42 protein-coding genes, 1 tRNA gene and 1 pseudogene (1 of these 44 cut by a window edge) are annotated in these 44,760 nt (G+C 72.9%); 21 read left to right on the forward strand and 23 right to left on the reverse strand.

From position 1 onward, the window contains the following. A protein-coding gene (locus ACFWUZ_RS24830; protein WP_384376847.1) for a TetR/AcrR family transcriptional regulator crosses the window boundary here: on the forward strand, positions 1-140 show its 3' portion. Its footprint begins 502 nt before the window's first position; 140 of the gene's 642 nt are visible here — the last part of the coding sequence; its start codon lies beyond the left edge, outside the window; its stop codon occupies positions 138-140. A 46-nt stretch (positions 141-186) separates the two neighbouring features. Here ACFWUZ_RS24830 and ACFWUZ_RS24835 read toward each other — a convergent pair whose 3' ends face one another. Beyond that, positions 187-648 (reverse strand): MaoC family dehydratase, encoded by a 462-nt coding sequence (locus ACFWUZ_RS24835; protein WP_384376850.1) that lies wholly within the window; start codon positions 646-648, stop codon positions 187-189. A gap of 160 nt (positions 649-808) precedes the next feature. On the opposite strand from ACFWUZ_RS24835, the gene soxR reads away from it, so the two are divergent. Further along, a complete protein-coding gene (gene soxR / locus ACFWUZ_RS24840; protein ID WP_384376853.1) occupies positions 809-1,252 on the forward strand; it encodes a redox-sensitive transcriptional activator SoxR in 444 nt (147 codons plus the stop codon). On the opposite strand, the gene ACFWUZ_RS24845 is transcribed toward soxR, so the two are convergent. The 4 genes and pseudogenes from ACFWUZ_RS24845 to ACFWUZ_RS24860 all read right to left on the reverse strand — a co-directional run bounded on the left by ACFWUZ_RS24845 (position 1,233) and on the right by ACFWUZ_RS24860 (position 5,609). Then, positions 1,233-2,006, reverse strand: coding sequence for a 3-keto-5-aminohexanoate cleavage protein (locus ACFWUZ_RS24845; protein WP_384376856.1), 774 nt, complete (start codon positions 2,004-2,006; stop codon positions 1,233-1,235). The genes soxR and ACFWUZ_RS24845 overlap by 20 nt on opposite strands. Positions 2,007-2,302: 296 nt before the next feature. Beyond that, positions 2,303-2,758: pseudogene (locus ACFWUZ_RS24850) on the reverse strand (hypothetical protein); the annotation flags it as partial. 94 nt (positions 2,759-2,852) lie between these two features. Further along, entirely contained in the window at positions 2,853-4,223 is a 1,371-nt protein-coding gene (locus tag ACFWUZ_RS24855; protein ID WP_384376859.1) for a serine-threonine protein kinase, read from the reverse strand. 102 nt (positions 4,224-4,325) lie between these two features. After that, entirely contained in the window at positions 4,326-5,609 is a 1,284-nt protein-coding gene (locus tag ACFWUZ_RS24860; protein WP_384376862.1) for an exo-beta-N-acetylmuramidase NamZ domain-containing protein, read from the reverse strand. Between the two features lie 99 nt (positions 5,610-5,708). On the opposite strand from ACFWUZ_RS24860, the gene ACFWUZ_RS24865 reads away from it, so the two are divergent. Genes ACFWUZ_RS24865 through ACFWUZ_RS24875 form a run of 3 tightly spaced genes read left to right on the forward strand, consistent with a single transcriptional unit; the run spans position 5,709 to position 8,911 of the window. After that, complete coding sequence (locus tag ACFWUZ_RS24865; protein ID WP_384376865.1) at positions 5,709-6,482, forward strand: SDR family oxidoreductase; 774 nt, start codon at positions 5,709-5,711, stop codon at positions 6,480-6,482. Further along, positions 6,479-8,254 carry a class I adenylate-forming enzyme family protein gene (locus ACFWUZ_RS24870; RefSeq protein ID WP_384376868.1) on the forward strand — a complete coding sequence of 592 codons (1,776 nt, stop codon included), beginning with the start codon at positions 6,479-6,481 and terminating at the stop codon, positions 8,252-8,254. The genes ACFWUZ_RS24865 and ACFWUZ_RS24870 overlap by 4 nt, the downstream gene beginning before the upstream one ends. Positions 8,255-8,305: 51 nt before the next feature. Then, positions 8,306-8,911, forward strand: a complete 606-nt coding sequence (locus ACFWUZ_RS24875; protein ID WP_384376871.1) for a TetR/AcrR family transcriptional regulator — start codon at positions 8,306-8,308, stop codon at positions 8,909-8,911. Between the two features lie 338 nt (positions 8,912-9,249). Here the strand turns inward: ACFWUZ_RS24875 and ACFWUZ_RS24880 are convergent, their stop codons facing one another. The 7 genes from ACFWUZ_RS24880 to ACFWUZ_RS24910 form a co-directional block, all read right to left on the reverse strand. Beyond that, on the reverse strand, positions 9,250-10,470 hold the full coding sequence (locus ACFWUZ_RS24880; protein ID WP_384376874.1) for an acyl-CoA dehydrogenase family protein: 1,221 nt from the start codon (positions 10,468-10,470) through the stop codon (positions 9,250-9,252). Between the two features lie 12 nt (positions 10,471-10,482). Further along, positions 10,483-11,517 (reverse strand): phosphotransferase family protein, encoded by a 1,035-nt coding sequence (locus tag ACFWUZ_RS24885; protein WP_384376877.1) that lies wholly within the window; start codon positions 11,515-11,517, stop codon positions 10,483-10,485. A 119-nt stretch (positions 11,518-11,636) separates the two neighbouring features. After that, positions 11,637-12,548, reverse strand: coding sequence for an MBL fold metallo-hydrolase (locus ACFWUZ_RS24890; RefSeq protein WP_384376880.1), 912 nt, complete (start codon positions 12,546-12,548; stop codon positions 11,637-11,639). Between the two features lie 95 nt (positions 12,549-12,643). Further along, positions 12,644-12,940: a hypothetical protein gene (locus ACFWUZ_RS24895; protein WP_384376883.1), complete on the reverse strand. Its 297-nt coding sequence runs from the start codon at positions 12,938-12,940 to the stop codon at positions 12,644-12,646. 120 nt (positions 12,941-13,060) lie between these two features. After that, a complete protein-coding gene (locus tag ACFWUZ_RS24900) occupies positions 13,061-13,387 on the reverse strand; it encodes a DUF202 domain-containing protein (protein ID WP_384376886.1) in 327 nt (108 codons plus the stop codon). Continuing rightward, a complete protein-coding gene (locus tag ACFWUZ_RS24905) occupies positions 13,384-13,782 on the reverse strand; it encodes a YidH family protein (protein ID WP_384376889.1) in 399 nt (132 codons plus the stop codon). The genes ACFWUZ_RS24900 and ACFWUZ_RS24905 overlap by 4 nt, the downstream gene beginning before the upstream one ends. Before the next feature lie 9 nt (positions 13,783-13,791). Continuing rightward, a complete protein-coding gene (locus tag ACFWUZ_RS24910) occupies positions 13,792-14,313 on the reverse strand; it encodes an NUDIX hydrolase (protein WP_384376892.1) in 522 nt (173 codons plus the stop codon). Between the two features lie 83 nt (positions 14,314-14,396). Between ACFWUZ_RS24910 and ACFWUZ_RS24915 the strand changes: the two genes are divergently transcribed. Then, positions 14,397-16,052, forward strand: coding sequence for an FAD-binding dehydrogenase (locus ACFWUZ_RS24915; RefSeq protein ID WP_384376895.1), 1,656 nt, complete (start codon positions 14,397-14,399; stop codon positions 16,050-16,052). Between the two features lie 120 nt (positions 16,053-16,172). On the opposite strand, the gene ACFWUZ_RS24920 is transcribed toward ACFWUZ_RS24915, so the two are convergent. Then, positions 16,173-16,598: an ASCH domain-containing protein gene (locus ACFWUZ_RS24920; RefSeq protein ID WP_384376898.1), complete on the reverse strand. Its 426-nt coding sequence runs from the start codon at positions 16,596-16,598 to the stop codon at positions 16,173-16,175. A gap of 268 nt (positions 16,599-16,866) precedes the next feature. Here ACFWUZ_RS24920 and ACFWUZ_RS24925 point away from each other — a divergent pair, with 268 nt between their 5' ends. The 5 genes from ACFWUZ_RS24925 to ACFWUZ_RS24945 all read left to right on the forward strand — a co-directional run bounded on the left by ACFWUZ_RS24925 (position 16,867) and on the right by ACFWUZ_RS24945 (position 23,645). Next, complete coding sequence (locus ACFWUZ_RS24925) at positions 16,867-17,814, forward strand: hypothetical protein (protein ID WP_384376901.1); 948 nt, start codon at positions 16,867-16,869, stop codon at positions 17,812-17,814. A gap of 56 nt (positions 17,815-17,870) precedes the next feature. Then, positions 17,871-19,415, forward strand: a complete 1,545-nt coding sequence (locus tag ACFWUZ_RS24930) for an APC family permease (RefSeq protein WP_384376904.1) — start codon at positions 17,871-17,873, stop codon at positions 19,413-19,415. Between the two features lie 214 nt (positions 19,416-19,629). Beyond that, positions 19,630-21,069 (forward strand): amino acid permease, encoded by a 1,440-nt coding sequence (locus ACFWUZ_RS24935; protein WP_384376907.1) that lies wholly within the window; start codon positions 19,630-19,632, stop codon positions 21,067-21,069. A 253-nt stretch (positions 21,070-21,322) separates the two neighbouring features. After that, a complete protein-coding gene (locus ACFWUZ_RS24940) occupies positions 21,323-22,153 on the forward strand; it encodes an aminoglycoside phosphotransferase family protein (protein WP_384376910.1) in 831 nt (276 codons plus the stop codon). Next, complete coding sequence (locus ACFWUZ_RS24945) at positions 22,128-23,645, forward strand: hypothetical protein (RefSeq protein ID WP_384376913.1); 1,518 nt, start codon at positions 22,128-22,130, stop codon at positions 23,643-23,645. Before ACFWUZ_RS24940 ends, ACFWUZ_RS24945 begins: the two co-directional genes overlap by 26 nt. Positions 23,646-23,727: 82 nt before the next feature. Here ACFWUZ_RS24945 and ACFWUZ_RS24950 read toward each other — a convergent pair. Further along, positions 23,728-23,812: transfer RNA gene (locus tag ACFWUZ_RS24950), tRNA-Leu, on the reverse strand. Between the two features lie 167 nt (positions 23,813-23,979). Here ACFWUZ_RS24950 and ACFWUZ_RS24955 point away from each other — a divergent pair. From ACFWUZ_RS24955 to ACFWUZ_RS24965, 3 genes are all read left to right on the forward strand, one after another. After that, complete coding sequence (locus tag ACFWUZ_RS24955; RefSeq protein WP_384376916.1) at positions 23,980-25,305, forward strand: M20/M25/M40 family metallo-hydrolase; 1,326 nt, start codon at positions 23,980-23,982, stop codon at positions 25,303-25,305. A 129-nt stretch (positions 25,306-25,434) separates the two neighbouring features. Beyond that, positions 25,435-25,668 carry a chaplin ChpH gene (gene chpH / locus ACFWUZ_RS24960; RefSeq protein ID WP_384376919.1) on the forward strand — a complete coding sequence of 78 codons (234 nt, stop codon included), beginning with the start codon at positions 25,435-25,437 and terminating at the stop codon, positions 25,666-25,668. Between the two features lie 162 nt (positions 25,669-25,830). Beyond that, positions 25,831-26,607, forward strand: coding sequence for a chaplin (locus ACFWUZ_RS24965; protein WP_384376922.1), 777 nt, complete (start codon positions 25,831-25,833; stop codon positions 26,605-26,607). Between the two features lie 42 nt (positions 26,608-26,649). Here the strand turns inward: ACFWUZ_RS24965 and ACFWUZ_RS24970 are convergent, their stop codons facing one another. Further along, positions 26,650-26,838: a DUF5703 family protein gene (locus ACFWUZ_RS24970; protein WP_031146791.1), complete on the reverse strand. Its 189-nt coding sequence runs from the start codon at positions 26,836-26,838 to the stop codon at positions 26,650-26,652. Positions 26,839-26,885: 47 nt separating this feature from the next. Between ACFWUZ_RS24970 and ACFWUZ_RS24975 the strand changes: the two genes are divergently transcribed. Continuing rightward, positions 26,886-27,569 (forward strand): hypothetical protein, encoded by a 684-nt coding sequence (locus ACFWUZ_RS24975; RefSeq protein ID WP_384376925.1) that lies wholly within the window; start codon positions 26,886-26,888, stop codon positions 27,567-27,569. 55 nt (positions 27,570-27,624) lie between these two features. Here the strand turns inward: ACFWUZ_RS24975 and ACFWUZ_RS24980 are convergent, their stop codons facing one another. Together ACFWUZ_RS24980 and ACFWUZ_RS24985 are read right to left on the reverse strand one after the other, a co-directional pair. Beyond that, positions 27,625-30,201, reverse strand: a complete 2,577-nt coding sequence (locus ACFWUZ_RS24980) for an ATP-binding domain-containing protein (protein WP_384376928.1) — start codon at positions 30,199-30,201, stop codon at positions 27,625-27,627. Continuing rightward, the gene (locus tag ACFWUZ_RS24985) at positions 30,198-31,181 is read right to left on the reverse strand and encodes an aldo/keto reductase (protein WP_384376931.1); all 984 of its coding nucleotides are present in this window, start codon (positions 31,179-31,181) and stop codon (positions 30,198-30,200) included. Before ACFWUZ_RS24985 ends, ACFWUZ_RS24980 begins: the two co-directional genes overlap by 4 nt. 101 nt (positions 31,182-31,282) lie before the next feature. Here ACFWUZ_RS24985 and ACFWUZ_RS24990 point away from each other — a divergent pair, with 101 nt between their 5' ends. Further along, positions 31,283-32,332, forward strand: a complete 1,050-nt coding sequence (locus ACFWUZ_RS24990) for an LLM class F420-dependent oxidoreductase (RefSeq protein ID WP_384376934.1) — start codon at positions 31,283-31,285, stop codon at positions 32,330-32,332. A gap of 214 nt (positions 32,333-32,546) precedes the next feature. Next, complete coding sequence (locus ACFWUZ_RS24995) at positions 32,547-33,335, forward strand: ferritin-like domain-containing protein (RefSeq protein WP_384376937.1); 789 nt, start codon at positions 32,547-32,549, stop codon at positions 33,333-33,335. 56 nt (positions 33,336-33,391) lie between these two features. On the opposite strand, the gene ACFWUZ_RS25000 is transcribed toward ACFWUZ_RS24995, so the two are convergent. Continuing rightward, positions 33,392-34,384: a magnesium and cobalt transport protein CorA gene (locus ACFWUZ_RS25000; protein ID WP_384376940.1), complete on the reverse strand. Its 993-nt coding sequence runs from the start codon at positions 34,382-34,384 to the stop codon at positions 33,392-33,394. A gap of 54 nt (positions 34,385-34,438) precedes the next feature. Here ACFWUZ_RS25000 and ACFWUZ_RS25005 point away from each other — a divergent pair, with 54 nt between their 5' ends. From ACFWUZ_RS25005 to mshC, 4 genes are all read left to right on the forward strand, one after another. Continuing rightward, positions 34,439-35,140, forward strand: a complete 702-nt coding sequence (locus ACFWUZ_RS25005; RefSeq protein WP_384376943.1) for a histidine phosphatase family protein — start codon at positions 34,439-34,441, stop codon at positions 35,138-35,140. 92 nt (positions 35,141-35,232) lie between these two features. Then, on the forward strand, positions 35,233-35,823 hold the full coding sequence (locus ACFWUZ_RS25010; protein WP_031146776.1) for a DUF3090 domain-containing protein: 591 nt from the start codon (positions 35,233-35,235) through the stop codon (positions 35,821-35,823). After that, positions 35,787-36,629 (forward strand): SCO1664 family protein, encoded by an 843-nt coding sequence (locus ACFWUZ_RS25015; RefSeq protein WP_384377001.1) that lies wholly within the window; start codon positions 35,787-35,789, stop codon positions 36,627-36,629. Before ACFWUZ_RS25010 ends, ACFWUZ_RS25015 begins: the two co-directional genes overlap by 37 nt. Before the next feature lie 110 nt (positions 36,630-36,739). Continuing rightward, entirely contained in the window at positions 36,740-37,969 is a 1,230-nt protein-coding gene (mshC, locus tag ACFWUZ_RS25020) for a cysteine--1-D-myo-inosityl 2-amino-2-deoxy-alpha-D-glucopyranoside ligase (protein WP_384376947.1), read from the forward strand. 152 nt (positions 37,970-38,121) lie between these two features. Here the strand turns inward: mshC and ACFWUZ_RS25025 are convergent, their stop codons facing one another. The 5 genes from ACFWUZ_RS25025 to ACFWUZ_RS25045 form a co-directional block, all read right to left on the reverse strand. After that, positions 38,122-39,123 (reverse strand): PAC2 family protein, encoded by a 1,002-nt coding sequence (locus ACFWUZ_RS25025; protein ID WP_384376950.1) that lies wholly within the window; start codon positions 39,121-39,123, stop codon positions 38,122-38,124. 127 nt (positions 39,124-39,250) lie between these two features. After that, the gene (locus ACFWUZ_RS25030; RefSeq protein ID WP_384376953.1) at positions 39,251-40,858 is read right to left on the reverse strand and encodes an FAD-dependent oxidoreductase; all 1,608 of its coding nucleotides are present in this window, start codon (positions 40,856-40,858) and stop codon (positions 39,251-39,253) included. A gap of 41 nt (positions 40,859-40,899) precedes the next feature. Continuing rightward, positions 40,900-42,426, reverse strand: coding sequence for a glycerol kinase GlpK (gene glpK, locus ACFWUZ_RS25035; protein WP_384376956.1), 1,527 nt, complete (start codon positions 42,424-42,426; stop codon positions 40,900-40,902). 78 nt (positions 42,427-42,504) lie between these two features. After that, complete coding sequence (locus ACFWUZ_RS25040; RefSeq protein WP_384376959.1) at positions 42,505-43,287, reverse strand: MIP/aquaporin family protein; 783 nt, start codon at positions 43,285-43,287, stop codon at positions 42,505-42,507. 324 nt (positions 43,288-43,611) lie between these two features. Further along, positions 43,612-44,379: an IclR family transcriptional regulator gene (locus ACFWUZ_RS25045; RefSeq protein ID WP_384376962.1), complete on the reverse strand. Its 768-nt coding sequence runs from the start codon at positions 44,377-44,379 to the stop codon at positions 43,612-43,614. Positions 44,380-44,760: the final 381 nt, after the last annotated feature.

A 44,760-nucleotide genomic window follows, 5' to 3' on the forward strand; every position in this document is an offset into this window, starting at 1 on the left:
CCGTCCTGTCCCTGTGCATCGACGTGGCCCGCTGGTTCAACGTGGCCGGGCAGCGCACGCCCGACGAGGTCGGCGCGCTCTACGCCGACCTCGTGCTCCGCATGGTGGGCGCGACGGGTGCCACGGGCGCGGCCCGGTAGCGATAGGGCTCCCTCCCGCCCCGACCCGCCCTGTCCCGGTCGCGGGTCAGAAGTAGTAGCGGGAGACCGACTCCGCCACACACACCGGCTTGTCGCCGCCCTCGCGCTCGACTGTGACGGTCGCCGTGACCTGTACGCCGCCGCCCGCCTCGGTCACCTCGGTGATCACGGCGGTGGCTCGCAGCCGCGACCCGACCGGCACCGGAGCCGGGAACCGGACCTTGTTCGCCCCGTAGTTGATGCCCATCTTCATGCCTTCGACCCGCATGACCTGCGGTACCAGACTGGGCAGCAACGACAGGGTCAGATAGCCGTGGGCGATCGTGGAACCGAAGGGTCCGTCAGCGGCCCTTTCCGGGTCGACGTGGATCCACTGGTGGTCACCGGTGGCGTCCGCGAAGAGGTCGATCCGCTTCTGGTCCACCTCCAGCCAGCCGCTGGGCCCGAGCGGCTCGCCGATCCCGGCGTGCAGTTCCCCTGCGGACGTGAACACCCTCGGCTCGGCCATGCCCTGCTCCTGCTTCTCGCGGATGACTGACGGATGACTGACGGACCGCTGACGAACGACTGACGGAGCGCTGACGAACGACCGCGGAACGAATAAGCGCTTGCTCAGCATGCTGGGACCGCATGTGTATGTCAACGGACCTCCGACTACCCTCGGCCTGGTGCCGCAGATTCCCGAGAACGTCAACGAACTCACCGTCGGCCAGCTGTCCGCCCGAAGCGGCGCCGCCGTCTCCGCCCTCCACTTCTACGAGGCCAAGGGCCTGATCAGCAGCCGCCGAACCTCCGGCAACCAGCGCCGCTTCAGCCGGGACGCGCTGCGCCGGGTGGCCTTCGTGCGCGCCGCGCAGCGGGTGGGCATCCCGCTGGCCAGCATCCGCGAAGCGCTCGCCCAGCTCCCCGAGGAACGCACCCCCACCCGCGAGGACTGGGCCCGGCTCTCCGAGACCTGGCGCACCGAACTCGACCAGCGGATCCGCCAACTCGGGCGCCTGCGCGATCATCTGACGGACTGCATCGGCTGCGGCTGCCTCTCGCTGGAGAACTGCGCGCTGTCCAATCCGGACGACGTCTTCGGCGAGAAGCTCACCGGCTCGCGGCTGTAGCGGAGCTGGAAGGCGCCGCCGGCGCCCCCACCGTCCGCGCCGCCAGCACCAGTTCGGCGTTCGAGGCCGCCGGACGCCCGTCCGGCAGGTGCAGCACGTCCCCTACGCCGATCCGCGTGCCCGTGCCGCACCGCGCGGCCAGCCGCAGCACCGGCCAGGCGGCGCTCCCGCGCCCGTACAGCAGCACCGCCACCGGCGGCAGCCCGCGCAGCCCGGCCACCAGCGCCGGATCCGCCGAGGCGAGCTCGGCCACGAGCCGGACACGCCCGGGGGTGCGGAGGGGCCAGGCCAGGAACCGGGCCATGGGCTCCGCCCCGGCCCGCCCGCCCACCGGAACCACGGCGTCCACGGCGATGCCGCGCTCCAGCAGGGCCTGCGCCAGGTCCTCGGCGCCCGCTTCGGCGAAGTGCACCGCGGCCCGGTCCGGCAGCGCCGTCCAGGACCGCACCCGCTCCAGCCGCTCCGCCGGCCCGGGTTCGGCGCCGGGGCTCGCACACACGGCCAGGGGTACGCCGACTCCCGCGCCCCGCACCGCCTCCAGCAGCGGGCCCACCACCCGGGGGGAGAGGCTCTCGCGTCCGCACGGGGTCCGCGGGTGGACCAGCACCTCCTGCGCCCCGGCGTCCACCGCGGCGAGCGCCGCGTCCGCCAGGGCGCCGGGGGACAGGGGCACGGCCGTGCCGTCGGCGGCGGTCCGCGAGCCGTTCAGCGACACCTGCGAGACCTGTGGCACCAGCGACACCTGTGGGTTCATGCCGCCCCCGCCGCGGGCGTGTCCACCAGCGCCGGTCTGGGCACCACGATCCCGCAGCCCGCGCAGAGCGGCCCGTCCCAGGCCCACGCCCCCTCCCAGGGGCCCGGCACCCGCGGGCCCGACCCCGCCCGCCGCCCCGGAAGCCGCCCCGCCCCGGGCCCGCCGGACCCGGGCCCGCCGGACCCGGCCACCCGGTGAACGGGTCCGGCCCCGGGCGCGTCGGGGCCCGTCCCCTGCACGGGCCCCGCCCCGGCCCGCGGCACGGGGACGGGCCGCGGGCCGGCCGGCGGGGCCGGCCAGTGCAGTTCCCGGTCCCCGCAGACCGGGCACGCCGTCCCCGGTTCCGATTCCAGCGCCTTCACGAGCCGTCGCAGCACTTCGTCGAGCGCGCCCTCGGGCCGGACCCCGGGATCCGCACATCGCACCACCGCGTCCCCGCTCCCGCCCCACGCCCACTCCGGCCGCCGCAGCCCGTGGTGCTTCTCGCGCCGCCGCCGCTCCGCGAACTGGCGCTCGTACTCCAGCCAGACCGCCCGCGCCTCCTCCAGCTCCTCCAGCGCGGCGACCAGCCGCAGCGGGTCCGCCCCCCGGTCCTCGGGCGCGATCCCGTGCCGGTCGCACAGATGCCACCACGTGGCCCGGTGCCCGTAGGGGGCGAACCGCTCCAGGCAGCGGCGCAGCGAGTGGCGCCGCAGGGCCCGGTCGTTGCGCGCATCGCGCACCTGGTAGGCCAGACTCCGGAATCCCGCCATGACATGTCACCTCCGCCGATGTGCCCAACATGCCCGGCCCGGCCCGGGCGCATGCGGGGGCGGTCGAGGCGTACGGGTGGCACGTGGCCGGAAGTCAGCGCCCCAGGCGTCCCGCGGAAACCACCACCCGGGCCAGCTCCTCGTGGCAGATGTCGCTGTGCGCCCCCGAGGGCGCGCCGCCGCGCCGCACCACGGATCCCGCGTCCACGCTGACGCATCCCGCCGGAGGGAGCCCCCCGCGCAGGGCCGCGTCCAGGGTCAGCCGCGGCGCGCCCGGGACGGCCCGCACCCCGCCGTGCCCGATCGCGCCCCACCGCTCGTCGAAGCCCATCAGTCCGGCCGAATCCCCCGCCATCCGGGAGGCCAGCGGATAGAAGACCTTCAGGGCCGAGTCGTGCGGCGAGTGGCAGGCCACCACCGGCCCGTCGACCCGGCGCTGGAGACCGCGCAGGGCTCCGCCCCGGCTCTTGTCGTGGGGCAGGCGGTCGGCGAACGCGTAGTGGGAGAAGGCGCCCTGGAGCAACGTCAGCGACTTCACGTACCGGGCCCGGTCCGGTACCGCGCGCAGCGAGAAGGACACCACCCGGGCCCCGAAGCTGTGCCCGATCAGATGGACGCGCAGCGCCGGGCGGACGCGCGCCAGCTCCGCCAGCGCCGGACCGAGGCCGCGCTCACCGACCACCCCCGCCCGCTTCTTCATCCGGTAGTACGTCGCCTGCCGGAGCAGCTCCTTGGCGCCGCCCCACAAGTCGCCCGGCCCGCCCGCCAGCCCGGCCGCCGGCGGCGGCGCAGGACTCCGCACGCCGTCGCCTCGGGGGCCGGCGCCCGCTGCACCGGTGCTCGGCACACCGGCGCTTGCGGGCAGTGGGGCACCCGTCCCGGCGAGCCGGAGGGTGAAGGCGCGGCACACCTCCAGCACGTCCTCCGTGAAGATCAGCGGCACCGCCGGGGGCGCCACTGCGGTGACCGAGTTCACCCCGGCCAACTCCCGTACCAGTGCCCCGAACTCGATGAAGGCGGCCGTCGAATCCGGCCGGTCCTCGAGCAGTTCGGCCACCCGGTCCAGCTCCGCCTCACGCCCCGGCCAGAACTCACCGAGCGCCCGCCGGGTGGCGGGGTCCAGCGCCACCCCGGAACCGGGCCCGGCGAGGACCCCCGGCCCGAAGTCCGGGATCGGCTCGTCCGCGAACCGTATCGAGGGCCACACCACGCCCACGTAACCCAGCCGTATCCCCGGCCCCACCAGCCCGGGGAACGGGGCGAAGAACCGGTCGTACAGCCGCAGGGACGTGCCGCGGTCGCTGTTCCACCCGTGGGCGAAGACCAGCAGGTCGGTGGCCTCCATCCGGGCCACCGCGCCCTGTCCGGCCGGGTCCGCGTCCCCCTGCGCGTCGAAGACCAGTTCCGCGTAGGGACCGACCCCGATCCCGCGTCCCGTTCCGTTCCCGGCACCCCTGTCCGTCATGACGTACCCCTCCACGCCCCGCCTCCGGTGCGGTCCAGCATCCTGCTGCCGCGTCCTTCCGGCTAGTGCCCCGGGGGTGCCGCCCTCTACCGTCCCGTGGTGTCACCGGTACAGCAGGTACTGCTCCCGTACCGCTGCGAAACGGGCCAGTCCGGCCGTCCAGTCGCCCACGACCTCCTCCACCCCCGCCCCCGCGTCGACCATCCGCCGCACCCGGTCCGAGCCGGTCAGCCGGTCGATCCAGTGGTCCGTGCGCCAGCCGAAGCCGCTCCAGGTCCGCCGCGCCGTCACCAGCAGCCCGATTCCGGCCCGCACCGGATCGAAGGCCTCGCGGTCGTGCACGATCAGCCGGACCCCGCCGCAGACCTTTCCCGCGTGCTTGGAGAAGGTCGGCGTGAAGTACGCCTCCCGGAACCACACCCCGGGCAGCTCCAGCGCGTTCGCGGCCTCCGCCCACTTCCGGTCGATCCCCTCCGCGCCGACCACCTCGAAGGGCGTGGTCGTACCGCGTCCCTCCGACAGGTTCGTCCCCTCGAAGAGGCAGGTGCCCGCGTACGCGAGGGCCGTGTCCGGGGTCGGCATGTTCGGGCTCGGCGGCACCCAGGGCAGCCCGGTCTCCCCGAAGAACGACTCCCGCCGCCACCCGCTCATCGCCACGGTCCGCAGCCTGACCGGCCCCCCGGGCAGCGACCCGTCGGTCAGGAACTCGCCGTTGAAGAGCCGGGCCAGCTCGGCGGCCGTCATCCCGTGCGCGAGGGCGATCGGCTCCCGGCCCACGAAGCTCGCGTACGCCCGCTCCAGGACCGGCCCGGCCGCCCGGCGGCCACCGACCGGGTTCGGCCGGTCCAGCACCACCACCGCCTTGCCGGCGAGGGAGGCCGCGCGCATGCAGTCGTAGAGGGTCCAGATGTATGTGTAGAAACGCGCCCCGACGTCCTGGATGTCGAAGACGACGGTGTCGATCCCGGCCGCCGTGAACACGTCCGCGAGGCGCTGACCGCTCTTGTCGTACGTGTCGTACACGGGCAGGCCGGTGGCCGGATCCCGGGAGGCGCCCTCGGAGTCCCCCGCCTGGGCCGTCCCGCGGAACCCGTGCTCGGGCCCGAACACCGCGACCAGGTCGACCCGTTCGTCCGCGTGCAGGACGTCGACCAGGTGCCGGGCCTCGGCGGTGATGCCGGTGGGGTTGGTGACCACCCCGACCTTCTGCCCGGCCAGCACCCCGTACCCGTCCGCGGCGAGCTGCTCGAAGCCCGTACGCACCTGCGCCGCGCGCGGCGCCGCCCCGGCGGCCGCCGCCGTCCCGGGCGCCCCCACCGCTCCCACGGCACCCGCAATCCCCGTGGCCCCCGCCAGTCCCAGCAGCCCGCGTCGCGACAGAGTCATCCGGCCACGCTAGGGGGCAGCCCCCTTCCGTCCGGACATACCGACTGGTTAGTCTGCCCGGCACCGGCAGGGATCCCAGCCGGAGTCCGGCCACGAAAGGTGATCCCCGTGAGCGCGTACCAGGACCAGCGAGTCGTCGTCACCGGCGCGGGCGGTGGCATCGGCGCCGCCCTCGCGCAGCGGTTCGCCGCCGAGGGGGCCACGGTGGTGGTCAACGACCGCGACGCCGCCAAGGCCGCCGCGGTGGCGGGCGCCATCGGCGCCCGGGCGATCCCGCTGCCGGGCGACGCCTCCGAGATCGCCCCGGAGGCGCTGGAAGCGCTGGGCGGCAGGATCGACGTCTACTGCGCCAACGCCGGACTCGCCTCCGGCGGCGACGCGTTCGCCGACGAGGCCGTCTGGGAGGCGGCCTGGGACACCAACGTGATGGCCCACGTACGGGCGGCCCGGCTGCTGCTCCCCGACTGGCTGGAGCGGGGGAGCGGCCGCTTCGTGTCCACCGTCTCCGCCGCCGGGCTGCTGACGATGATCGGAGCAGCCCCGTACAGTGTCACCAAGCACGGTGCGCTCGCCTTCGCGGAGTGGCTCTCGCTGACCTACCGCCACCGCGGGGTCCAGGTGCACGCCATCTGTCCGCAGGGGGTGCGCACCGACATGCTGACCGCCGCGGGCTCGGCGGGCGAACTCGTCCTGGCGCCGACCGCGATCGAGCCGGACGCGGTCGCGGACGCCCTGTTCGACGGCATGGAGAAGGGCCGCTTCTTGATCCTCCCGCACCCCGAGGTCGCGGACTTCTACGCCGCCCGTGCCACCGCGCCGGACCGCTGGCTGAGCGGTATGAACCACCTCCAGCAGAAGTGGGAGACCAGGTGACCTCCGCCGAGGCCGCTCCCGCGGGTTCCCGGTACGCCGCCCGGCCCTGGCTCGGGCGGCTCAGCCCGGCCCAGCGGGCGCCCGTCGCGCCGCCGCCCTCGGTGCTGCACGCCTTCCGTGCGGCCGTGGCCCGGGCACCCGGCCGCACGGCCCTGGCCTACTTCGACGGCCGGCTCTCCTACGCCGAGGCCGACGCCCTCTCCGACTCGGTCGCCGGGCACCTGGCCGCGCACGGGATCCGCCGCGGGGACCGGGTCGCCGTCATGCTGCAGAACACCCCGCAGTTCGTGCTCGCCGTGCTGGGTGCCTGGAAGGCGGGGGCGGTGGTCGTCCCGCTCAACCCGATGTACAAGGCGGCCGAGGCCCGGCACGTCCTGCGCGACTCCGGCGCCGCCGCGCTGGTCTGCGAGGGCCGCGCCTGGACGGCGTACCTGCGCGGGGCCGCGCACGACAGCGCCGTACGGACCGTGCTGACGGCCTCCGCCCTGGACTTCCAGAGCCGCAACGACCCCCGCCTCCTCGCCACCGCCCCGGCACCCGCAGCCGAGCCCGTGCCCGAGCCCGTGCCTGGGGCCGCGCCGACAGCCGAGGTCGCCCCCGTGCCCGCAGCCGCAGCCGGGCCCGTGCCCGGGTCCGTGCCGCGGCCCGTCGTTGCCGCGCTCACCGCCGTGGCCCGCCGCGGCGACCCGGCCCCCGCGGATCCCCGTCTCACCGCCGCCGACACCGCACTCATCAGCTACACCTCCGGCACCAGCGGCACCCCCAAGGGCGCGATGAACCCGCACGGCGCGCTCACCTACAACGCCGCCCGCCAGGTCGCCGGCCACCCCCTCCCCGAGGGCGCCACGTACTTCGCCCTCGCCCCGCTCTTCCACATCACCGGCATGGTCTGCGAGCTCACCGCCTGCTTCGTCAACGCCGGCACCCTCGCCCTCGCCCACCGGTTCGACGCCGGAGTCGTCCTCGACGCCTTCCTCGAACACCGTCCCGCCTACGCCATCGGCCCGGCCACCGCCTTCATGGCCCTCGCCGCACACCCCGGGGCCACCCCGGACCACTTCGCCTCCTTCCAGGTGCTCTCCTCCGGCGGCGCCCCGCTCCCGCCCGCGCTCGTCGAACGCCTCCGGGCCGCCTTCGGCTTCTACCTGCGCAACGGCTACGGCCTGACCGAGTGCACCGCCCCCTGCGCCTCCGTCCCCGCCCACCTCGAAGCACCCGTCGACCCCGTCTCCGGCACCCTCTCCGTCGGCGTCCCCGGCGCCGAGACCGTCGTGCGCATCCTCGACGAGCACGGCGCCGAGCTCCCCTTCGGCGAGACCGGCGAGATAGCGGTACGCGGCCCCCAGGTGGTACCCGGCTACTGGGGCCTGCCGGCCGAGACGGCCGAGGCCTTCCCCGACGGCGAGCTGCGCACCGGCGACGTCGGGTTCATGGACGCGGAAGGCTGGCTCTACGTCGTCGACCGCAAGAAGGACATGATCAACGCGTCCGGCTTCAAGGTGTGGCCGCGGGAGGTCGAGGACGTGCTCTACACCCACCCCGCGGTCCGCGAGGCGGCCGTGGTGGGCGTGCCCGACCCGTACCGGGGGGAGAGCGTGAAGGCGTACGTCAGCCTCCGCCCCGGCGCCTCGGCGGACCCGGCGGAGCTGTCCGCGTACTGCGCCGCGCGCATCGCCGCGTACAAGTACCCGCGACAGGTGGAGATCCTGCCTGTCCTTCCGCAGACGACCAGTGGCAAGATCCTCCGACGGGAGCTGCGCGACCGCGGCTGAAAACAGTCGGACGGACGTACGGCCGGCGACAAGGAAGGGAAGGTCAGCGCGATGGCGGCCAGAACCACGGCGACCGAAACCACGCAGGAAGCCCCGGTACCGCAGCGGCTGCTGGCCGTGGCCACCCGGCTGTTCGCCGAGCGGGGCTACGACCGCACCTCGGTCCAGGAGATCGTCGAGGCGGCCGGGGTCACCAAGGGCGCGCTCTACCACTACTTCGGGTCCAAGGACGACCTGCTGCACGAGGTGTACGCGCGCATGCTGCGCCTCCAGCAGCAGCGCCTGGACGCGGTGGCCGACTCCGACGCGCCCGTGGAGGAGCGGCTGCGCACGGCGGCCGCGGACGTGGTCGTCACCACCATCGAGAACCTCGACGACGCGATGATCTTCTTCCGGTCGATGCACCAGCTCAGCCCGGAGAAGTTCAAGCAGGTCCGTGCCGAACGCCGGCGCTACCACGAGCGGTTCCGGGCCCTGGTCGAGGAGGGCCAGCGCAGCGGGGTGTTCTCCACCGCGACCCCTGCCGACCTGGTGGTGGACTACCACTTCGGGTCCGTGCACCACCTGTCCACCTGGTACCGCGCGGACGGCCCGCTCACGCCGCAGCAGGTCGCCGACCACCTGGCCGACCTGCTGCTGCGCGCCCTGCGCCCCTAGCGGGCACCCGGGCGGCGCCCCCGTACGGTCCTCAGCCCCGGGGAAGGAACTTGCGGCCCCAGGTCTTCTCGGGGACCACGGCGAAGGAGACGCACCAGGTGATGCCCGCGCTCAGCCGGCCGAGGGCGGTGACGTGGGAGAGGTAGCCCAGCGCCAGGAAGAAGAAGGTCAGCGCCGGCGCTGAGCACGAAGGTGGTCAGGGCGGACGCGGTCGGACCGAGGGGTCCGGGGTCGGCGACCCGCACCCTGTGGTCTCGCCCCGCCCCCGCGGCCCGCCCCTGCGCCCCGGGGCCCCGAAGGGCCGGGGGCTGGACCTGCGGGCCGCGAGGGCCCCGCCGCTACATGTAGCGCTTCAGCTCCCGCCGCGCCAGCGAGCGCTGGTGGACCTCGTCCGGCCCGTCCGCCAGGCGCAGCGTCCGCGCCGCCGCCCACAGCTCGGCGAGGGGGAAGTCCTGGCTCACCCCGCCCGCGCCGTGCAGCTGCACCGCGTCGTCCAGGATCCGCACCACCGCCCGCGGAGTGGCGATCTTGATGGCCTGGATCTCCGTGTGCGCACCCCGGTTGCCCACGGTGTCCATCAGCCAGGCCGTCTTCAGCACCAGCAGCCGGAGCTGCTCGACGGTCACCCGGGCGTCCGCGATCCAGTTCTGCACGACGCCCTGCGCGGCCAGCGGCTTGCCGAAGGCCGTACGCTCCACCGCCCGCCGGCACATCAGCTCGACGGCCCGCTCCGCCATGCCGATCAGCCGCATGCAGTGGTGGATCCGCCCCGGGCCGAGCCGGGCCTGGGCGATGGCGAAACCGTCCCCCTCCCCGCCGATCAGGTTCCCGGCCGGGACCCGCGCACCGTCGAAGACCACCTCGGCGTGCCCGCCGTGGTCGTGGTCCTCGTACCCGTACACGGTCATGGCCCGGCGCACCTCGACCCCGGGGGTGTCCCGGGGGACCAGGACCATCGACTGCTGGCGGCGCGGATCGGCGCCGTGCGGGTCCGTCTTGCCCATCACGATGAAGACCTTGCAGTCCGGGTTCATGGCGCCGGAGATGAACCACTTGCGCCCGGTGACCACGTACGCGGACCCGTCGGCGGACCGCTCGATCCGGGTCTCGATGTTCGTCGCGTCCGAGGAGGCCACCTCGGGCTCGGTCATCGCGAACGCGGAGCGGATCCCGCCCGCCAGCAGCGGTTGCAGCCACTGCTTCTTCTGCTGCTCGTCCCCGAACTGGGCGAGCAGCTCCATGTTCCCGGTGTCCGGGGCCGCGCAGTTGGTCGCCGTCGGGGCCAGGTGCGGACTGCGGCCGGTGATCTCCGCCAGCGGGGCGTACTGGAGGTTGGTCAGCCCGGCGCCGTGCTCGGCGTCCGGCAGGAAGAGGTTCCACAACCCCTGGCGGCGCGCCTCGGCCTTCAGTTCACCGAAGACGGCCGGGGTGTCCCAGGGTGAGGCCAGCCGTGCGCGCTGCTCGGCGGCGACGGGTTCCGCCGGGTAGACGTACTCCTCCATGAACGCGAGCAGCCGCTCGCGGAGTTCCTCGGTCCGGGTGTCGAATGCGAAGTCCATGGGTGGGATGCCTCAGCCTTCCTGCGGTTCCTGAAGAGTGGTCAGTCCGTGCTCGATGAAGACGGGCACCAGCTCGCCGATGCGGTCGAAGCCGGCGCCGACGGTCTGCCCGAGCGTGAAGCGGTAGTGGATGCCCTCGAGGATCACCGCGAGCTTGAACCAGGCGAAGGCCGTGTACCAGGCGATGGCGCCGGTGTCCCGGCCGGAGCGGGCCGCGTACCGCTCGATCAGCTCGGCGGGGCCCGGATGGCCCGGAGCGCCGCTCGTGGTGCTGACGGGGGAGTCGGTCAGGCCCAGGTCGGAGCTGTACATCACCAGCAGCCCCAGGTCGGTCAGCGGATCGCCGAGCGTGGACATCTCCCAGTCCAGCACCGCCCGGATCCGGTCGTCCGGGCCGCCGATCAGGACGTTGTCGAGGCGGAAGTCCCCGTGCACCACGGTCGGGGCGGGGGAGTCGGGCAGCGCCCGGCCCAGCGATCCGTGCAGCTCGTCGATCCCGGGCAGCTCGCGGCCCCGCGAGGCCGCGAGCTGCTTGCCCCAGCGGCGCAGCTGCCGGTCGAGGAAGCCCTCGGGCCGCCCGAAGTCGCCCAGTCCCACCGCCTGCGGGTCCACGGCGTGCAGCTCGACCAGGGTGTCCACGAGGCCCAGCACGGCCCGCCGGGTGCGCTCGGGGCCGATCGACGCGAGCTGGCCGGCCGTGCGGTACGGCACCCCGTCCACGTACTCCATGACGTAGAACGGCGCCCCCAGCACGGCCTCGTCCTCGCACAGCAGCAGCGGCTCGGGCACCGGCACGGCCGTGCCGTGCAGGGCCTCGATCACCCGGTGCTCACGCCGCATGTCGTGCGCGGTGGCCAGGACGTGCCCGAGCGGAGGCCTGCGCACCACCCAGCGGGCAGCGCCGTCGGTGACCTCGTACGTGAGGTTGGACCGCCCGCCCTCGATCAGCCGGCCGCGCAGCTCGCCGGCCACGAGTCCGGGCCGCACGGCGTCGAGATGCCGGCGCAGCCCTTCCAGGTCGAGGCCCCGCGGTTCGGCTGAGCTCATGGTGCGCACCTCCGTGCTGTGACGACATCGGTTGTCCGTGAGCCATCATGCCGACCAGTCGGTATGCCGTCCAGAGTGCGGACCCGGGGAACTGCTCGGAGTCCTCGGTCCGGCCGGGGTCAGGCGTGGCAGAGGAGCGGCGTCCCGCCGTTCATCACCGTCATGTCCCCGAGCACCGCCAGGATGTCCAGCGGGGCGCCCTCCGGCTCCCCGGCCAGCTCCGCGTAGGCCCGGTGCAGATTCGCCACCAGCCGTTCGCCCTCCCGCCAGGCCGCGAACTCGCCCAGGTCGGCCTGCCGGGCGACCTCCAGCGGGGTCTGCCCCTTCGCCCGGCCCTCCCGGGCGAGTGCGTCCACGTACCGCAGGTACCGCTCGGTCGACTCGTACGCGGAAGGGTCGGTCAGCGGCCCGTGGCCCGGTACGACGGTCTCCGCCCCCAGCGACCGCAGCAGCTCCAGGGCCCGCAGCGAACCGGCCAGCGAGCCCATCGCGAGGAAGGGCGTGCCCTGGGCGAAGACCAGGTCCCCGGTGAAGACGACCCGCTGCCGCGGCAGCCAGACGATCGAGTCGCCCGTGGTGTGTGCGGTGCCCGGGTGGATCACCTGCACCTCGGTCGCCCCGACGTACAGGGTCATCCGGTCGCTGTAGGTGACGTCGGGCGCGGTGATCTCCATCGCGCCGAAGTCCGTCCCCGGCCAGATCATCTCCAGCTGGTGCCCGGCGGCCAGCTGCTCGGCCCGCGCGCGTTCGTGGCCGAGGACCAGCGCCCCGGGTGCGAAGACGCCGTTCCCGTAGGTGTGGTCGCCGTGGTGGTGGGTGTTCACCACCGTGCGCGGCATCGGGGCCCCGGCCGCCGAGACGGCTTCGCGCAGGGCGAGTGCCCGCCGCTGGGTGGCGGCGGTGTCGACGAGCAGGGTGCGGCCGCCGTCGCTGACGAATCCGGCGTTGTTGAGGCACCAGCCGCCGTCGGGCTGGACGTACGCGTACACCCCCGCCGCGGGCTGCACGACGTACGGATCTTCGGCGGCCAACTGTGCGCTCCCCGGGTCGCTCCGACAGGTGAACGGCATCCTGCCAGCCGGCGCGGCCCCGGGGGAGGGCGGGGCGGAACCTGCCCGGAAAGGGCTCAGTGGTCGTCGAAGTGACCGTCGTGCGCGGCGTGCCGGTGGCCGTCGTGGAGGTAGTCGACGTGGTCGCCGTGCGGGACGGACTCGTGTCCGCAGTCGGAGCCGTGGACGTGCGTGTGGCCGTCGTGGGGGGTGTGCCCCGAGGGCTCGCACTCGTCCCAGTGGCCGGCGTGCTGCCGGTGGAGGTGGCCGTCGTGCGCGTAGTCCACGTGGTCGCCGTGGTCGACCTCGGTGTGGCCGCAGCCGGGGCCGTGGGCGTGCTCGTGCGTCGGGTGCTCGTGGTGCAGGGTCGTCATGGGGCCGAGGCTAGTCCGTAACGTCGGAGATCACCCGTTATGGAGCGGATGCATGGGTGTGGGCGTGTTCCGGTTCGGACGGACCGCGCACCGCCCGGACCCGCCCCCCGTCCCGCCGCCTCACAGGAGCACGGCCACCGCGAACACCGCCAGGGCCAGCGTGCAGGACACCACCGCCAGCGCCGCCCGCCGCGGCAGCGCGGCCGGCCGGTCCGCGGCCAGCGCCCGCATCCGCTGGTGCGCCACCGCGAGGAAGGCCACCCAGACCAGCGCGGTCACCGAGGCCCCCACGACCTCCACCGGCGCCCCCGACCCGCGCAGAGCCTGCCGCAGCGCCAGCACCGCCACGACCGAGCAGGTCAGCGTCGTACGCCGCCACGCCATCCGGGTCCGCTCCGGCTGGAGCCCGGCGTCGCGCCCCTCCCCGGGAACGGCGGAGCCGCTCACCGCCCGGTCGTCCAGCCCAGCGCCACCACCAGCATCATCACGACGGCCACCAGCCCCACCCCCAGGCTCAGCACCACCGGGAACCGCGACAGCGGCAGGTCCTCCCCGCGCCGCATCGCCCGCTCGCACCGCATCCAGTGGTTGACCGCCCGCAGCGCACAGGCACCACCCACCGCCAGCAGCGCGAGCGCCATCCCGACCCGCACCCCCCACCGCAGGTCCGGCAGGAACTGGTCCACCGCGAACCCGCCGCCCACCAGGGCCAGCGCGGTCCGGATCCAGGCCAGGAAGGTCCGCTCGTTGGCGAGCGAGAACCGGTAGTCGGGGGTCTCGCCCTCGTCCTTCACCCGCTCCGGCGCGAACCAGAGCCGCACGTCCCTGACGAAGTCGATCACCCGGTCAATCTACTGGCGCTGCTCCCGGTACGCGCGCAGCCGCCGGTACGCCTCCAGCCCGTCCGGCACCCAGTCCCAGTCCCCGCCGGCCACCCGCGCCGCCAGTTCCTCCTCGGACAGCCAGGCGTGCCAGGCCACCTCCGAGGCCTGCGGAGCCACGGGCAGCTCGCACCGCACCTCGTGCACGTACGACCACCAGGCCCCGACCGGACCCTCGTACAGGAACTTGAAGAGCGGCTCGGGCTGCGGCAGCCCGGACACGCCCAGCTCTTCCCCGGCCTCCCGCAGGGCCGCCGACGCGTAGTCCTCCCCCGCGCCCAGCACCCCGCCCACGAACATGTCGTAGTGCGCCGGGAAGACCAGCTTCGACGCGGTCCTCCGGTGGACGAAGATCCGCCCCCGCGCATCCCTGGCCTGCACGAACACGCAGCGGTGGATCAGGCCGCGCGCGTACACCTCGCCCCGCGGCGCGCGCCCCGTCACCCGGTCGTCCCGGTCCACCACGTCCAGTACTTCATCAGCGGCACTCACCTGCTCATCCAACCACCGCTGTTGACTGGTTACCGCTCCGTAGCCAAGGATCTGCCCCACCACCGACGGAGGACGGGTAGCGCATGACGTACGACGCAGACGTGATCGTGATCGGGGCGGGCCTCGCGGGTCTCGCGGCCACCGCCGAGCTCGTCGACGCGGGCCGCAAGGTCATCCTGCTCGACCAGGAGCCGGAGCAGTCCATCGGCGGCCAGGCGCACTGGTCCTTCGGCGGGCTCTTCTTCGTGGACTCGCCCGAACAGCGCCGGATGCGGATCAAGGACAGCCGCGACCTCGCCCTCCAGGACTGGACCGGTACCGCCGGTTTCGACCGCGAGGAGGACGCCTGGCCGCGCCGCTGGGCCGAGGCCTACGTGGACTTCGCGGCGGGCGAGAAGCGGCCCTGGCTGCACGCGCAGGGGGTCCGCTTCTTCCCGGTGGTCGGCTGGGCGGAGCGCGGCGGCTACGACGCCGACGGCCACGGCAACTCCGTCCCCCGCTTCCACATCACCTGGGGCACCGGACCCGGCCTGGTCGAGCCCTTCGAGCGGCGGGTCAGGGCCGGCGTGGCCCGCGGACTGGTGCAGCTGAGGTTCCGGCACCGGGTCACCGGCCTGTCCCGCACCGCGGGCGCCGTGGACACCGTGACGGGCGAGGTCCTGGAGCCCTCCGGCGCCGTACGGGGCACCGCGAGCAGCCGCGAGGCCACCGGCGCGTTCTCCCTCCGGGCCCAGGCCGTGATCGTGACGAGCGGCGGCATCGGCGGCAACCACGACCTCGTGCGCGCGCAGTGGCCGGCCCGGCTCGGCACCCCGCCCGAGCGGATGCTCGCCGGCGTCCCCGCACACGTGGACGGACTGATGCTCGGCATCACGGAGGCGGCCGGCGCCAGCCACATCAACAAGGACCGGATGTGGCACTACACCGAGGGCATCCAGAACTGGGACCCCGTCTGGGCCCGCCACGGCATCCGCATCCTGCCCGGCCCCTCCTCGCTCTGGCTGGACGCCACGGGCAAGCGGCTGCCCGTACCGCTCTTCCCCGGCTTCGACACCCTCGGCACCCTCGACCACATCATGAGGACCGGCCACGACCACACCTGGTTCGTCCTCAACCAGCGCATCATCGGCAAGGAGTTCGCCCTCTCCGGATCCGAGCAGAACCCCGACCTGACCGGCCGATCGGTCCGCGACGTCATCAACCGCGCGCGGCTGGCCGTCCCCGCCCCCGTCCGCTCCTTCATGGAGCACGGCGCGGACTTCGTCGTCGAGCGCGACCTGTCCGCCCTGGTCCGCGGGATGAACGCCGTCACCGAGGAGGACCTGATCGACGAGGCCGCCCTGCGCCGGGTCATCACCTCGCGGGACCGGGAGATCGCCAACCCCTTCACCAAGGACCTCCAGGTGACGGCGATCCACGGGGCGCGCAAGTACCTCGGCGACAAGCTGATCCGCACGGCCGCCCCGCACCGGATCCTGGACCCCGCGGCCGGACCGCTGATCGCGGTACGGCTGTCGATCCTGACCCGCAAATCCCTGGGCGGGCTGGAGACCGACCTCTCCTCGCGCGTCCTGACGCCCGACGGGGAGCCCCTGCCCGGCGTCTACGCGGCGGGCGAGGCGGCCGGCTTCGGCGGCGGCGGGGTGCACGGCTACCGGGCCCTGGAGGGCACCTTCCTCGGCGGCTGCCTCTTCTCCGGCCGCGCGGCCGGCCGCGCAGCCGCCCGCGCGGTCGCCTGACGGGGCTGAGGGGGCTGACGGGGCTGAGGGGGCTGGCCGGGCTGCCGGATCCGCCCGACCCGGCGGGCCCGGACGGTCCCGCCAGTCCGGTCCCGCCAGTGCGGTCCGCCGGGCGGGATTTCAGGCCAGCCGCTCCACGACGCGGAACCGCTCGGCCACCACCAGCGTGTCGTCGTCCACCGTGTAGTGCGGATCCCCGAGCACCTCGCGGACCGGAGCGCTGTGCCAGAAGCGCTCGTGCCCGGCACGCCATTCGGCCACTGACGCGTACCCCTCGCCCTCGTCGAGCGCGTGCCGCAGGTCCACGTCGGCCAGCCGCACCACGCGGACCCCGGTCACCTCCACGACGGCCACCGGCTGCTCCTGCGAGTCCACCAGCAGCGCCCGCTGCCCCGCCTCGGGGAGCGGCTCCCCCTCCGCCTCGTACTCGGGCAGCAGGCCGGTCGTCGAGGTCTTCGCCCCGCTCAGCACGGCTGCCACCAGCTGGTCGCGCAGCGGTCCGGGGAAGCCCAGCAGGTAGGGAGGAAGATCCTTCGTCGAGTCCATGGCCAGACCCTACGCGACCGGGCGCCAGCTGCCCCGAGCCGGTACCGCGGGCTCAACTATGACCGTTCGGCACCCAGTTGAAACCCGCCACGCAGTGGACTGGACCTTGACGCGGAGCTGCGCGTACCGCTTTGCTGTCCGTGATCACCGGTTCGCTCACCGGCACGATCCCCCGAACATCCGACCGACCGCACCAGGCATGTGCATCATGCATGTTTTCAGGCCACCGCTCGCCCCGTCCGCCCGCGCCCTGGAGGGAAACCCGCGGATGTCCCCGCCTCCGCCGCCCCTCGGCCGCGCCCGCAAGCGGGATGCCCAGTTCTTCGACCCGGCCCTGTGCGACGCCGAACTGGTCGACGTACGAGCCCAGTTCAGCCAGGGGCGCTGGTCCCGGGCCCGCTCCCTGCTCGTCGGCACCGGCGACGACTGGGACCGCCGCAGCCACCGCGTCGTCGTCCTCGCCGAGACCCCGGCCGCCACCGCCTGGGCCCGCGAGTGGCTGCTGGCCGAACCTGAGAGCGCCGACGCCGCCACCCTCCTGGCCTGCGCCGCCGTCTTCACCGCGCTGCGCCGCAAGGGCTCGCCCGACGCCGCCGAGGAAGCCTGCCGCCGGGCCGCCGCGCTGCTGCCCGCCGACCCCACCCCCTGGCTCGCCCTGCTGCTCCTCTCCCGCGCCTTCGGCACCGAGGAGGAGTTCAGCCGCCACTTCGACCAGGTCCGGGCCCGCCACCGCGAGCACCACCACGCCCACCACCTGATGGTCGCCAAACTGGCGGAACGCACCCCCGCCGCCGGCCACGACCCCCTCCACGAGGTCTACGACTTCGCCGCCTGGGCCGCCGAGGAGTCCCCGGCGGACTCGCCGCTCGCCGTCCTCCCCGTCATCGCGCACGCCGAGCGCTACCGGGTGCTCGCCGCCACCCACGGCCACACCTTCAGCAGCGCCGCCCAGCACTGGTCCGGCCGCCGCGCCCGCCAGGTGCTGCGCTCCGCCTTCGACTGGTGGCTCGAATGGGAGCGCGAGGACCACCCCCGCAACCGGGTCGACCTCAACTTCCTCGCCCACGCCAAGCTGTGCGAGGGCCGCCCGGCAGAGGCCGCCGCCCTCTTCCACCGCATCGGCAGCCACGCCACCCGCGCCCCCTGGTCCTACCCGGACCTGGACCCGCACAAGGCCTTCCTCGCCGCGCGCAGCGCCGCGCTCGGCACCGCTTGACCCCTTCCCCGGAAGGGCCCGGAGACCCGAAGCACCCCACCCGAAAGGACGGCGCCATGCCGACGGGCAGATCCACCACGCTCCCAGCCGCACCCGAGATCAGCACGTACAAGGGCCAGGACCGGGCCCTGCGGGCCGACCGCCTCGGGACGGCCGGCCTGCTGCTCTCCGTACTCGCCGCCAGCGCCCCCCTGATGGTGGTCGCAGGTGTCATGCCCACGACCTTCGGGGTCATGGGAGTGGTCGGCCAGCCCCTGCTCTTCGTCGTCCTCGGCATCGTCCTCGCGCTCTTCAGCGTCGGCTACGCCGAGATGAGCCGCCACGTCCACAACGCCGGCGCCTTCTACGCCTACATCGCCCGCGGCCTCGGCCCCACCGCCGGAGCGGGTGCCTCGCTCGTCGCCCTCGTCGCGTACAGCGCCATGCAGGTCGGCGTCTACGGCATCCTCGGCTTCGAGGTGTCCGGCCTCTTCGCCGCCTACCTGGACGTCGAACTCGCCTGGTGGATACCCGCCCTGGCCGCGGTCGCCGTCACCGGCGCACTCGGCTGGCTCAAGATCGACCTCAACGCGAAGGTCCTCGGCGTCCTCCTCCTCATCGAGTGCGCCCTCGTCGTGGTCTTCGACGTCGCCGCCCTCTCCGAGCCCGGCCCCGAAGGCCTCTCGCTGCACGCCTTCAACCCCGAGACCCTCGGCGGAGCCGGCCTCGGCACCGCCCTCTGCTTCTGCATCGCCGCCTTCGTCGGCTTCGAGCAGTCCCCGGTGTACGCCGAGGAGACCAGCAAGCCGCACATCGTCGTCTCCCGCGTGATGTTCCTCGCCGTCGGCTTCGTCGCCCTCTTCTTCGCCTTCAGCGCCTGGGCCCTCACCGTCGCCACCGGCCCCGCCGAGGTCGTCAAGACCTCCGCCGAGGCCGGCCCCGGGCTGCTCTTCCAGCTCACCGAGACCCGCCTCGGCACCGGTTTCACCGACGTCCTGCACGTCCTCTTCGTGACCGGCATGTTCGCGGCCATGCTCAGCTTCCACAACGTCGTCGCCCGCTACGCCTTCGCCATGGGCCGCGAGGGCCTGCTCCCGGCCGCGTTCGGCCGCACCAACGCGGGCACCGGCGCCCCCGGCACCGGCTCCCTCCTCCAGACCGCCGTCGCCACCGTCGTCGTGATCGCCTTCGCCGTGACCGACGACATGCCCGCCGGCGACCCCACCGCCCCCGTCCTGCACCTGTTCACCTGGATGGGCAGCGTGGGAGCCCTCGGCGTGACCCTTCTCATGGCCGCCGCCTCCTTCGCCGTGATCGCCTTCTTCGTCCGGCGCGGCACCGCCGGGGCCCAGGTGTGGCGGCTCGTCGCCGCCGGAGCGGCCGGCCTCGCCCTGCTCGGCATCGCCGCCTACACGGTCAAGGACTTCGGCGTCCTGGTCGGCGCCGCCGAGGGCTCCGCGCTCAGCTGGGTCCTGCCCGGCATCATCGGGGCCGCCGTGATCGTCGGCCTGCTGTACGGAGCACTGCTGCGCAGCCGCCGCCCGGAGGTGCACGCCCGCATCGGCCTCGGCAACGAAGCCTTCCGTCTCGACCAGGCGGCAGAGGCCACTCCGCGCGACTGACCTCGCTTTCCAGCCCCTGCGAAGCCCCCGACGACCGTTTCCAAGGTCGACGGGGGCTTCGGTGCGCAGGGGGCCGATTTTGGCGGGTGGCGGAGCCTCATGGTCTCCTGGGTCGACAAAATTCACCGGACCGTGGCACAGGGGACACCACCCAGCTCCCCTGCGGCCCGTTCCGGGCCTGCCTGCCCCGACCCCCACGAAGGCGAAGTCATACATGAGTGACCGCACCTTGACCGAGGCTCCCGCCCCGGCGTCTTCCCGCCATGTCGACGCCGGTGACGAGGGCTACAGCAAGGACCTCAAGTCCCGCCACATCAACATGATCGCGATCGGCGGGGCAATAGGCACCGGCCTGTTCCTAGGAGCCGGCGGCCGCCTCGCAGGAGCCGGCCCCTCCCTCGCCATCGCCTACGCGGTGTGCGGAATCTTCGCCTTCTTCGTCGTCCGGGCCCTCGGCGAGCTCGTCCTCTACCGCCCGTCCTCCGGAGCCTTCGTCTCCTACGCCCGTGAGTTCATGGGGGAGAAGGGCGCCTACACGGCCGGCTGGCTGTACTTCCTGAACTGGTCCACGACCACTGTGGCCGACATCACGGCCGCCGCGACCTACGCCCACTTCTGGTCGATGTTCACCGACGTCCCCCAGTGGGTGCTCGCCTTCATCGCCCTGGCCGTCGTCCTCACCGCGAACCTGATCTCGGTGAAGTACTTCGGCGAGATGGAGTTCTGGTTCTCCCTGGTCAAGGTCGCCGCCCTGGTGATCTTCCTGCTCGTCGGCATCTACCTCGTCGCCACCAGCCACGAGATCGGCGGCCACACCCCGGGCCTGTCCACCATCACGGACAACGGCGGCATCTTCCCCTCCGGCATGCTTCCCATGCTCCTCGTGATCCAGGGCGTGGTCTTCGCGTACGCCTCCGTCGAGCTCTGCGGAGTCGCCGCCGGCGAGACCGAGAACCCCGAGAAGATCATGCCGAAGGCGATCAACTCGATCATGTGGCGCGTGGGCCTCTTCTACGTCGGCTCCGTCGTCCTGCTCGCCCTGCTGCTCCCGTACACGGCGTACTCCTCCGGCCAGAGCCCCTTCGTCACGGTCTTCGACAAGCTCGGCGTCCCCGGAGCCGCGGGCGTCATGAACCTGGTCGTCCTGACGGCCGCCCTGTCCAGCCTGAACTCCGGCCTGTACTCCACCGGCCGGATCCTGCGCTCGATGGCCATGTCGGGCTCCGCCCCGAAGTTCACCGGCGTCATGAACAAGGGCAAGGTGCCGTACGGCGGCGTGCTCTTCACCGCCGCATTCGGCATCGCGGGCGTCGGCCTGAACTACTTCATGCCGAAGGACGCCTTCGAGATCGTCCTGAACTTCGCCTCGCTCGGCATCCTCGGCACCTGGGGCATGGTCATGCTCTGCTCCCTCTTCTTCTGGCGCCGCGCCCGCGAGGGCAAGGTCGAACGCCCCGGCTACCGCCTGCCCTGGGCCCCGTACACCCAGATCGTCACCCTGGTCTTCCTCGCCACCGTCCTGGTGCTGATGTGGTGCGACGGCGGCGTCGGCCGCACGACGGTCATGTGCGTCCCGCTCATCGCCGCGGCCCTGGTCGGCGGCTGGTACCTGGTCCGCCGCCGCGTAGCCGCCCTCGCGGCCGCCCGGAACTGACCCGTACAGGCCATCTGCCGGCCCCTGCCCCGACCTGCGGGGGCGGGGGCCGGTCGCATCTGCTCCGCCACCGCACCGGCCCCGCGGCGTCCCGGAGCCCCTTGACACTCCTTCGCTTGCTGGTGAAGCTGATCCGCCTATGAATCGATCTCAACTTCCCTCGGATCAGGCACCGTTCACCGAAGCTTCTGCCAGGCGTGCCGTTCTGGTGGCCGTCGACGCCGCAGGCGCACCGCAGCCCCGCGATCTCGAGTTGCTGAGAATCGGCGAGAACGCCCTCTTCGCCAGTCCCGTGCAGAACCTGGTGTACCGGGTCGCGCGTTCCGACGGCCTCACGGACAAGGTGGAGAAGGAGCTTGCGACCGCGCGGTGGCTGGTGGCGCAGGGCTTTCCGGGTCTGCCGCCTCGGGACGAATTCCCGCAGCCCGTGTCCGCCGAGGGGCGTCTGGTCACCTTCTGGGAGTACGTGGCCCCTGCTCCGCGTGACCCCGGCCTGTTCGATCTGGCGGTCCTCCTGCGCGACCTGCACGCACTGCCTCAGCCGGACTTCCCGCTCCCGGAGCTCAACCCGTTCCCCCTCATGCGGGACCGGCTTCGGGAGGCCGGCGCGGACGGCCCCGCCCGTGGTGACGGGGCGGTCGGAGAGAAGGACCTGGAGTTCCTGGCGGCGTCCTGCGAGGACAGCGAGGCAGCCTTCCACGACCTTGTCGAGTCGGACCCCGCCGTCGGGTTCGTACACGGGGACGCGCACCGGGGCAATCTGCTGCGCCGCGGCGACCGGGTTCTGCTCATCGACTACGAGGCCGTGGCGCGGGGCCCGCGCATGTGGGATCTGCTGCCCACGGCCACGGCCGCGGCCCGGTTCGGACTCGGGCCCGCCGAGTACGGGGAATTCTGTGCCGTCTACGGGGCGGACGTCACCCAGCATTCCGGCTATCGGATCCTGCGCACGGTGCGTGAGCTGGGGATGACGACCTGGCTGATGCAGAACGTCCCGCACTCGCCGGCCGCCGCTGCCGAGTTCACCCTCCGGATGGACTCGCTGCGAAGGGGGGACGATGCGGCACGATGGCACGCCCTCTGAGCCCGGCCCCGCTGCTGCCGAGCCCGTACCGCCCGCCATCCCCTTCGACCCGTACGTGTCACGCATCGGCACTCGTCTGACCACGGTGTACGCCACCTCGTGGACCTATGCCCCCGACACGGACGACGGCGGCGCGGAAGAGGCCTTCCGGCCTCCCTCCGCTCTGCTGAACCTGGGACGGCTCGCCACCGCCTACGACCGTCATGCGGATCAATTCCCGCGCGTTCTGCACCGTGAGCGCCTGGACGCGTCCCGGTTCGCAGCCCGCAGATGGGGCGCCGCCGGCGGGGTGCTGCCGACGCTGGCGACCCTCTGGCAGTTCACGGCGCCGTCCGGGCAGATCCTGCTCGCCTTGACCCTCGACCTGGACGCTCCGCTGCTCCGTTGCATCCCGCTCCTGGAGGACCTGTACTACGCCGATGTCACCTTCGACGGCACGGGGCTGGAGCAGCTCGCAGCGTCCCGCATCGGCGCGGAATCCTCAGGGCTGCTTCCCGAGCGGCACCAGCTCGTCTTCCGGGCGTCACCCACCGCCGCCGACGTGCCGTCGCGCGACGAAGCGCAGCGGATCATCTACCGGGCCGACCTGCCCACGCGAGCCGGGCTCGACGTGCTGTGCGCGCCGGACGAACTCAACCGGCGACCGACCACCTCCGGTGTCCTCGGTCCTTATGTCAGCTTGTTGACTGGACATCAGGACTACGTGGAGAACGCCGCGTTCCTGTCGGCGGTCCAAGCCGTCGCTTCCGCCGCCCGCCTGCGGGAGATCCGCGTACTGGCCGAATCGTACGCACGCCGCTTCCGCGCCCGTGCCGACGGCGCCACCCGCCCGCACGAACGGCGCACCCTGCTCGAACGCATCACGATGGCACAAGGACACCTGGAGCTGGAGCTCGGATACAGCGTCGAGATCCCCGCAGATCTGGCGACACTCATTCCCTCCCTGCGGCCGACGTCCTACCATGCGGCGCTCTACGAGGCCATGGGCCTCACCGAACGAGCCTCTGCCGTCAGTCAGACGCTCCAGCGCCTCGGCAACGCCACAGCGGCCGAACTGACGTCGGTGGAATCCGCCGAGCTGCGGGCGGGGGACCGGCGCAGGGTGCGGACCGTCGTCGCCGTCACCTTCGTCACCACCGTGACGGCGACCCTGGGCCTGCTCTTCGCCTTCTTCGGGATCAACGCCAGCGAGGTGGACGAGCAGCGCTCCATGTTCGACCTGGCCTACATGCCGATCTATGCACTCATCGCCACGGTCCTCGTGCTGGGCTTCCTCGTCTACGCGGTCCTGCACGCCTCCGACCGGGCGGCCATGCGCCGACACGTGGCCCCGGTGCCGACCTGGCACGGAACGCACCGGCTGCTCGCGGGCGAGCTCGGGACCGCGCTGCTGGACGGGCCGCCCGTACTGATCCCGCCACCGCGGGCGCCGACGGGGCCGTCGGCCGAGTCCGGCCGGCCGGCGGCGGAGCCTGCCCCGCCCTCGCCGTGACGGTGATCACCCTTCCCGCGGCAGCGGTGGACGGGAACGCAGAAGGCCGGTCGGAAGATTCCGACCGGCCTTCTGCCGTAAGTGTCCGAGGGGGGACTTGAACCCCCACGCCCGATAAAGGGCACTAGCACCTCAAGCTAGCGCGTCTGCCATTCCGCCACCCGGACAAGGTGTCTGTCTCGCGTCCCTCGCGGGCCGTTCCGACGTGGAAAACATTACCAAACATTCCGGGGGCCTCGATCACACCCCCCGACGGCCGGGGATCGCCCTTGGGGAGAAGGGTCCGGAGGGGGAGGATGGCAGCAGTTCGGTACTGATCAGTGGGAGGAAGCACGTGAGCGAGTCGAGCGCGGGCAGGACCGTCTCCGGCGAGGACGAGGTCGTCGACCTCTGCCGGGACCTCATCCGGATCGACACCAGCAACTACGGGGACCACTCGGGCCCGGGCGAGCGCAAGGCTGCCGAGTGGGTCGCCGAGAAGCTCGCGGAGGTCGGGCTGGAGCCGAAGATCTTCGAATCGCACAAGGGGCGGGCCTCGACCGTCGCGCGGATCGAGGGCGAGGACCCGTCGCGGCCGGCGCTGCTGATCCACGGACACACCGACGTGGTCCCCGCCGACGCCGCCGACTGGACGTACGACCCCTTCGCGGGAGAGATCGCCGACGGCTGCCTGTGGGGCCGCGGCGCCGTCGACATGAAGGACATGGACGCGATGACGCTGGCCGTCGTGCGCGACCGGATGCGCAGCGGCCGCAAACCCCCGCGGGACATCGTCCTGGCCTTCCTCGCCGACGAGGAGGCCGGCGGCCTGTACGGGGCGCGGCACCTGGTGGACAAGCACCCGGGGCTCTTCGAGGGCGTGACCGAGGCGATCGGCGAGGTCGGCGGGTTCTCCTTCACCGTCAACGAGAACCTGCGGCTCTACCTCGTCGAGACCGCCCAGAAGGGCATGCACTGGATGCGGCTCACGGTGGAGGGCACCGCGGGCCACGGCTCCATGACCAACAACGACAACGCCGTCACGGAGCTGTGCGAGGCCGTGGGACGCCTGGGCCGCCACCAGTGGCCGGTGCGCGTGACCAAGACCGTACGGTCTTTCCTGGACGAGCTCTCGGACGCCCTCGGGACCCCACTGGACCCGGACGACATGGACGCGACGCTGGCCAAGCTCGGCGGGATCGCCAAGATGGTCGGCGCGACCCTGCGGAACTCGGCGGCGCCGACCATGCTGGGCGCCGGCTACAAGGTCAACGTCGTCCCCGGGCAGGCCACCGCGCACGTCGACGGCCGCTTCCTGCCGGGCTACGAGGAGGAGTTCTTCGCCGACCTCGACCGGATCCTCGGCCCGCGCGTGAAGCGGGAGGACGTGCACGGGGACAAGGCCCTGGAGACGGACTTCGACGGGAAGCTCGTCGACGCCATGCAGAGCGCCCTGAAGGCGGAGGACCCGATCGCGCGGGCCGTCCCGTACATGCTCTCGGGCGGTACGGACGCCAAGTCCTTCGACGACCTCGGCATCCGCTGCTTCGGCTTCGCGCCGCTCCAGCTCCCGCCGGAGCTGGACTTCGCCGGCATGTTCCACGGAGTGGACGAGCGGGTTCCGGTCGAGGGGCTGAAGTTCGGCACGCGGGTGCTCGACCGATTCATTGACAACGCCTGAGATTCGGATCGGTGTGCGCATTCCACTGAGAAGAGTGAATGCGCTCATACGCTCGTAGCCCCGGTGATCCCTCCTCGTTACAGGTGGTGCGGTCCGCGGCTGGGACCGCATTGCCTACTAGGAGGAAAAATGATCAAGAAGGTTGTAGCCGCTGCGGCTGCCACGGGTGGCCTCGTTCTCGCCGGTGCGGGCCTGGCCCACGCCGATGCGGGTGCCCAGGGTGCGGCCATCGGTTCGCCCGGTGTCCTGTCCGGCAACGTGCTCCAGGTCCCGGTCCACGTGCCCGTGAACGTCTGCGGCAACACCGTGAACGTGATCGGCCTGCTGAACCCGGCTTTCGGCAACACCTGCATCAACGCCTGAAGCGCCTGAAGTTCTGGCCCCGGAACGCATTCCAGCGTTCCGGGGCCGCCGGGCTTTACGGCCCGGCTCCCACACTTTTTCGGCGAACCAGGCGGGGGAGCCTGGAGGGCTGGGCCGCCGGGTGACGGCCGATACCACGTACACACCAGGGGACGAGTACAGATGCGACGACCGGCACAGGTCACCAGGAAGACCCTGATCACCATGGCGGCCGCGGGGGGTGTCCTCGCACTGGGCGGGGGCTACGCCCACGCGGATTCCGATGCCTCGGGGCATGCGGCGAACTCACCGGGCCTGCTGTCCGGGAACACGGTGCAGGCGCCCGTGGACGCGCCGGTGAACGCCTGCGGGAACACCGTCACGGTCGTGGGCGGCCTCAACCCGGCCTTCGGGAACCACTGCGCCACCCACGCCCACAAGCCGGGCAAGCCCCACAAGCCGGGTAAGCCCGGTAAGCCGGGATACCCCGGCAACCCGGGCCACCCCGGCAACCCGGGCGGCGGGGACGAGCCGTGCGACGACCACCCGGAGCACCCGGGCAACCCCGGCAACCCGGGCACGCCGCCGGGCGGGAATCCCGGCAACCCCGGTACGCCGGGCACCGAGAACCCGACCACCCCCGGCAACCCGGGTACGCCGGGCACGGAGAACCCGACCACGCCCGGCAACCCGACCACCCCCGGCAACCCGACCACGCCCGGCAACCCGGGCGGCACCCCGGGAACCCCGGGCAACCCCGGCACGGGTACGCCGGGCACGCCCACCCTCCCCGGCCAGGGTTCCGTCACGCCCGTGACCCACCCCGGCCCGGGCACCGGTACCGCGCCCGGACTGGCGGCCACCGGCTCCGGTGACGTCCTCACGGCGGGCCTCCCGCTCGCCGGCGGCCTCCTGCTGGCCGGAGCCGTGCTCTACCGCAGGGCCCGCGCCGCCGCCTGACGGCCGGCCCTCACGACGCGGGTCCCTTCCCGGGGGCCCGCGTCACCACGTCGCGCGGACCTGGCGGATGATCCGGCGGCGCAGACGCACGCGGCGGCTGCCGTCCCGGTGCAGGGTGAGGCGGTCCAGCTCCCAGTTCCCGTACTCGGCATGATCGGTCAGCAGGCGGGTCGCCTCCTTGCGAGGGACGCCGCGAGGCACGTACACGTCGACAAATTCGTATTCCGGCATCGCATCTATTGTGCGGGCAGAGCCCTGCTACGGATAGCGTCTGCTCTATGTCTGATGCCGCTCTGCCCACTGTTGCCGAGGTACGCGCCGCCGCCGAGGCGGTCAAGGCCGCGCTCGACCGTCACCTCGCCGCGGTCGAGGGCCGGACCGGGGACGAGGACCCGGAGGTCTACGCGGCGTTCAACGAACTCGCCGCGGCGGCCGAGGAGTACGACGAACTCCTCTACGACCGGTACGACGAGGTCACCCCCTTCGAGATCCCGACCCCCGAGGACGGAGTCCCGTACACCGGCCCCGCCGATCCCACCGCGTTCAGCGTGCTCATCCGCCGTGACTACGCGGTGGTCGAACCGCCTCGGCTGATCGCCCAGGCTGAGCGCGTCGCCGCACACGACCGGGACGCCGAACTCGTCCAGGGCGGTGGCACCGCCGGTGCGCTGGGCGTGCTCTTCGGGGAGTACGAGCCCGACGAGATCGCCTCCCGGTACAAGGAGTTCGGTCTGGAGGAGGGCGATTCCACGCTCTGGATCGCCGCCTCGGAGGAGGTGGCGGAGCCGGGGGAGTGGCTCGACTCGCCCTTCGCGCACACCGATCCCGAGGACGTGCTGCACCGCTTCGACGTCAGCGCCGTCTTCGACGAGGAGGACGACGAGTTCGACGAGGACGAGGAAGCGGCCGAGGACGCCGAGGCCGAGGACGGGGCGGCGAAGCCGGGGCTGACCCCGGCCTGAGCCGCGCCCGCCCGGACACCGCGGCCCCCGTCCTTCCGGACGGGGGCCGCGACCGTCACTCCGGCTGCTCCGCCGCCGAGGCCACCAGAGCCTTCAGCAGGCCCGTCAGCCGGGTCGTACGGGGCTTCGGCAGGACCTCCGCCACCGCCCGCGGCAGCGCCTGGTCGGCTCCGTGGACCACGGACAGGTGCCGCTCCGCCCGGCCGAACGCCGTGTACACCCACTCCCGCGACAGCGCCTGGGCGGCGTCACCCGGCAGTACGACGACCACCGCGGGCCAGCGCGCGCCCACGGCCTGGTGCGCCGTCACCGCCCAGCCGTGCCGGACCTGCGCGTCCACCCGCTCCTTGGGCACGACGACCCGCCCGCCCGCATGATCCAGGTGCAGCCCCTGCGCGTCGGCCGACACCACCCGGGCCGGCACGGCCCGCCCCGGGGAGGGCACGTGGACGACCCGGTCGCCCGGGTCGAAGCCGCCGAAGCGGCCCGGGCCTGGGTTCAGCCGCTCCTTGAGGGCGGCGTTCAGTGCCCGGGTGCCCGCCGAGCCGCCGTGGCCCGGGGTGATCACCTGCACGCCGTCCGCCGGGACCCCGAAGGCCCGCGGCACCGACTCGGCGACGAGCTGCACGGTGCGGTGCACCGCCTCCGCGGCGTCCCGCACCGGGACGATGACGACCTCCTTGCCGGGGGCGTCGACCTGGTTCAGCTCACCGATGCCGACCCCCGAGACCAGTTCGCCGAGCGGGCCCGGGTCCGGGGTGCGGGAGACCACCTGGGGGCAGGCGCGGGCCGCCAGTACATCGGCGAACACCCGCCCGGCCCCGGCGGACCCCAGGACGCCCGGATCCCCGGAGAGCACCAGCCGGGTGCCGTCCGGGACCGACTCCACCAGGGCGGCGGCGGTCTCCACGTCCAGCTGCGGCGCGTCCAGTACCACGAGCAGGTCCAGCGCGAACTGCCCGTCCGCGTCCCGTCCCGGCCCCTCGGCCCCCGACAGCAGGCCCGCCACCGTGACGGCGTCCGGCCCGCCGGGCGCGTGCGCGGCCAGGCAGGCCCGCAAGCCCGCCTCCCGGGCCGCCGCGAGCAGCGCGGAGGCCTCGGCCCGGGCGGCCTCCCCTCCGGTGTGGGCCACCAGGCCGTGGCCCGCGACCGCGCGGATCAGCTCGGCCGCGGACGGGTTCGGCGCGGCCCCGGCGGCCTCGTCCCAGTCCGCCGCGCCGTCGAAGGTGTTGGCGAGCCGGGCCAGGCCGTCGGCCAGGCTCTCCTCGTCCATGGCGGCGCCCTCCAGGCCCACGAGGATCCGTACGGGCTCCTCCTCGCCCTCCGCGTACTCGGCGCCCGGCGGGCCGAGGGGCTCCTGGAACACCAGCACCGCTCCCTCGGCGATGGCCGCCTCCAGAGCCCCGGCGGGGTCCGGCACGGCGTACTGGGCCAGCGCCGACCGCAGGACCGGGGCCTCCAGCGCGGTGTGCCCCTTGAGCGCGGCCTGGGCCAGCAGCCAGCCCACCAGGGCTCCGGTCCGCCGCGCGTCCCCGGGACCGGCCTCGGGGCCCAGCAGGGCCCGCGCGAAGCCGTCCGCCTGGGTCGGGCGCACCGCGGCGACGGACAGCAGCCGCCAGGGGTTCCCGGCGAGGGCCTCGGCGGCGTCCTCGCCCAGGGCGGCGGCGGCCTCGGCGGCGAGCGCCTCGGGGGCGCCGCCGCGGACCAGGAGGGCCCGGACCGCGTCGACCGTGCCGGGCGCGACCTCCGCGGGTGCGGGCGGCGCGACCGGGGTGCGGGGCTGGGGCGCCGCCGGGGCGGGCCTGCGGGGCGCGACGGGGGCCTCGTCGAAGGAGACGGAGGAGGCCTTCGCACCGCTCTCCACGGCCCGTACGGCCGCCAGCAGGTCGGCGGCCCTGCCGCTGAGCTTCGCGCCGGCCTCGACGGGCGCCTCCCGCTCCGCCTTGCGCCGGGCGATCCGCTCCCGCTCGATCCGCTGCGCGGCCAGCTCGGCCTGCGCCTCGCTCAACTCCGCCGCGGCGACGGCCTCGGCGGCACCGGCGCCGGCACCGGCGCCCGCCTGCTGCTCGGCGCCCGGCTCCGGGCCCGCGTCCGCCTGCGGCCCGGCCCCCGCCTCCGGCTCGTCCCCTGCCGCACCGGCCTCCGGCTCGGCCTCCGCGGCCGCCGTGCCCGGCTCCGCGCCCGCCTGCGGCCCGGTCTCCGCCTCAGGGTCGCTTCCTGCCGCACCGGACTCCGGCTCGGCCTCCGCGTCGGTGCCCGGCTGTGCGTCCGCACCGGGCCGGCCCTCCGCGCCCCCCTCGTGCTCCCCGTCCGTGCCCTGCTCCGGGCTCCCGTCCGTGCGCTGCTCCGGGCCCGCGTCCGCCTCCGGGCCGGGGTACGCCTCTGGGTCCGGCTCCGGGCCCGCCTCCGGGCCCGCCTCCGGCTCGTCCCCTGCCGCACCGGTCTCCGGCTCGGCCTCCGCGGCCGTGCCCGGCCGGGTGGCCCCGTCGGTGCCGGCTTCGTCCTGTGCCGGGGCCGCAGGGGTGTCCGGATCCGCCTCGGCGGGGGTGCGGGCCTCCGCGGCGCCGCGCGGTGCTGCCGCGAACTCCGCTTCCTCCGCGGCAGCGGGCTCGGCCTGACGGTCCGTACTCACAGCGTGCTCCAGTCCTGATCGGGATAGCGGTGCACGGGCGCCGAAACATCGTCCAGCGCCCGGCAGATCTCCTCCGGAAGACTAAGGGCCTCCACCGACAGCGCCTCCGCGAGCTGCGCGGACGTCCGCGCGCCCACGATCGGCGCCACCACCCCCGGCCGGTCCCGGATCCATGCCAGGGCGACCTGGAGCGGGGTGACGGCCAGCCCCTGGGCCGCCGTCGCCACCGCGTCGACGATCCGGCCCGCCGCCTCGTCGAGGTACGGCTCCACGAAGGCGGCCAGGGTCTCCGAGGCGCCCCGGGAGTCCGCCGGGACGCCGTCCCGGTACTTGCCCGTCAGCACCCCGCGCCCCAGCGGCGAAGCGGGCAGCAGGCCGATCCCCAGGTCCAGCGCGGCCGGCAGCACCTCCCGCTCCACGCCCCGCTGGAGCAGGGAGTACTCCATCTGCGTCGACGCCAGCCGGGTCCGCGGCCCCGGCGCCGCGAGCTGCCAGGTCGCCGCCTTGGCCAGCTGCCAGCCGCAGTAGCCCGCCACCCCGGCGTACCGGGCCCGGCCGCTGCTCACCGCCAGGTCCAGCGCCTGCAGGGTCTCCTCCAGCGGGGTCGACGGATCGAAGGCGTGCACCTGCCAGAGGTCCACGTAGTCGGTCCCCAGCCGGTCCAGGGAGGCGTCCAGGGCGGCCAGCAGGTGCCCGCGCGAGCCGTCGCACCGGCGGTCCGGGTCGCGGACGCTGCCCGCCTTGGTCGCGATCACCAGCTCCCGGCGCGGGACGAGCCCGCCGACCAGCTGCCCGAGGAGGTACTCCGCCTCCCCGCCGCCGTACGCGTCGGCCGTGTCGACGAGCGTGCCGCCCGACTCCCAGAACGTCTTCACCTGTGCGGCGGCGGCGTCCTCGCCGGTGTCGCGGCCCCAGGTCAGGGTGCCGAGGCCGATCCGGGAAACGCGCAGTCCGGTGCGGCCGAGATGCCTCTGCTCCATGAGCGCTGAGACTACTGGGGCGCTGACGCGAAGGACCCTGGCGCGCTACAGTCCCCGGCAGACCTACGTTACTGATCGGTAAACCGGTAAGGGGACGACACATGCGGCTCGGCATCAATCTCGGGTACTGGGGTGCGGGCATGGACGCCGACAACCTCGCCGTCGCACAGGAGGCCGACCGCCTGGGCTACGACGTGTGCTGGGCGGCCGAGGCCTACGGTTCCGACGCCCCGACCGTGCTGGCCTGGGTCGCGGCCCAGACCGAGCGCATCGACGTCGGCTCGGCGATCCTCCAGATCCCGGCCCGCCAGCCCGCGATGACGGCCATGACCGCAGCGACCCTGGACTCGCTCACCAAGGGCCGCTTCCGGCTCGGGCTCGGCGTCTCGGGCCCGCAGGTCTCGGAGGGCTGGTACGGCGTCAAGTTCGACAAGCCGCTCGCCCGGACCCGCGAGTACGTGGAGATCGTCCGCAAGGCTATGACCCGCGAACGCCTCTCGTACGAGGGCGAGCACTGGACGCTGCCGCTGCCCGGCGGCCCGGGCAAGCCGCTCAAGCTGACCGTGCACCCCGAGCGCGAGCACATCCCGCTCTACATCGCCGCCATCGGACCGAAGAACCTGGAGCAGACCGGCGAGATCGCCGACGGGGCCCTGCTGATCTTCCCGGCCGCCGAGCACCTCGAGGCCACCGCGCTCACCCACATCCGGGCGGGCCGTGAGAAGGCCGGACTGACCATGGACGGCTTCGACGTCTGCCCGACCGTGCCGCTGGCCCTCGGCGAGGACGTGAACGCCCTCGCGGACATGTTCCGCCCGTACACCGCCCTGTACGTGGGCGGCATGGGCAGCCGGAAGCAGAACTTCTACAACCAGCTGGCCCAGCGCATGGGGTACGAGAAGGAAGCCGCCGAGATCCAGGACAAGTACCTGGCGGGGGACAAGACGGGCGCCGCCCAGGCCGTGCCGCACTCGCTGATCGACTCGACCACGCTGCTCGGGTCCGTGGAACGGATCGCGGACGGGATGCGGGCCTACGCGGACGCCGGGGTCACCACCCTGACGCTGGCCCCGGCCGGCTTCACCCTGGACGAGCGGGTCGCCGCGCTGCGCGCCGGCACCGAGGCGATGGAGCTGGCCGGACTGGCCTGAGGACCGTCCGGCGTCGCGCGTCCGGCGCCGGGAAAAGGGTTCTGCGGCCGTGGTGGGGGCTCGGGGGGTCTTCCCCGCCACGGCCGACACCGCCAACAACGCCCGGAACGCCCGCAGGGTTACGCTCCCGGTTCCATCCGCCCGGTTCGTTCATTCGGACGAGTGGGGCGAGCCCTCGGTTGCCCGCCCCGGTGACCGGCGTTTGACTCGGTGCATGCTCTCTGCCCGCAGCCTGTTCCAGGAGATCGTCGACAACGACGACTCCTTCCAGCTGTTCTGCTCCATCGCCGCCAGCGGGGAGGCGCAGGGCGGCTGGGAGAACGCCCGCATCGCGGCCCTGGTCCCCGCAGCCATGCGCGGTCTCGCCCCGAAGATCGCCCGGCACGGCGCCGACGAGGACAAGCACGGGCGGATCTTCAACGCCCTGCTCCGCAAGCGCGGACTGCCTCCCGTCGCCGTCCCGCCCGAGACCGACTACACGATGCTGCTGGAACGGCGCGGCATCGGCCTCGCGCACGACAAGCTGCGACGCGAGGAGCCGCTGACCGAGCGGGACATCGTCGTCTACCTCGCCCACAGCCGCGTCACCGAGCAGCGCGCCGCCGACCAGATGGACATGCTGGTCAGGAACTTCGGGGACCATCCCGAGGTCGGCAAGGCCATCCGCATGATCAGCCACGACGAGGACAACCACCTGTCCTACTGTCACGAGGAGCTGCTGCGGCTGGCCCGGGAGGGGCACGGCCCCGCCATCCACCGGCTGCTGCGCGAGAGCGCGCTCGTCGAGATCGGCGTCTACCGTGACGTGAGCCTCGCCGTCATGGGACACATGGGGCGGCTGCTGCACTGGCCCGCGCCCAAGGCCGCGGCGCTCGCCGCGGGCATCCGCGGGATGTACGCCTACGAGCGGTTCAGCGGCTGGCACCGGATGGTGAGCCTGCGCATGCCGGAGCGGCGCGACGCGCTCGGCGGCGCACCGGTCACCACCCCCGAGTTCGCCTAGCCCGCAGCCCCCGACGCCCCCGCCGTCCCGGGCAGCGCGGCCCGGGACGGCCGCGGCTACAGCCAGCCCCGTCGCTTGAACAGCCGGTGCAGGCCCAGGCACAGGGCCACCATGAGCACCACCAGGGCGGGATACCCCCAGGGCTGCCTCAGCTCCGGCATGTGGTCGAAGTTCATCCCGTAGATCCCCGCGACCATCGTGGGGACCGCCGCCATCGCCGCCCAGGCCGAGATCTTGCGCATGTCGTCGTTCTGCCGGACCCCCATCTGCGCCAGGTGCGCCGCCAGCGCGTCCGACAGCAGCCGGTCCAGGCCCTCGACGTACTCGTTGGCCTTGGTCAGGTGGTCGGCGACGTCCCGGAAGAACGGCTGGGCGTCCTGGTGGACGAAGGGCACGTTCCCGAAGGCGAGCCGGTCCATCGGCTGCAGCAGCGGGCTCGTCGCCCGGCGGAACTCCAGCACCTGCCGCTTGAACCCGTAGATCCGGGCGGCGGTGTTCTTGCCGTCCGGGGCGTTCGGGGCGAAGACCTCCGCCTCCAGCTCCTCCAGGTCCGACTGGAGCTCGGCGGCCACCTCGATGTAGTGGTCCACCACCGCGTCGGACACCGCGTACAGCACCGCCGTAGGCCCGTGCCGCAGCAGCTCGGGATCCTGCTCCAGCCGGCGGCGTACGGCGGCCAGCGGGGCCCCCTCGCCGTGCCGGACCGTGACCACGAACGAGTCGCCGATGAACAGCATCAGCTCGCCGGTGGTCACCGTGTCGGTCTCGTCCTCGTACAGCACGGGCTCGAGGACGACGAACAGGGAGTCGTCGTACACCTCCAGCTTCGGCCGCTGGTGTGCGGTCAGCGCGTCCTCCACGGCCAGCGCGTGCAGCCCGAACTCCGCCCGGACGTGGTCGAATTCCTCCTCCGTCGGCTCGTGCATCCCGACCCAGAGGAAGGAGTCACCGGCCGCCCGCGCCTCGTCGAGGGCGTCCGAGAAGTCCTCGGGTCCCTCGGAGCGGCGGCCGTCCCGGTACAACGCGCGGTCCACGATCACGGGGCGCATTCTCCCCCGCCCGCGGCCCGCCCGCACGCCGGTGACAGGCCATACCCTGACCCCATGGCCACGCTGATCCTCGTACGACACGGGCGGTCCACCGCCAACACCGCCGGGCTGCTCGCCGGATGGACCCCGGGAGTAGCCCTCGACGAACGCGGCGCCGAACAGGCCGCCGCACTGCCCGGACGGCTGGAGGGGGTGCCGGTCGCCGCCGCCGTCACCAGCCCGCTGCAACGCTGCCGGGAGACCCTCGCACCGCTGCTGGCCGCCCGCCCGGAGCTGGAGCTGCACACCGACGAGCGGATCGGCGAGTGCCACTACGGCGACTGGTCGGGCCGCAAGCTCTCCGAACTCGCCGACGAACCCCTGATGAAGATCGTCCAGCAGCATCCCTCGGCGGCGGCCTTCCCCGGCGGGGAGTCCATGCGCGCCATGCAGGCGCGCGCCGTCGACGCGGTGCGGGACTGGAACGCCCGGGTGGAGGAGGAGCACGGGGCCGACGCCGTCTTCCTGATGTGCTCGCACGGGGACATCATCAAGTCCCTTGTCGCGGACGCCCTGGGGATGCACCTCGACCTCTTCCAGCGCATCCACGTCGACCCCTGTTCGGTCACCGCCATCCGGTACACGCCGACCCGCCCCTTCGTGTTCCGCCTCGGCGACACCGGGGACTTCGGCTCCCTGGTGCCGCGGGCGCCGAGCGACAAAGCCGCCGAAGACGGAGGGAACGCCGTCGTGGGCGGCGGCGCGGGCGCGGCGTGATCGAACGGCGCAGTAGGGTGGACTGGCCCTACCAACGCGCGCCGTCGAACCCGGGCAGCGCCGCCCCCGCCGCCGAGACTTGGAGACTGGACGTGCCCCGTCAGGTGTTCCTCTACGACCCCCCGGACCGCTTCGTGGCCGGCACGGTCGGTCTGCCGGGACGCCGTACGTTCTTCCTGCAGGCCTCCTCCGGCCCCCGGGTCACCAGCGTCTCCCTGGAGAAGACCCAGGTCGCGGCGCTGGCGGAACGGATGGACGAGCTGCTGGACGAGGTCGTACGGCGCACCGGGGGCAACGCCCCCGTCCCGGCCGTCGCCCCCGCCGAGGCCACCGACACCGCGCCGCTGGACGTCCCGGTCGACGAGGAGTTCCGCGTCGGCACCATGGCCCTGGCCTGGGACGGCGAGGAACAGCGCATGATCGTCGAGGCGCAGGCCCTGGTGGAACTCGAAGCCGACTCGGACGAGGACCTCGCCGAGGCGGAGGAACGGCTGCTCCAGGACGAGGAGAACGGGCCGCCGATGCTGCGGGTGCGCCTCACCGGCGCCCAGGCCCGGGCCTTCGCCAAGCGGGCCCTGGACGTGGTCAACGCGGGGCGCCCGCCGTGCCCGCTGTGCAGCCTGCCGCTGGACCCCGAGGGGCACGTCTGCCCGCGCCAGAACGGCTACCGGCGCCAGGCGTGACGGCCACGGGGGATCTTGAGGAACTGCTCACCGAAGGTGAGCTGACCGTCGTCGGCCGCATCCGCGAGGCGTCCAACGCCGTCCTGCTGTGCACCGTCACGTACGAGGGCGTGAGCGCCGACTGCGTGTACAAGCCGGTCAAGGGCGAGCGGCCGCTGTGGGACTTCCCCGACGGGAACCTCGCCCAGCGCGAGGTCGCCGCCTACCTGGTCTCCGAGGCCACCGGCTGGGGCCTGGTCCCCACCACCGTCCTGCGCGACGGTCCGTACGGGGAGGGCATGGTCCAGCGCTGGATCGAGACCCCGCAGGGCGAGGCGCCGGGCAGCGAGCTGCTGGCCCTGGTCGAGGGTGAGGAAGCGGGGGAGGGCTGGCGGCCCGTCGCCTTCGCCGAGGTCGGCGGGGGCCGCACCGCCCTGCTCGTGCACGCCGACGACCCGCGGCTGCGCCGGCTCTCCGTCCTCGACGCCGTGATCAACAACGGCGACCGCAAGGGCGGCCACCTGCTGCCCGCTCCCGACGGACGGCTCTACGGCATCGACCACGGCGTGACCTTCCACGCCGACGACAAACTGCGCACCCTCCTGTGGGGCTGGGCGGGGGAGCCGCTCACGGACGAGGCCCACAGCGTGCTGGCCTCCCTCGCCGCCGGGCTGGCCGGGGGAGCGCCGCTCGCCACCCGCCTGGCCGAACTGATCACCGAGGCCGAGCTGGCCGCCGTACGGGACCGGGTGGCGCACCTGCTGCGCACCGGGACGCACCCGCAGCCCTCCGGGCAGTGGCCCTCGATCCCCTGGCCACCGGTCTGAACCAGCCATGCCGGGCACGCACAGTTCCGGCCAGAGCGCAAGAGTGCCGATCAAGACAACACTGCAGGTCCGGTTCGTTTCCGGAACATCCGTCCGGTTAGGCTCGAGGCATGCATGCCTGGCCCGCTTCTGAGGTCCCCGCCCTTCCTGGCAAGGGCCGCGACCTCCAGATCCACGACACCGCGACCCAGGGGACGATCACCCTCGCCCCCGGTCCCGTCGCCCGTATCTACGTCTGCGGCATCACGCCGTACGACGCGACCCACATCGGTCACGCGGCGACCTACAACGCGTTCGACCTCGTGCAGCGCGTGTGGCTCGACACCAAGCGGCAGGTCCACTACGTCCAGAACGTCACGGACGTGGACGACCCGCTCCTGGAGCGGGCGCTGCGCGACAACCAGGACTGGACCGAGCTCGCCGAACGCGAGACGGCCCTCTTCCGCGAGGACATGACCGCCCTGCGGATGCTGCCGCCGCAGCACTACATCGGAGCCGTCGAGGCCATACCGGGCATCGTGCCGCTGGTGGAGCGGCTGCGGGACGCGGGCGCCGCCTACGAGCTCGAAGGCGACGTCTACTTCTCCGTGGAGTCGGACCCGCACTTCGGCGGGGTCTCGAACCTCGACGCCGAGGCGATGCGGCTGCTCTCCGCGGAGCGCGGCGGCGACCCGGAGCGGCCGGGCAAGAAGAACCCGCTCGACCCGATGCTGTGGATGGCCGCCCGCGAGGGCGAGCCGAGCTGGGACGGCGGCTCGCTGGGCCGCGGCCGGCCCGGCTGGCACATCGAGTGCGTCGCCATCGCCCTGGACCACCTGGGCATGGGCTTCGACATCCAGGGCGGCGGCTCCGACCTGGCCTTCCCGCACCACGAGATGGGTGCCTCGCACGCGCAGGCGCTGACGGGCGAGTTCCCCATGGCCAAGGCGTACGTGCACGCCGGCATGGTGGCGCTGCACGGCGAGAAGATGTCGAAGTCCAAGGGCAACCTGGTCTTCGTCTCCGCGCTGCGCCGGGCCGGGGTCGACCCGGTCGCGATCCGCCTGGCCCTGCTGTCGCACCACTACCGGGCCGACTGGGAGTGGACCGACTCCGTCCTCGCCGATGCGGTGGCCCGCCTGGAGCGGTGGCGCGCGGCGGTGTCCCGGCCGGACGGCCTGGCGGCCGACGCGCTGGTCGAAGAGGTCCGCGAGGCCCTGGCGAACGACCTCGACGCGCCTGCCGCGCTGGCCGCCGTGGACCGCTGGGTCGAGCTGCAGCTCGCTTCCGGCGGCGACGAGGAATCAGCGCCGGGCCTGGTCTCCCGTACGGTGGACGCCCTCCTGGGCGTGGCCCTGTAACCAGCGGCGCCGCTGGTTACGGGTCTCCGCCGGAGGGGCTGGATCGCGCGAAGCGCCATTCCAGCCCCTCCGGCGTTCGAGGCGCGGGGTGTGGGGCGGCGCCCCACGAAGCCCTGGGGCGCCGCACCCGTACCCCGGGACCGCCCGGCCGGCTAGGCCTCCGGAGGGGTGTCGCCCTCCTCCGGCGGGGCCGCGGCCGGGGGCTGCGGATCCTCGCCGGAGACGTCCGGCTTGCGCTTCGGCGGGCGCGGCATGCCGCCTGCGGTGTCCCGCAGGTACGACCCGTCACCCGCCTCCGGCGCCGGACCCGCCGCCGGGTCCCGGCGGCGCAGGTACCGCTCGAACTCCCGCGCGATGGCGTCGCCCGACGCCTCCGGCAGGTCGGCCGTGTCCCTCGCCTCTTCCAGCGTCTGCACGTACTCCGCGACCTCGCTGTCCTCGGCCGCCAGTTGGTCCACACCCAGCTGCCAGGCCCGTGCGTCCTCGGGCAGTTCGCCCAGCGGGATCCGGATGTCGATCAGATCCTCCAGCCGGTTCAGCAGCGCCAGCGTCGCCTTCGGATTCGGCGGCTGCGACACGTAGTGCGGCACCGCCGCCCACAGCGACACCGCCGGGACGCCCGCGTGCGTACAGGCCTCCTGCAGGATCCCGACGATGCCCGTCGGGCCCTCGTACTTCGTCTCCTCCAGGTCCATCGTCCGCGCCAGGTCCGCGTCCGAGGTGACTCCGCTCACCGGCACCGGCCGGGTGTGCGGGGTGTCCCCGAGCAGCGCGCCCAGGATGACCACCATCTCCACGCCGAGTTCGTGCGCGAAGCCGAGGATCTCGTTGCAGAACGACCGCCACCGCATGGACGGTTCGATCCCCCGGACCAGCACCAGGTCCCGCGGCTTGGCGCCGCCGATGCGGACCACCGACAGGCGCGTGGTCGGCCAGGTGATCTTCCGTACCCCGTTGTCCAGCCACACCGTCGGCCGGTTGACCTGGAAGTCGTAGTAGTCCTCGGCGTCCAGAGCCGCGAAGACCTCGCCCTTCCACTCCCGGTCCAGGTGCGCGACCGCACCGGAGGCCGCGTCACCCGCGTCGTTCCAGCCCTCGAACGCGGCCACCATGACCGGGTCGATCAGCTCGGGCACGCCCTCAAGCTCGATCACCCAGGTCTCCTTCCGAAGTTCCCTTGTGTACGTGGCTCAGCCTAAGCCTTGATGAGGCACCGGCCACAGCCCACGACAGAGGGGCGGTTCCCCTCGGAACCGCCCCTCTTCCCCACCTGCGGGAGAGCTATGCCTTGCGGCTCAGCATCTCCTCGACCCGCGCGCGCACGGAGGCGTCGTCCAGGCCGCGGATCGTCACCGTCGTGCGCCGGCGCAGTACGTCGTCGGCGGTCTGCGCCCACTCGTTGTCACGGGCGTAGGCGACCTGCGCCCAGATCTCCGGACCGTCCGGGTGGATCCGCTCGGCCAGCGCCGGGTCCTCGTTCGCGATCCGCGCGATGTCGAAGGCGAGCGAGCCGTAGTGCGAAGCCAGGTGACGTGCCGTCAGCGGGTCCATGCGCGTGCCGGGCTCGCGGTCCACCAGCAGCCGGTGCGCGACCGCGTTCGGGTTGGCGACACCGGGCAGCGGGATGCGGCGCACGAGCGACTTCGCCGGCTCCATGTCCTCGGTGAGCGGGCTGCCCGGGAGCTTCGCCAGCTTGTCCATGACCACGCGGCCGATGTGGCGGTACGTGGTCCACTTGCCGCCGGCCACCGACAGCATGCCGCCCGCGCCCTCGGAGACGACCGTCTCGCGCTTGGCCTTCTCCACGCCGCCGGGGCCGCCGGGCAGCACCCGCAGGCCCGCGAAGGCGTACGTCATCAGCGAGCGGTCCAGGTCCGCGTCCTTCACCGAGAAGGCCGCCTCGTCCAGGATCTGCTGGATGTCGGACTCGGTGGCGCGCACGTCGCCCGGATCGCCCTCGTACACCTCGTCGGTCGTGCCCAGCAGCAGCTGGTCCTCCCACGGCAGGGCGAAGGTGATGCGGTACTTGTCGATCGGGGTGGCCATGGCGGCCTTCCACGGCGACTTGCGCTTCATCACGATGTGCGCGCCCTTGGACAGGCGGATGGACGGCATCGAGTGCTTGTCCTCCATGCGCCGCAGGTGGTCCACCCACGGGCCGGTGGCGTTGAGCACGACACGCGCGTCCACCCCGAACTCGGTGCCGTCGATGCGGTCCTTGAGCTCGGCACCGCTGACCCGGCCGCGCGTCGTGCGCAGGCCGGTGACCTCGGCGTGGTTGAGGACGACCGCACCCGACTCGACGGCCGCGCGGACCGTCATGACGGCGACCCGGGAGTCGTTCATCTGGTGGTCGTAGTAGACGGCGACGGCCTTGAGGTTGTCCGTCTTCAGGCCCGGGTTGTCGGCGACGGCGCGGGCCGGCGAGATGACCTTGCCCATGCCGTCGCCGAAGGCGGAGAGCGCCGAGTACGCGAACACGCCCGCGCCCAGCTTCGCGGCGCCGACCGGACCGCCCTTGTACACCGGGAGGTAGAAGGTGAGCGGGTTGACCAGGTGCGGGGCCACGTCCTTGGCCAGCACCCTCCGCTCGTGGTGGTTCTCGGCCACCAGCTTGACCGCGCCGGTCTGCAGGTAGCGCAGACCGCCGTGGACGAGCTTGGAGGAGGCGGAGGAGGTGGCGCCGGCGAAGTCGCCGGCATCCACCATGGCAACCCGCAGACCCGACTGCGCGGCGTGCCAGGCCACGGAGGTGCCCAGGATTCCACCGCCGATGACCAGCAGGTCGTACGTGGCCTTCGCCAGCTGCTCACGGGTCTCGGCACGGCTCGGGTTCGAGCCGGCGGTCGGGTGCGTACCCAGCGTGGGAACGCTCTGCAGGCTGCTCATATCTCTCTTAGCTCCTCGTCGATTGACTCAGCTGAGTGCGGTCAGCTGGCGTCTTCGTCGTCGACCCAGCCCATGGACCGCTCCACGGCCTTGAGCCAGCTCTTGTACTCGCGGTCCCGCTGCTCGGCGGGCATCCGCGGGGTCCACTCCGCCGCGCGGCGCCAGTTGGCGCGCAGGGCGTCGGTGTCGGGCCAGAAGCCGACGGCCAGGCCGGCGGCGTAGGCGGCGCCGAGACAGGTGGTCTCGGCGACCATCGGGCGCACCACGGGGGCGTCCAGGAAGTCCGAGAGCGTCTGCATCAGCAGGTTGTTGGAGGTCATGCCGCCGTCGACCTTCAGGGCCGCGAGCTCGACGCCCGAGTCCTTGGTCATGGCGTCGGTGATCTCGCGGGTCTGCCAGGCGGTGGCCTCCAGAACGGCACGGGCGATGTGCGCCTTGGTGACGTACCGGGTGAGGCCGGCGATCACGCCGCGGGCGTCGGAGCGCCAGTACGGGGCGAACAGGCCGGAGAAGGCCGGCACGAAGTAGGCGCCGCCGTTGTCCTCGACCGAGGAGGCGAGCGTCTCGATCTCGGCCGCGGACTTGATCAGACCCATCTGGTCGCGCATCCACTGGACGAGCGAGCCGGTGACGGCGATGGAGCCCTCCAGCGCGTAGACCGGCTTCTGCTCGCCGATCTGGTAGCCGACGGTGGTCAGCAGGCCGCTGTAGGAGTTGATGATCTTGTCGCCGGTGTTCATCAGCATGAACGTGCCGGTGCCGTACGTGGACTTCGCCTCGCCCTCGGCGAAGCAGGTCTGGCCGAAGAGGGCGGCCTGCTGGTCACCGAGCGCCGAGGCGACCGGGACGCCGGCGAGGACGCCGTCCTTGACGTGGCCGTAGATCTCGGCGGAGGACTTGATCTCCGGGAGGACGTTGAGCGGGACGCCCATGGACTCGGCGATCTTGTCGTCCCAGGCCAGGGTGTGCAGGTTCATCAGCATGGTGCGCGAGGCGTTGGTGACGTCGGTGACGTGCACGCCGCCCTGGGCGCCGCCCGTGAGGTTCCAGATGACCCACGAGTCCATGGTGCCGAAGAGGATGTCGCCGGCCTCGGCGCGCTCGCGCAGGCCCTCGACGTTGTCGAGCAGCCAGCGGACCTTCGGGCCCGCGAAGTAGCTCGCCAGCGGCAGTCCGGTCTCACGGCGGAAGCGGTCCTGGCCGACGTTGCGGCCGAGCTCCTTGCACAGGGCGTCGGTGCGGGTGTCCTGCCAGACCAGCGCGTTGTGCACCGGCTCGCCGGTGTTCTTGTCCCACAGGAGGGTGGTCTCGCGCTGGTTGGTGATGCCGACGGCCTTGACGTCGGCGGCGGTGATCTCGGCCTTGGCGATGGCTCCGGCCACGACCTCCTGGACGTTGGTCCAGATCTCGGTGGCATCGTGCTCGACCCAGCCCGGCTTCGGGAAGATCTGCTCGTGCTCCTTCTGGTCGACGGCGACGATGCGCCCGTCGCGGTCGAAGACGATGCAGCGGGAGGAGGTGGTGCCCTGGTCGATCGCGGCGATGAAGGGGCCGGTGCTGCTGGTCATGATGGCTGCTCCTGGCAGGTCTGGTGAGTAGGCGGAATCAGGAGGACGGTACGGATCTTGCGATCTTGCCGGTGCTGATCAGGCGAACGCGATGTTGTACAGACCACCGGCAACGACGGCACCGACGAGCGGGCCGACGACCGGGATCCAGGAGTATCCCCAGTCGGAGCCGCCCTTGTTGGGCAGCGGGAGCAGGGCGTGCACGATGCGGGGACCGAGGTCGCGCACCGGGTTGATGGCGTAGCCGGTCGGACCGCCGAGGGAGAGGCCGATGCCGACGACCACGAACGAGGTGATCAGGACGCCTATGACACCGAGGCCCTTGCCGCCGTCCTGGAGGCCCTGGGTCAGGATGGCCAGGATGAGGACGGCCGTGCCGATGATCTCGGTGGCGAGGTTCTGGACGACATTACGGATCTCGGGGCCCGTGGAGAAGACACCGAGCACCGGGCCGGCCTGGTCGTGCGGGTGCGGGTCCTCAGGACCGAGCTTGGCGTCCCGGATGTGCTCGGGGTCGGACAGGTGCACTCGGAACTGGCCGTAGTAGGTGACCCACATCAGCACGGCGCCCAGCATGGCGCCGAGCAGCTGAGCCGCGAAGTAGACGGGCACGTCGCCCCACTCGCCGGTCTTGACCGCGAGGCCGACGGTGACCGCCGGGTTGAGGTGCGCCCCCGAGAGCGGTGCGGAGACGTAGGCGGCGATCAGTACGGCGAAACCCCAGCCGAAGGTGATCGCGAGCCAGCCCGCGTTGCGGGCCTTGGAGCTCTTGAGCGTGACCGCGGCGCAGACGCCGCCGCCGAGCAGTGTGAGCAGGGCGGTACCGATGGTCTCGCCGATGAAGATGTCGGAGCTGGACACCCGCGACTCCTTTGTCTTACGTCCAGGGGTGGGCGGACACCGGGTCCCTCCGGTGGTCCACACACTCGGTGAGTGCTGCACCGGTCCTTGGCCTTGTCACACCCTAACGCGTATTGCCGGTAGGTGTTCGACAATGCCGACCGATGAACGGCAGTTTTCCGCCTAGATGAAGAACGCGTCAAGGGTCGACCAGGTCAAAGAACCGGATCGTTACCACTCGGTTCGATCGACCAGAACAAGCCAATGGATGATCCGGAAATGACAAAATCCACCCAAGTGGCCCATGACGCGGCCACTGGGTGGATCGGATGGCTCAGGTCAAGCTCAGAACCGGCCCGCCCCGAGATCGCGGGAAACCGACCGTGCGCAGTCCCGGACGGACGCCACCAGCGACGCCCTGGGCTCCCCGGACTCCGTGCAGACCCGCTCCACGGCTCCCGCGACGGCCACCGCCCCGACGGGCATCCGGCGCCGGTCGTGGATGGGCGCGGCCACCGAGGCGATGCCCTCCCACGTCTCCTCCACGTCGGAGGCCCAGCCGCGCGCCCGGATCAGCTCGAGGACCCCCTCGAAGGCCTTGCCGTCGGTGACCGTACGAGGGGTGAAGGCGTCCCGGTCCACCTCCAGGACCTGCGTGTGGGCGACGGGATCGTAGGCCGACAGCACCTTGCCCAGAGCCGTGGAGTGCAGCGGCTGCATGGCCCCCACCTCCAGCACCTGGCGGCTGTCGTCGGGCCGGAACACGTGGTGCATGATCAGCACCCCGCTCTGGTGCAGCACCCCCACGTAGACGCTCTCGCCGCTGGCCCGCGCCAGGTCGTCCGTCCACACCAGGGCGCGGGCCCGCAGCTCGTGGACGTCGAGGTAGCTGTTGCCCAGGCGCAGCAGCTCCGCGCCCAGCTGGTAGCGGCCCGAGGCGGGGTCCTGTTCCACGAAGCCCTCGGCCTGCAGGGTGCGCAGGATCCCGTGGGCCGTGCCCTTGGCCAGGCCCAGGGACGAGGCGACGTCCGACAGGCCCAGCCGGCGCTCCCCGCCCGCCAGGAGCCGCAGCATCGCAGCGGCTCGTTCGAGCGACTGGATGTTCCGTGCCATCGCGCAGCCTCCTGCTGACGTAGTTCGACAATGCTGAACACTATCGGTCGATGTCGACCTTGTGCATGGTTGGGCAGTTCACGGGCCGACGAACACCCCGTTCCCCCATGCGGGCCCCCGCGCACAGAATGCAGTCCGCCACGTGGGACAGCCTCACCGGGTCCGTTGCCGCGCGGTTACCCTGACCGCGTGCACCCTTGACACAGAGGGGGTGCAAAGCCGACAGCCGTCGCATCCCAGGGAGCACAACCATGGCCTCGTTGCCGAACCTGCCCGCTGACATCCAGAGCCGGGCGGATGCCCTTCGTGAGGCGTTGGCCACCCGTGTGGTGGTGGCTGACGGTGCGATGGGGACCATGCTTCAGGAGCAGGACCCTTCCC

The organism is Streptomyces sp. NPDC058646 (assembly GCF_042716875.1).
GTDB lineage: Bacteria > Actinomycetota > Actinomycetes > Streptomycetales > Streptomycetaceae > Streptomyces.

Excerpts from the sequence above, each read along its gene's own strand:
- ACFWUZ_RS24855 (WP_384376859.1), bottom strand. The coding sequence starts at position 4,223 with ATGACGGACAGGGGTGCCGGGAACGGAACGGGACGCGGGATCGGGGTC.
- ACFWUZ_RS24860 (WP_384376862.1), bottom strand. The coding sequence starts at position 5,609 with ATGACTCTGTCGCGACGCGGGCTGCTGGGACTGGCGGGGGCCACGGGG.
- ACFWUZ_RS25000 (WP_384376940.1), bottom strand. The coding sequence starts at position 34,384 with ATGCGCCCCGTGATCGTGGACCGCGCGTTGTACCGGGACGGCCGCCGC.
- glpK (WP_384376956.1), bottom strand. The coding sequence starts at position 42,426 with ATGACCAGCAGCACCGGCCCCTTCATCGCCGCGATCGACCAGGGCACC.
- mshC (WP_384376947.1), top strand. The coding sequence starts at position 36,740 with ATGCATGCCTGGCCCGCTTCTGAGGTCCCCGCCCTTCCTGGCAAGGGC.
- ACFWUZ_RS24915 (WP_384376895.1), top strand. The coding sequence starts at position 14,397 with ATGACGTACGACGCAGACGTGATCGTGATCGGGGCGGGCCTCGCGGGT.
- ACFWUZ_RS24995 (WP_384376937.1), top strand. The coding sequence starts at position 32,547 with ATGCTCTCTGCCCGCAGCCTGTTCCAGGAGATCGTCGACAACGACGAC.
- ACFWUZ_RS24835 (WP_384376850.1), bottom strand. The coding sequence starts at position 648 with ATGGCCGAGCCGAGGGTGTTCACGTCCGCAGGGGAACTGCACGCCGGG.
- ACFWUZ_RS25030 (WP_384376953.1), bottom strand. The coding sequence starts at position 40,858 with ATGAGCAGCCTGCAGAGCGTTCCCACGCTGGGTACGCACCCGACCGCC.
- ACFWUZ_RS24970 (WP_031146791.1), bottom strand. The coding sequence starts at position 26,838 with ATGCCGGAATACGAATTTGTCGACGTGTACGTGCCTCGCGGCGTCCCT.
- ACFWUZ_RS25005 (WP_384376943.1), top strand. The coding sequence starts at position 34,439 with ATGGCCACGCTGATCCTCGTACGACACGGGCGGTCCACCGCCAACACC.
- ACFWUZ_RS24990 (WP_384376934.1), top strand. The coding sequence starts at position 31,283 with ATGCGGCTCGGCATCAATCTCGGGTACTGGGGTGCGGGCATGGACGCC.
- ACFWUZ_RS24885 (WP_384376877.1), bottom strand. The coding sequence starts at position 11,517 with ATGAGCTCAGCCGAACCGCGGGGCCTCGACCTGGAAGGGCTGCGCCGG.
- ACFWUZ_RS24875 (WP_384376871.1), top strand. The coding sequence starts at position 8,306 with ATGGCGGCCAGAACCACGGCGACCGAAACCACGCAGGAAGCCCCGGTA.
- chpH (WP_384376919.1), top strand. The coding sequence starts at position 25,435 with ATGATCAAGAAGGTTGTAGCCGCTGCGGCTGCCACGGGTGGCCTCGTT.
- ACFWUZ_RS24930 (WP_384376904.1), top strand. The coding sequence starts at position 17,871 with ATGCCGACGGGCAGATCCACCACGCTCCCAGCCGCACCCGAGATCAGC.
- ACFWUZ_RS24920 (WP_384376898.1), bottom strand. The coding sequence starts at position 16,598 with ATGGACTCGACGAAGGATCTTCCTCCCTACCTGCTGGGCTTCCCCGGA.
- ACFWUZ_RS24895 (WP_384376883.1), bottom strand. The coding sequence starts at position 12,940 with ATGACGACCCTGCACCACGAGCACCCGACGCACGAGCACGCCCACGGC.
- ACFWUZ_RS24845 (WP_384376856.1), bottom strand. The coding sequence starts at position 2,006 with ATGAACCCACAGGTGTCGCTGGTGCCACAGGTCTCGCAGGTGTCGCTG.
- ACFWUZ_RS24965 (WP_384376922.1), top strand. The coding sequence starts at position 25,831 with ATGCGACGACCGGCACAGGTCACCAGGAAGACCCTGATCACCATGGCG.
- ACFWUZ_RS24975 (WP_384376925.1), top strand. The coding sequence starts at position 26,886 with ATGTCTGATGCCGCTCTGCCCACTGTTGCCGAGGTACGCGCCGCCGCC.
- ACFWUZ_RS24925 (WP_384376901.1), top strand. The coding sequence starts at position 16,867 with ATGTCCCCGCCTCCGCCGCCCCTCGGCCGCGCCCGCAAGCGGGATGCC.
- ACFWUZ_RS24935 (WP_384376907.1), top strand. The coding sequence starts at position 19,630 with ATGAGTGACCGCACCTTGACCGAGGCTCCCGCCCCGGCGTCTTCCCGC.
- ACFWUZ_RS24945 (WP_384376913.1), top strand. The coding sequence starts at position 22,128 with ATGCGGCACGATGGCACGCCCTCTGAGCCCGGCCCCGCTGCTGCCGAG.
- ACFWUZ_RS24880 (WP_384376874.1), bottom strand. The coding sequence starts at position 10,470 with ATGGACTTCGCATTCGACACCCGGACCGAGGAACTCCGCGAGCGGCTG.
- ACFWUZ_RS25045 (WP_384376962.1), bottom strand. The coding sequence starts at position 44,379 with ATGGCACGGAACATCCAGTCGCTCGAACGAGCCGCTGCGATGCTGCGG.
- ACFWUZ_RS24985 (WP_384376931.1), bottom strand. The coding sequence starts at position 31,181 with ATGGAGCAGAGGCATCTCGGCCGCACCGGACTGCGCGTTTCCCGGATC.